Source organism: Bacillota bacterium, assembly GCA_040757085.1.
GTDB lineage: Bacteria > Bacillota > Sulfobacillia > JACIYH01 > JACIYH01 > JACIYH01.
Genome location: JBFLXJ010000023.1, coordinates 320,575 through 378,245, shown reverse-complemented (window position 1 = coordinate 378,245; position 57,671 = coordinate 320,575). Strand labels below are relative to the sequence as shown.

55 protein-coding genes and 1 tRNA gene (1 of these 56 running past the window's edge) are annotated in these 57,671 nt (G+C 66.7%); 7 read left to right on the top strand and 49 right to left on the bottom strand.

Going from position 1 to position 57,671, the window contains the following annotated elements; all coding sequences use genetic code 11:
- Positions 1 to 301, top strand: partial view of a 3-methyl-2-oxobutanoate hydroxymethyltransferase gene (gene panB, locus AB1446_09380; protein ID MEW6547116.1) — the end only. 590 nt of this gene lie to the left of the window's left edge; the window shows 301 of its 891 coding nt (coding positions 591-891); its start codon lies beyond the left edge, outside the window; its stop codon occupies positions 299 to 301.
- Between the two features lie 44 nt (positions 302 to 345).
- Positions 346 to 1,608 carry a hypothetical protein gene (locus AB1446_09375; GenBank protein ID MEW6547115.1) on the top strand — a complete coding sequence of 421 codons (1,263 nt, stop codon included), beginning with the start codon at positions 346 to 348 and terminating at the stop codon, positions 1,606 to 1,608.
- Between the two features lie 53 nt (positions 1,609 to 1,661).
- Here the strand turns inward: AB1446_09375 and AB1446_09370 are convergent, their stop codons facing one another.
- The 5 genes from AB1446_09370 to AB1446_09350 all read right to left on the bottom strand — a co-directional run bounded on the left by AB1446_09370 (position 1,662) and on the right by AB1446_09350 (position 6,304).
- On the bottom strand, positions 1,662 to 2,384 hold the full coding sequence (locus AB1446_09370) for an ABC transporter ATP-binding protein (protein ID MEW6547114.1): 723 nt from the start codon (positions 2,382 to 2,384) through the stop codon (positions 1,662 to 1,664).
- Positions 2,384 to 3,154: an ABC transporter ATP-binding protein gene (locus tag AB1446_09365; GenBank protein MEW6547113.1), complete on the bottom strand. Its 771-nt coding sequence runs from the start codon at positions 3,152 to 3,154 to the stop codon at positions 2,384 to 2,386. The genes AB1446_09370 and AB1446_09365 overlap by 1 nt, the downstream gene beginning before the upstream one ends.
- Complete coding sequence (locus tag AB1446_09360) at positions 3,135 to 4,181, bottom strand: branched-chain amino acid ABC transporter permease (protein ID MEW6547112.1); 1,047 nt, start codon at positions 4,179 to 4,181, stop codon at positions 3,135 to 3,137. Before AB1446_09360 ends, AB1446_09365 begins: the two co-directional genes overlap by 20 nt.
- A gap of 3 nt (positions 4,182 to 4,184) precedes the next feature.
- Complete coding sequence (locus AB1446_09355; GenBank protein ID MEW6547111.1) at positions 4,185 to 5,069, bottom strand: branched-chain amino acid ABC transporter permease; 885 nt, start codon at positions 5,067 to 5,069, stop codon at positions 4,185 to 4,187.
- A gap of 71 nt (positions 5,070 to 5,140) precedes the next feature.
- Positions 5,141 to 6,304: an ABC transporter substrate-binding protein gene (locus AB1446_09350; protein MEW6547110.1), complete on the bottom strand. Its 1,164-nt coding sequence runs from the start codon at positions 6,302 to 6,304 to the stop codon at positions 5,141 to 5,143.
- A gap of 364 nt (positions 6,305 to 6,668) precedes the next feature.
- Here AB1446_09350 and AB1446_09345 point away from each other — a divergent pair, with 364 nt between their 5' ends.
- A complete protein-coding gene (locus tag AB1446_09345) occupies positions 6,669 to 7,349 on the top strand; it encodes a hypothetical protein (protein MEW6547109.1) in 681 nt (226 codons plus the stop codon).
- A gap of 24 nt (positions 7,350 to 7,373) precedes the next feature.
- Here AB1446_09345 and AB1446_09340 read toward each other — a convergent pair whose 3' ends face one another.
- A complete protein-coding gene (locus AB1446_09340) occupies positions 7,374 to 8,537 on the bottom strand; it encodes a pyridoxal phosphate-dependent aminotransferase (protein ID MEW6547108.1) in 1,164 nt (387 codons plus the stop codon).
- A gap of 236 nt (positions 8,538 to 8,773) precedes the next feature.
- On the opposite strand from AB1446_09340, the gene AB1446_09335 reads away from it, so the two are divergent.
- The gene (locus AB1446_09335; GenBank protein ID MEW6547107.1) at positions 8,774 to 10,000 is read left to right on the top strand and encodes an alcohol dehydrogenase catalytic domain-containing protein; all 1,227 of its coding nucleotides are present in this window, start codon (positions 8,774 to 8,776) and stop codon (positions 9,998 to 10,000) included.
- A gap of 91 nt (positions 10,001 to 10,091) precedes the next feature.
- A complete protein-coding gene (locus tag AB1446_09330) occupies positions 10,092 to 11,390 on the top strand; it encodes an aminotransferase class I/II-fold pyridoxal phosphate-dependent enzyme (protein ID MEW6547106.1) in 1,299 nt (432 codons plus the stop codon).
- Here AB1446_09330 and AB1446_09325 read toward each other — a convergent pair.
- Positions 11,383 to 13,182, bottom strand: coding sequence for an alkaline phosphatase family protein (locus AB1446_09325; protein MEW6547105.1), 1,800 nt, complete (start codon positions 13,180 to 13,182; stop codon positions 11,383 to 11,385). The two genes, AB1446_09330 and AB1446_09325, sit on opposite strands and share 8 nt — an antisense overlap.
- Before the next feature lie 331 nt (positions 13,183 to 13,513).
- Here AB1446_09325 and AB1446_09320 point away from each other — a divergent pair, with 331 nt between their 5' ends.
- Positions 13,514 to 18,034, top strand: coding sequence for an FAD-dependent oxidoreductase (locus AB1446_09320; protein ID MEW6547104.1), 4,521 nt, complete (start codon positions 13,514 to 13,516; stop codon positions 18,032 to 18,034).
- 17 nt (positions 18,035 to 18,051) lie between these two features.
- On the opposite strand, the gene AB1446_09315 is transcribed toward AB1446_09320, so the two are convergent.
- The 35 genes from AB1446_09315 to AB1446_09145 form a co-directional block, all read right to left on the bottom strand.
- Positions 18,052 to 18,765: a LysE family transporter gene (locus AB1446_09315; GenBank protein MEW6547103.1), complete on the bottom strand. Its 714-nt coding sequence runs from the start codon at positions 18,763 to 18,765 to the stop codon at positions 18,052 to 18,054.
- Between the two features lie 60 nt (positions 18,766 to 18,825).
- On the bottom strand, positions 18,826 to 20,043 hold the full coding sequence (locus AB1446_09310; protein ID MEW6547102.1) for an aspartate kinase: 1,218 nt from the start codon (positions 20,041 to 20,043) through the stop codon (positions 18,826 to 18,828).
- A 25-nt stretch (positions 20,044 to 20,068) separates the two neighbouring features.
- A complete protein-coding gene (gene thrB / locus AB1446_09305) occupies positions 20,069 to 20,977 on the bottom strand; it encodes a homoserine kinase (GenBank protein MEW6547101.1) in 909 nt (302 codons plus the stop codon).
- A gap of 5 nt (positions 20,978 to 20,982) precedes the next feature.
- Positions 20,983 to 22,071: a threonine synthase gene (thrC, locus tag AB1446_09300; protein MEW6547100.1), complete on the bottom strand. Its 1,089-nt coding sequence runs from the start codon at positions 22,069 to 22,071 to the stop codon at positions 20,983 to 20,985.
- Positions 22,072 to 22,125: 54 nt separating this feature from the next.
- Positions 22,126 to 23,394: a homoserine dehydrogenase gene (locus tag AB1446_09295; protein ID MEW6547099.1), complete on the bottom strand. Its 1,269-nt coding sequence runs from the start codon at positions 23,392 to 23,394 to the stop codon at positions 22,126 to 22,128.
- Positions 23,395 to 23,695: 301 nt separating this feature from the next.
- Positions 23,696 to 23,884, bottom strand: a complete 189-nt coding sequence (locus tag AB1446_09290) for a zinc ribbon domain-containing protein (GenBank protein MEW6547098.1) — start codon at positions 23,882 to 23,884, stop codon at positions 23,696 to 23,698.
- A 16-nt stretch (positions 23,885 to 23,900) separates the two neighbouring features.
- Complete coding sequence (gene trxB / locus AB1446_09285; GenBank protein MEW6547097.1) at positions 23,901 to 24,851, bottom strand: thioredoxin-disulfide reductase; 951 nt, start codon at positions 24,849 to 24,851, stop codon at positions 23,901 to 23,903.
- A gap of 87 nt (positions 24,852 to 24,938) precedes the next feature.
- Positions 24,939 to 25,217 carry a metal-sensitive transcriptional regulator gene (locus AB1446_09280; protein MEW6547096.1) on the bottom strand — a complete coding sequence of 93 codons (279 nt, stop codon included), beginning with the start codon at positions 25,215 to 25,217 and terminating at the stop codon, positions 24,939 to 24,941.
- Positions 25,218 to 25,318: 101 nt separating this feature from the next.
- Positions 25,319 to 25,885 carry a glycerol-3-phosphate acyltransferase gene (locus AB1446_09275; protein MEW6547095.1) on the bottom strand — a complete coding sequence of 189 codons (567 nt, stop codon included), beginning with the start codon at positions 25,883 to 25,885 and terminating at the stop codon, positions 25,319 to 25,321.
- 74 nt (positions 25,886 to 25,959) lie between these two features.
- Positions 25,960 to 27,423: an ATP-binding protein gene (locus tag AB1446_09270; GenBank protein ID MEW6547094.1), complete on the bottom strand. Its 1,464-nt coding sequence runs from the start codon at positions 27,421 to 27,423 to the stop codon at positions 25,960 to 25,962.
- Complete coding sequence (locus tag AB1446_09265; protein ID MEW6547093.1) at positions 27,416 to 28,114, bottom strand: response regulator transcription factor; 699 nt, start codon at positions 28,112 to 28,114, stop codon at positions 27,416 to 27,418. Before AB1446_09265 ends, AB1446_09270 begins: the two co-directional genes overlap by 8 nt.
- 105 nt (positions 28,115 to 28,219) lie before the next feature.
- Positions 28,220 to 30,490 carry a heavy metal translocating P-type ATPase gene (locus tag AB1446_09260; GenBank protein ID MEW6547092.1) on the bottom strand — a complete coding sequence of 757 codons (2,271 nt, stop codon included), beginning with the start codon at positions 30,488 to 30,490 and terminating at the stop codon, positions 28,220 to 28,222.
- Between the two features lie 24 nt (positions 30,491 to 30,514).
- The gene (locus AB1446_09255) at positions 30,515 to 30,685 is read right to left on the bottom strand and encodes a YHS domain-containing protein (GenBank protein MEW6547091.1); all 171 of its coding nucleotides are present in this window, start codon (positions 30,683 to 30,685) and stop codon (positions 30,515 to 30,517) included.
- An 18-nt stretch (positions 30,686 to 30,703) separates the two neighbouring features.
- Complete coding sequence (locus tag AB1446_09250) at positions 30,704 to 31,708, bottom strand: quinate 5-dehydrogenase (GenBank protein MEW6547090.1); 1,005 nt, start codon at positions 31,706 to 31,708, stop codon at positions 30,704 to 30,706.
- Positions 31,681 to 32,367: a DUF1405 domain-containing protein gene (locus AB1446_09245; protein MEW6547089.1), complete on the bottom strand. Its 687-nt coding sequence runs from the start codon at positions 32,365 to 32,367 to the stop codon at positions 31,681 to 31,683. The genes AB1446_09250 and AB1446_09245 overlap by 28 nt, the downstream gene beginning before the upstream one ends.
- Positions 32,368 to 32,388: 21 nt before the next feature.
- On the bottom strand, positions 32,389 to 34,389 hold the full coding sequence (feoB, locus tag AB1446_09240; GenBank protein ID MEW6547088.1) for a ferrous iron transport protein B: 2,001 nt from the start codon (positions 34,387 to 34,389) through the stop codon (positions 32,389 to 32,391).
- Between the two features lie 93 nt (positions 34,390 to 34,482).
- Positions 34,483 to 34,794, bottom strand: a complete 312-nt coding sequence (locus AB1446_09235; protein ID MEW6547087.1) for a ferrous iron transport protein A — start codon at positions 34,792 to 34,794, stop codon at positions 34,483 to 34,485.
- Between the two features lie 128 nt (positions 34,795 to 34,922).
- Positions 34,923 to 37,466 (bottom strand): PKD domain-containing protein, encoded by a 2,544-nt coding sequence (locus AB1446_09230; GenBank protein ID MEW6547086.1) that lies wholly within the window; start codon positions 37,464 to 37,466, stop codon positions 34,923 to 34,925.
- On the bottom strand, positions 37,466 to 38,185 hold the full coding sequence (locus AB1446_09225; protein MEW6547085.1) for a hypothetical protein: 720 nt from the start codon (positions 38,183 to 38,185) through the stop codon (positions 37,466 to 37,468). The genes AB1446_09230 and AB1446_09225 overlap by 1 nt, the downstream gene beginning before the upstream one ends.
- A 146-nt stretch (positions 38,186 to 38,331) precedes the next feature.
- Positions 38,332 to 38,505 carry a hypothetical protein gene (locus tag AB1446_09220; GenBank protein ID MEW6547084.1) on the bottom strand — a complete coding sequence of 58 codons (174 nt, stop codon included), beginning with the start codon at positions 38,503 to 38,505 and terminating at the stop codon, positions 38,332 to 38,334.
- Positions 38,506 to 38,575: 70 nt separating this feature from the next.
- The gene (locus AB1446_09215; GenBank protein MEW6547083.1) at positions 38,576 to 39,001 is read right to left on the bottom strand and encodes an NUDIX domain-containing protein; all 426 of its coding nucleotides are present in this window, start codon (positions 38,999 to 39,001) and stop codon (positions 38,576 to 38,578) included.
- A complete protein-coding gene (locus AB1446_09210; GenBank protein MEW6547082.1) occupies positions 39,001 to 40,170 on the bottom strand; it encodes a glycerate kinase in 1,170 nt (389 codons plus the stop codon). Before AB1446_09210 ends, AB1446_09215 begins: the two co-directional genes overlap by 1 nt.
- A gap of 108 nt (positions 40,171 to 40,278) precedes the next feature.
- On the bottom strand, positions 40,279 to 41,028 hold the full coding sequence (gene tatC / locus AB1446_09205) for a twin-arginine translocase subunit TatC (GenBank protein MEW6547081.1): 750 nt from the start codon (positions 41,026 to 41,028) through the stop codon (positions 40,279 to 40,281).
- A 61-nt stretch (positions 41,029 to 41,089) separates the two neighbouring features.
- Entirely contained in the window at positions 41,090 to 41,296 is a 207-nt protein-coding gene (locus AB1446_09200) for a twin-arginine translocase TatA/TatE family subunit (GenBank protein MEW6547080.1), read from the bottom strand.
- Between the two features lie 32 nt (positions 41,297 to 41,328).
- A complete protein-coding gene (locus AB1446_09195) occupies positions 41,329 to 41,577 on the bottom strand; it encodes a twin-arginine translocase TatA/TatE family subunit (protein MEW6547079.1) in 249 nt (82 codons plus the stop codon).
- Positions 41,578 to 41,666: 89 nt separating this feature from the next.
- Positions 41,667 to 41,763, bottom strand: a tRNA-Sec gene (locus tag AB1446_09190).
- Positions 41,764 to 41,810: 47 nt separating this feature from the next.
- The gene (locus tag AB1446_09185; GenBank protein MEW6547078.1) at positions 41,811 to 41,993 is read right to left on the bottom strand and encodes a CcmD family protein; all 183 of its coding nucleotides are present in this window, start codon (positions 41,991 to 41,993) and stop codon (positions 41,811 to 41,813) included.
- Complete coding sequence (ccsA, locus tag AB1446_09180) at positions 41,990 to 42,676, bottom strand: cytochrome c biogenesis protein CcsA (GenBank protein ID MEW6547077.1); 687 nt, start codon at positions 42,674 to 42,676, stop codon at positions 41,990 to 41,992. The genes AB1446_09185 and ccsA overlap by 4 nt, the downstream gene beginning before the upstream one ends.
- Before the next feature lie 24 nt (positions 42,677 to 42,700).
- Positions 42,701 to 43,420: a heme exporter protein CcmB gene (locus tag AB1446_09175; GenBank protein MEW6547076.1), complete on the bottom strand. Its 720-nt coding sequence runs from the start codon at positions 43,418 to 43,420 to the stop codon at positions 42,701 to 42,703.
- Positions 43,417 to 44,154, bottom strand: coding sequence for a heme ABC exporter ATP-binding protein CcmA (ccmA, locus tag AB1446_09170; protein ID MEW6547075.1), 738 nt, complete (start codon positions 44,152 to 44,154; stop codon positions 43,417 to 43,419). The genes AB1446_09175 and ccmA overlap by 4 nt, the downstream gene beginning before the upstream one ends.
- On the bottom strand, positions 44,147 to 46,183 hold the full coding sequence (locus tag AB1446_09165) for a heme lyase CcmF/NrfE family subunit (protein MEW6547074.1): 2,037 nt from the start codon (positions 46,181 to 46,183) through the stop codon (positions 44,147 to 44,149). The genes ccmA and AB1446_09165 overlap by 8 nt, the downstream gene beginning before the upstream one ends.
- The gene (locus AB1446_09160) at positions 46,183 to 46,695 is read right to left on the bottom strand and encodes a cytochrome c maturation protein CcmE (protein MEW6547073.1); all 513 of its coding nucleotides are present in this window, start codon (positions 46,693 to 46,695) and stop codon (positions 46,183 to 46,185) included. Before AB1446_09160 ends, AB1446_09165 begins: the two co-directional genes overlap by 1 nt.
- 48 nt (positions 46,696 to 46,743) lie before the next feature.
- On the bottom strand, positions 46,744 to 47,625 hold the full coding sequence (locus tag AB1446_09155) for a cytochrome b/b6 domain-containing protein (GenBank protein ID MEW6547072.1): 882 nt from the start codon (positions 47,623 to 47,625) through the stop codon (positions 46,744 to 46,746).
- A complete protein-coding gene (locus tag AB1446_09150) occupies positions 47,618 to 48,529 on the bottom strand; it encodes a hypothetical protein (GenBank protein ID MEW6547071.1) in 912 nt (303 codons plus the stop codon). The genes AB1446_09155 and AB1446_09150 overlap by 8 nt, the downstream gene beginning before the upstream one ends.
- Before the next feature lie 87 nt (positions 48,530 to 48,616).
- Positions 48,617 to 50,836, bottom strand: coding sequence for an ammonia-forming cytochrome c nitrite reductase subunit c552 (locus AB1446_09145; protein ID MEW6547070.1), 2,220 nt, complete (start codon positions 50,834 to 50,836; stop codon positions 48,617 to 48,619).
- A gap of 212 nt (positions 50,837 to 51,048) precedes the next feature.
- Between AB1446_09145 and AB1446_09140 the strand changes: the two genes are divergently transcribed.
- Positions 51,049 to 51,948, top strand: a complete 900-nt coding sequence (locus AB1446_09140; GenBank protein ID MEW6547069.1) for a LysR family transcriptional regulator — start codon at positions 51,049 to 51,051, stop codon at positions 51,946 to 51,948.
- A gap of 84 nt (positions 51,949 to 52,032) precedes the next feature.
- Here AB1446_09140 and AB1446_09135 read toward each other — a convergent pair whose 3' ends face one another.
- The 7 genes from AB1446_09135 to AB1446_09105 form a co-directional block, all read right to left on the bottom strand.
- Positions 52,033 to 52,500: an AsnC family transcriptional regulator gene (locus tag AB1446_09135; protein MEW6547068.1), complete on the bottom strand. Its 468-nt coding sequence runs from the start codon at positions 52,498 to 52,500 to the stop codon at positions 52,033 to 52,035.
- Positions 52,493 to 52,972, bottom strand: a complete 480-nt coding sequence (locus tag AB1446_09130; GenBank protein MEW6547067.1) for an AsnC family transcriptional regulator — start codon at positions 52,970 to 52,972, stop codon at positions 52,493 to 52,495. The genes AB1446_09135 and AB1446_09130 overlap by 8 nt, the downstream gene beginning before the upstream one ends.
- A complete protein-coding gene (locus AB1446_09125) occupies positions 52,960 to 54,159 on the bottom strand; it encodes a radical SAM protein (protein ID MEW6547066.1) in 1,200 nt (399 codons plus the stop codon). Before AB1446_09125 ends, AB1446_09130 begins: the two co-directional genes overlap by 13 nt.
- Positions 54,131 to 55,423: a glutamyl-tRNA reductase gene (gene hemA / locus AB1446_09120; protein MEW6547065.1), complete on the bottom strand. Its 1,293-nt coding sequence runs from the start codon at positions 55,421 to 55,423 to the stop codon at positions 54,131 to 54,133. The genes AB1446_09125 and hemA overlap by 29 nt, the downstream gene beginning before the upstream one ends.
- Complete coding sequence (locus AB1446_09115; GenBank protein ID MEW6547064.1) at positions 55,405 to 56,532, bottom strand: radical SAM protein; 1,128 nt, start codon at positions 56,530 to 56,532, stop codon at positions 55,405 to 55,407. The genes hemA and AB1446_09115 overlap by 19 nt, the downstream gene beginning before the upstream one ends.
- A 191-nt stretch (positions 56,533 to 56,723) precedes the next feature.
- On the bottom strand, positions 56,724 to 57,185 hold the full coding sequence (locus tag AB1446_09110; protein ID MEW6547063.1) for a YeeE/YedE thiosulfate transporter family protein: 462 nt from the start codon (positions 57,183 to 57,185) through the stop codon (positions 56,724 to 56,726).
- An 83-nt stretch (positions 57,186 to 57,268) separates the two neighbouring features.
- Positions 57,269 to 57,514, bottom strand: coding sequence for a sulfurtransferase TusA family protein (locus tag AB1446_09105; GenBank protein ID MEW6547062.1), 246 nt, complete (start codon positions 57,512 to 57,514; stop codon positions 57,269 to 57,271).
- Between the last annotated feature and the right edge of the window lie 157 nt (positions 57,515 to 57,671).

The following is a 57,671-nucleotide window of genomic DNA, read 5'->3' as shown; positions in this document are numbered from 1 at the left end:
ACGGGCATCCATCCCCATTATCGGCATCGGCGCCGGACCCCATTGCGACGGGCAACTGCTCATCGTCCATGACATGCTGGGGTTCTTTGAGGCATTCACCCCCAGGTTCGTGAAGAAGTACACCAGCCTCAACGAGATCATCCTCAAGGCGTTCCGCGAGTACATGGACGACGTGGCCGGCGGGCGCTTCCCCGCCCCCGAGCACTGCTACGGCATGAAGCCGGGCGAGGCAGCCCGCCTGGAAGCCCTGGTGAAAGAACGCCTCAGGGAGACTGCGGGCTCGGCGCCGGGTGGTTGCTAACGAGCCAGACACATGGAGACCGTGGCCAGAAAGGGTGAAACGTCATGCTACGGGATCGCTTGAGACTGGATGCCTCCGCGATCGAGGAACTCAACCGGTTTCTCCTTGACCCCGATAACCCCCTCGTCAACGAGGTGCTCCGCGTGGTGGCCAAGTACGGCACTCCCGAAGAAATCAACGCCCGCGCCCGCGAGGCCCGGCGCCTCCCCCACATCATGGGGCGCCTACGGAACATGGACTCTCCCTACCTCAAGGACCTGGAATGGCTCATCTCCGAAAGGGACAGGGGGGCTTTTATCAGCATCTCCCAGTACCGGCGCAAGATCCTGGGCGAGAGGGCTGACACCATGTACTTCGACGAGGGGAAGGCCGTTACCCTGGAGATCAGCGCCCTCCAGTACTTCCCCTGGCTGATCACCGAGGCAAAGCAGGCCATCGACCGCCAGGAGATCATGCCGGGAAGGTACATCCGGGTGCGCAAAATGCGGGAACAGGAGGCCGACCAGGGGGACATCCTGGCGGTGGCAGCAGCCATGCAGATCATAGGGGCCACCTACGTGGAAACCCTGGACACCAAGGGGACGGACGGCTCTAACGTCCACCTGGGCGGGCCGGAGACGATCACCGGGTACTTCGGCGGAGTGGGCCAGCCCAACGAGCATCCCCTGCAGTGGATCGACGAGTACCTCTATTACTACACCCAGTACGGCATCAATCAGGTGCTCAACGTGAACTTCGGGACCATCCTCCTGGGTTACATCCTGCACAGGCTAGGGATCGACATCAGCTTCAAGATCTCGGTCTTCACAGGCCACGACAATCCCTTCTTTGTCCTCTGGACCCTTATGGCGGCCCGCCTCTTCGCCCGCGAGGACGGCTCCACGCCGCTGGCCGGCCTCAACCTGAGCAACTCAGCGAACAACCATACCCTGGAAATGTGCTCCCTTATCAGGAGGAAACTGGGACTGGAGGATCAGGTCCGCATCGAGCACCACATCACCGAGACGTACAAGAGTATCGTCCGCCAGCCTTACAACCGCCGGGAGGAACTGGTCGAAATCGCCTCCCGAGTGCCCAACATCTCCGCCAAGCACGAGGGTGGGGATCCCGAGGTGGAGGCAACCCGAGAACACCCCTCTGACATCCTGGACTATTTCCGAACCAAAGAAGAGATCCTGGCCTCGGGCGACATGGCCCGCCTGGAACGGAACTACCTCGACAAGCACGAGGCCGTGAACCGCACGGCCCGCGCCCTGACCGAGAAGGGCCTGGCCTTCGTGGCTGCCCGCAAACTCCACCGCCGCTGAAGGCCCACGAGCTGGCTGGTTAGCCTGCTCCTCCAAGCGCGGCGCTGGCCGCTTCAGGAAGCCGCCACCACGTCCCCCAGGTAGGCCGCACGCACACGGGGGTCCGCTCGTAAATCGGCAGCCCGCCCCTCCATAACTATGCGGCCGGTCTCCAACACATAGCCTCGCGTCGCAACCGAAAGAGCCATGGCGGCGTTCTGCTCTACCAGCAGGACGGTGGTGCCGTCCCGGTTGATGTCTGTGATGATGGAGAATATCTCCTGGACCAGGATGGGAGAAAGCCCCATGGAAGGTTCATCGAGCAGGAGCAGGCGGGGCCTTGCCATCAGGGCCCGCCCCATGGCGAGCATCTGCTGCTCACCTCCGGAAAGGGTTCCCGCCACCTGCTTGATGCGCTCCTTCAACCTGGGGAAGTGATGGAAAACACGCTCCAGGCTTTGCTGAATCTCCTTGCGGTCGGAGCGTGTGTACGCTCCCATCTCCAGGTTTTCCAGCACGGTGAGGTTGGCGAATATCTTCCGCCCCTCCGGACACTGGCTGATACCGGCTCGCACGATCTGGTGCGCCCGCATCCGGGTGATGTCGACTCCCCCGTAGATCACCTGACCGGAGCGAGGTCGTACCAGCCCGGAGATGACCCGCAGGGTGGTGGACTTTCCGGCTCCGTTAGCGCCTATCAGGGTGACTATCTCGCCTTCCTCAACCCGAAAAGAGATGCCGTGAAGCGCCTGGATGGCTCCGTAGAACACGTTCAGGTCTTTGACCTCCAGACTCATCAGGCCACGGCCCCCTTCCCCAGGTAGGCTTCCAGCACCCTCGGATTCTGCTGGATTTCCGCCGGCGTCCCTTCTGCGATGATCTCTCCGAAATCCATTACCACAATTCTCGGGCACAGGTTCATCACCACGCCCATCTGGTGCTCGATGAGCAGGACGGTGAGGTCAAACCGCTCCTTGAGATCTCCGATTAGCCGCACCATGTCGCGCACCTCGGCCGGGTTCATGCCGGCGGCAGGCTCATCCAGCAGGAGCAGACGGGGGCGCCCAGCCAGGGCCCGCGCTATCTCCAGCCGCCTCTGGTCGCCGTAAGGAAGGTTCTTGGCTACCTCATCGGCCCTGCGGCTCAACCCGAGCACCTCCAGGATCTCCATCGCCTGCGACCTGGCCTTCAGTTCCCGGGACATCATCCCGCGCATGCGAAGCGCCGCCCCGAAAAACGAATACCCGAGACCGGAATCAAGGGCCACCAGGACATTATCCAGCACCGACGCCTCCTTGAAAAGCCGGATGTTTTGGAATGTCCTGGCGATCCCCTTCTGGAATATGCGGTACGGTGCCAGCCCTACGATGCTTTCACCCCGGAAACGGACCTCCCCAGCGGTGGGGGAGATCATGCCGGTCACGAGGTTGAAAACGGTGGTCTTACCCGCCCCGTTCGGCCCGATCAGACCGACCAGTTCCCCCTGCTCCAGGGTGAGGTGAAAGTCCGATACGGCCTTAAGCCCCCCGAACAGCTTGGTCAACCCCTTAACCTCCAACTCGGGCACGGTGCTCCTCCTTCCCGGCAAACGGCTCCCCCAAGAGCGACAGCCTGGGTACCAGGGCGCCCCATTCCCTGCCCCCCAGCAGCCCGCGCGGCCGCAGGATGATGACGACTACAAGGATGAGAGCGTACACTACGCCGCGCCAGTCCACGAATGCCTGCCCGAGCACGCCTCGCAGACCTTCCAGGAGGAACACCCACGCGATGGCGGTGGCTATGGTGCCACTGAAACTCCCCAGTCCGCCCAGCACAACGACAATAAGAAAGTCGATCGACTTCAGGAAATCAAAGCTGGACGGATGCACGAAAGGGTAACGGTGAGCGTACAGTCCCCCGGCCAGGCCCGCCAGGGCGCAGCCTACGGCAAATGCTATGGTCTTGTACCGCGTCGTGTTAATGCCCATGGCGTCCGCCGCCACCTCGTCTTCCCGGATGGCGACCCAGGCTCGCCCGTAACGGGAAGAGACGAGGTTTCGCACCAGAAGGATGACAAGGACAGCCACAGCGAAAATCCACGTGAAATTGGCGATTCTGGGCGTACCCGTCATCCCGGTGGCCCCGCCGGTGGCCGGGATCAACTTGTTGGAGTTGTCCATGAGCACTTTTACAATGATGCCAAACCCCAGGGTGGCAATCCCGAGGTAATCGGACCTCAGGCGCAGGATGGGTAAGCCAACCAGGAGCGCCACCAGACCCGCAGCCACCGCCCCCAGGAGCAGGGCCAGCACGAACCAGGCCAGGTTGCCATGACCGTAAAGCTTGCCTATCAACCCGGCCGTGTACGCACCGATGCCGTAAAATGCCGCGTGCCCGAGAGAGAACTGACCGCAGAAACCGTAAATCAGACTGAGCCCCAGGGATCCGATGGTAATGATGAGGGACTGATCCAGCACCAACTGCCAGTAGTCATTTATGAACCCACCCGAGGCCAGGAACCGCACCACCAGGTAAAACACCAACGCCACCACAGGGAACAACCAGGGGTGCTCCAGCCAGCGCTTTCCCCGCCCCAAACGAATCGTACCCCCCACCTGCTACACCTTCTCTGGCTGCCGCGAGCCCAGAACACCCGTGGGCCTCACCAGCAACACGAGGATCAGGACCGAAAAAGCAATGGCGTCGCGAAACTGGGAAGAAATAAACGCTGCAGACAGAACATCCACCTGCCCCATTATGATGGCACCCAGGACCGCCCCCGGTACGATGCCGATTCCGCCCAGGACAGCCGCGGTAAACGCTTTCAAACCCGGCATGATACCCAGGAAGGGCCAGATCCGCGGGTAGGCCACTGCGTACAACACACCCCCGGCAGCCGCCAGCGCGGACCCAATGGCGAAGGTGACCGAGATGATGCTGTCCACGTTTATCCCCATCAGGCGGGCAGCGTCGTGGTCATAGGAAACCGCGCGCATGGCCTTGCCGACCTTGGTGTGAAAAAGCATGTACTGTAACAAAGCCAGGAGCACCACGACCACGACCGCCACCACGATCTGTATGTTGGAAAGGTTTGCTCCCCCCACCGTGAAGTTAACCACCTCGAAAGGGCGGGATACCACGCGGTAGTTGGGACCGAAAACAAACTTGAGCGAGCAAAAGTATTCAAGAAACAGTGAGACGCCGATGGCACTGATGAGCGCTGCGATGCGAGGGGCGTAACGGAGGGGGCGGTAAGCCACCCTCTCGATGGAAACCCCCAGGACAGCGCACAGGACCATGGCCACCACAATAGCCAGAGGGAAGGGCAACCCCCACGCGGTGTAGCCGAGCACGCCCAGGTACGCCCCCACCATGAACACGTCACCGTGGGCGAAGTTTATCAGTCTGATGATGCCGTATACCATGGTGTACCCGAGGGCAATGAGGGCGTACACGAATCCCAGTTGCAGTCCGTTGAAAATCTGCTCCAGAACGAGTGTCACCAGGCTTCGCCTCCAACCCACCGGGATTCCAGGGAGGGGCGGTTGGCCGCCCCTCCCTGGCACAGCGTACTCTACGGCCGCACGGTGGCCACGTACTTCTGCTTGCCGCCGGAGATCTGCAGGATGACGGCGGGCTTCACCGGGTTGCCGTCTTTGTCAAATGAAATCCGACCGCTCACCGTGTCCATCTCCAGCGACTGGAGGGCATCCCGGATCTTGGTGGGATCGTCGCTGCCAGCCTTCTCGATCGCCTTCAACAGGAGGACGGTGGCGTCATATGCCAGCGTGGCCAGCGCATCGGGGGTGGAACCGTACTTCTTCTGGTACTTTTCCACCCACGCCTTCACTTCCGGCCGCGGGTCTTCGGGCGAGTAGTGGTTGGTGAAGTAGCCACCCTCCATGGTTTCAAAGTCGAGGTCGGAGGAGTCCCAACCATCCCCACCGAGGAACACGGCTTTGATGCCCTTCTGGCGGGCCTGCTTGCCGATCAGGCTGACCATGTTGTAATAGTCCGGCAGGTACAGGATGTCTGGCTTCAGCTTGGCGATCTTGGTGAGCACGGCAGAGAAGTCTACGTCGTCTTTGGTGTACGCCTCCCAGGCCACGATTTCGCCGCCGCCCGCCTTGAAGGCATCCCTGAAATAGCTGGCCAGCCCGATCACGTAGTCGTTGCCCTGGTCATACAGCACGGCCGCGGTCTTGGCCTTGAGGTTGTCCAGGGCAAACTTCGCCCCCACCGTCCCCTGGAACGGATCGATGAAGCAGGCCCGGAAAACGTAAGTCTTGCGCCGTCCCAGGTCTACGGTCACGCGCGGGTTGGTGGAAGTGGGGCTGATCTGCACTACCTTGTTGGCTTCGCAAACCTCCGAAACCGGAATCGAGCACTTGGACGCCACGGATCCCACGATGGCCTTCACTTTGTCCTGCGTGCACAGCTTGGTGGCCACGTTCACCGCTTCCGTCGGGTCGTTGCGATCGTCGCCCATCACCGGCTCGATCTTGAACCCGGCCACCTGGTTCCCCGCCTCTTCCAGCGCCAGCAGGAACCCGTTCTTGGTGGACTCCCCGAAGGTCTTCACGTCGCCCGTCAGGGGAGCAATCATGCCGATCCTGATAACCTTCTCCTGGGGCTGCTGCGCACTGGGCTTTTCCTCAGGCTTCTGTGCGCAACCCACGGTAAGTAGCAGCGAAGCAACCAGCAACAGTGCGCACGCCGTCGCAATCTTACGCCTCACCATTTATTCCCCCTTCTTCCCTGGTCAAATGAGTGCCGACCCCATCTTGCCCTACCGGGAAACGCCGCTCTCCCTCCCTTCCACCAGGCCATTGTCCGGTATATTCGCTGCCTTGGGCCCTTTTCCTTCTGCCATTTGTACTTACGAGTACGCAGGCAGCCCCCCGCATAGCAGCATCCGCGTGGTACACCCACCCGAACGGCGCCTGGCGCAGGACCGCACGCTGGCCGTGCACCCGGCAGGGACGTGGCCTGCATATAGTGGTAGCGTCCCTACTGGCCACAGCCCAGTAACGGTTGCACAACATCCTGCTGGCGGCAGGCCCGGATGTTCACTCGTACCTGATGGCAAGGGGAGAGCAACCTTGGGACTGATCCTGCTGGCCATCGCCGTGAGCCTGGACGGCATGTGGGCAGGGCTGGCCCAGGGGTTACGGCAGCGGCGGACTACCGCGGCACAGCTCCTGGCAGTGGGAGCGGAATCCACCCTGGGAAGCACCCTGGCTATGACTGCAGGGGCGGTGTTCGCCGGTTCCCTGGGTCAGCGCGCTGCCGCCTGGCTGGCGGCAGCCGTCTTCCTGGGAATCGCCTGGTGGAACCTGAGGGAGGCCCTGCGTTACCGCCTTTGGGCACAAGAGCAGGTGGCCCAGCCCCTCGGGGAGGAACACCCCGTGGAGTGGAGCCACCTGCTTCTCATGGGCGCCAGCGTAGCTGCGGATGCTTCCCTGGTGGCCTGTGCGCTCGCAATGGGCGGGCACCGGTCTTCCCTGATCCCTGTGCTCTTCGGCTCGGCCCACATAGTGCTGGTAGGCCTGGGAAATGCACTGGGCCGTTCTCTTGGCCGGCGCGCAGTGGTACACCTGCTGCCCGTGCCGGCACCGGAGGGGAACACCTCACTGCCCTCCGGCGGCGACGAGCCGGCACCGGTACAGCGCCGGACGGGCGCCCGGCCCCCAGCACTGCAAATCTATCGGTTAGGGGTCAGGCTGGCGCCGGGCCTGATCTTCCTTATCCTCGGTCTGGCCCGGGTAGCCCGGGGCCTCTGACGCTCGCAGGCAACTCGCATCATTTCAGTGACGCGCGGCGAGGAACTTCTCCATGCGGTGCAGGGCTTCCCGCAGGGCTTCCAGCGAGGTGGCGTAACTGAGCCGCAGGTATCCTTCTCCGCCCTCGCCGAATCCGGAACCGGGCACCGTAACCACGCCGCCCCGCACCAGCAGGTCCTGGGCCAGGTGCGCCGAGGGGCGACCCAGCGCCTTCACACTGGGGAAGGCATAGAAGGCGCCTTCGGGCATAAGACACGAGATTCCCGGCAGGCGGTTCAAACCTTCCACCAGGAAACGCCGGCGGCGTTCATATTGTTCCCACATCCTCGCCACCGGCTCCTGGTCGCCGCCGATCGCAGCCAGGGCAGCATGCTGCGACACGGAAGAGGGGCAGGATGCCAGACACTCCTGGATGCGGGCCATGGCGGAAATGAGTTCGGCGGTGGCGTAAGCATACCCGAGGCGCCATCCCGTCATGGCATAGGTCTTGGAAACCCCGGACACGGTTATGACCTGGGGCCGGATCTCCGGGATGGATGCCAGGGGGAAGTGCCTCCTGCCATCGTACAGCAGCTTCTCGTACACCTCGTCGGAGATGACGACCAGGCCGTGCCGGTATGCCACCTCCGCAATCCCGCGCAGCTCTGCCTCGCTCAACACTGCCCCGGTGGGATTGTGGGGCGAGTTGATGATCAGCACGCGGGTGCGCGGGGTGATGCGGGCCTCCACATCCTCCGGCTGCATATGAAAGGCGTTTTCCTCGCGAAGGGGAACGGAAACAACTACCCCGCCCGCCAGGGCGATCTGGGAGCGGTATACAGGCCAGCCGGGATCGGGCACGAGCACCTCGTCGCCGGGCTGGATCACCGCCAGGCATGCCACACCCAGGGCCCCCACGGTCCCCACGCTGACCATTATCTCGCGCTCGGGGTCCACGTCGAGCCCGTAATCAGCCTGTAGCCTGGCGGCGATGGCCCGACGCAGTTCCGGGATGCCCACCGTCGGCGTGTAGTGGGTGGCGCCCCCCCTGGCGGCAGCAAATGCCGCCTCCATATACGGCTCGGGAGTGGTGAAATCGGGCTCCCCCATCTCCAGGCGGATGGCGTCGGGAAAACGCGCCGCCTGCGCCATCATGGCCCGGATGGGGGAAGCAGGCAGGGAAACAGCGCGGCCGGACAGGACGTTCAAGGAAAACACCCCCTGTGCTGGATGGCGGGCCCTTCCGTCCTGCCCAGGCCCTACTACCCGCTCACACGCAGGATACGCCACGCCGTCGTCGCTTTCCTGCCACCTCGTCCGCACGCAGTTCTGCCCGCTGCGCACCGCCACGCTGCCATGATGGCAAAGGGCACCGCCTCTCCCCGGTCAGCAGGAAAACCGGGTCTGTCCCCGAACCTCTGGGCATAGACCGGTGGAATGGGGTGATGCCCGTGGAGGCACTGCAGTTTGTGGACAGCATACCCAGGTGGGTGGTGAGCAAGGCCCTGGGCGGCATCTGGAAGGGCGTGTTCTGGAGCCCTCTTGCCTGCCTCCGCTACCGCCAGGTGCCGGAGCCCGTCCTGCCCGGGCCGGACTGGGTGAAGGTTAAGACCAGGTACTCCGGAATCTGCGGGAGCGACATGAACCTCATCCTTTTGCACGACAGTCCTTCCACTTCCCCCTTCGCCTCTTTCCCATTTACCGTCGGGCACGAGAACGTGGGAACCATCGCCGAGGTCGGGCCTGCGGTTGAGGGTTTCCGGGTGGGTGACCGGGTGGTGGTCGACCCCATGCTCCCCTGTGAGGTGCGCGGCATCTCCCCGCCCTGTCGCCTGTGTCAGCGGGGTGACCACTCCCTGTGTGAGAACTTCACCCGTGGGAATCTCTCCCCCGGCATGCTCATCGGCAGTTGCCGCGACACCGGGGGGGGATGGAGCCCCTACTTCCTCGCCCACCGCAGCCAGCTCCTGCATGTGCCGGATCATGTGAGCGACGAGCAGGCCGTGCTGGTAGACCCCTTCGCTTCCTCACTGCACGCCCTCATGCGCCATTTCCCCACCCCCGACCAGACCTGCCTCGTGGTGGGAGCGGGCATCATCGGCCTGGGGGTGGTGGCCGGGCTGCGGGCGCTAGGACACCGGGGCCGCATCGTGGTCCTGGCCCGCCACGAATTCCAGGCGGACCTCGCCCGGCGCTACGGGGCGGACGAGGTGGTCCGCACGGGTCCAGGATACGTACACAGGATGGCCGACACCCTGGGGACGCGCTCTCTGAAGACCATGATTGGCAAGCCCGTGCTGGAAAACGGCGCGGACATCGTGTACGAATGCGTGGGTTCTTCCGGAAGCATCGACGATGCTCTGCGTTTCGCGGGCCGCGGCGGAAAGGTGGTGCTGGTGGGCCTGGCTTCGGTACCCCGCGGTGTGGACTGGAGCTTCATCTGGCTCAAGGAACTCCAGGTGGTGGGTTCCTTCTGTTACAGCACCGAGGAGTACCAGGGCCGGCGGGTACGCACTTACGAGGTAGCCCTGGATCTCATGGCCCGCGGGGCGGTCGACCTGTCTCCTCTGCTCACCCACCGTTTCCGCCTGCACGAGTACCGGAAGGCCTTCCGGACCCTCACCGACAAAAAAGGCAGCCGCCTGGTCAAGGCCGCCTTCGTCTTCGACTGACCTCCCCCCGACTGATCCGGGCCACTTGCGCGGAGGGCAGGGGTGTGCTATGATGGGCCTGAGCACAACTTTGTGCACAGGGGGATTGCCCATGCAGGTCCAAGGGGAGCAGGTACAAGGGCAGGTGCAAGGGGAGAAGGAGCTGATCGGCGCCAATTTGGCCGACTACCACCAGTGGCAGGGCAATGATGTTTTCGCGAAAGCGCATGCCTTCTCAGCGTATCTGGCCGGCGTGCGCGCCCGCCAGCACGACCTGTACCGGCGCACCCTGGTGTCCAGCTCCGGCCACCGGGTACATATCCGGGACCCCTTCACCGGGCAGGTCCGCGAAATGGTGATGATGGCCTCCAACAACTACCTGGGGCTCACCTCTCACCCCCGGGTGGTGGAGGCCGCGGTGCGTGCCATCCGGGAATACGGGGCAGGGGCGGGCAGCGTCCCCCTGCTGGCCGGGACCATGAGCATCCACCGCCAGTTAGAGGAACGCCTGGCGGCGTTCAAGGGTTGCGAGGATGCCATGGTCTTCGCGGCCGGATACGCCGGCAACCTGGGAGCACTGGCCGGTCTTCTGCGCCCCGGCGATCTGGTGGTGAACAACATCCTGAACCACGCCAGCATCGTGGACGGCTGCCGCATGTCGGGCGCCACCAGTAAAGTCTTTCCTCACCAGGATCTGCGCTCCCTGGAACGTATCCTGGAAAAAGCAGAGGGCCAGTACCGAGCAAAGATGGTGGCGGTGGATGGCGTGTTCAGTATGGACGGCGACATCGCTCCTCTTCCCCAACTAATCGCCATTTGCCGCCGCTACGGTGCTCGCCTCATGATCGACGAAGCCCACGCCACCGGGGTGATCGGAGCCCACGGGCGGGGCACCCCGGAACACTGGGGAGTTGAAGGACAGGTAGACGTCGTCTTCGGTACACTCAGCAAGGCCCTGGGCGGGGTGGGGGGCTTCGTGGCCTCCACCCGGGAGGTTATCGACTACCTGCGCATCTTTGCCCGGCCTTACATGTTCTCCACTGCCCTACCCCCGGCGGTGGCCGCCTCGGTGCTGGCTGCCCTGGACGTGATCGAGACCGAACCGGAACTCAGGGAGCAGCTTTGGGACAACATCCGCTACCTGACGAGCAACCTCCGGGCCCTCGGCTTCAACCTGGGCAACGCCCAGACGGCCATCGTGCCCTTGATCATAGGGGATGACTACAAGGTCAACGAAATGGCCCGCCGCCTGCACGAACTGGGGATCTTCGTAAATCCCGTCTTTTACCCGGCGGTATCGCGGAAGCTGTCCCGGGTCCGCCTGAGTGTCATGGCCACCCACACCCGGGAAGACCTCGACCTCACCCTGGAGGCATGTTCCAGGGTGGGCCACGAACTGGGCATCATCTGACTGCGGCCTGATCTGCCATGTCGGTGGCCCGGTAGCGCTGCCGTGTCGCCAGCCAGGCGGCCAAGGGAGCTACCACCGCTATCGGGCCCAGCCAGAGGAGCTGCAGCAGGGCGCAGAAGTACAGGAAGTTCAGGCGGAACGAGGGCAGATAGAAACCCAGGCTCGAGCCGATACCGAACAGGCCCACGGCTGCCACTATTCCCAGGACCACGTAGGGAGCGAGAATGGCCTTCTCGACCAGCCACACCACGTGCTGGCGCCCGGTGATCCCCTCGGCCGCCCGGGCCGTGGCCGTGCCACGCCACAGCACGGCCGTCAGGATGATGGCGAGCGCCAGATAAGCGGGGAAGCCGAAGAGGCGGAACATGGTGGGCAACGACCCGTCCGGGAACACGCTCAGGGAATACACGTCGCCGAACACCCAGGCGTAGAACACGTGATAGAGGACCAGGTAGCCGGCACCCCAGGCCAGGACTTCCAGGAGCGACCGCCGCGCCTTCCAGGCCAGCAACCCCAGTACCACCAGGGGGACGAGCAAGAAGGGGAGCCGTGGCCACCGGTGAGCCCACACCATTCGTGACCGGGCTGCGCCCATTGCCCTCTCGGCTTTCTCCATGCTATCCCCTGCCAGGGTAAATGCCTGCTCATACGCGGATTCGGCAAGGCGGCTACGCGCCTCCTCGAGGGATGCGGTGGCCCCGGCCAGCGGATCACTGGCCAGGGCAGCAGCCTGCTGCGACCCAGATGCCTCACCTGACGGGGCAGATACCGCAGTGACGTAGGCACGGGCGAAGTCAACGAACTGGGCTGCCCGCTTGACCTGCTTGTCGGCACGCACGTCCTCGGGGACATCCAGCCCCGCCCACAGTACATTCCCCAGGGAATGGGCGGGCACCGGCAACCCCAGCAGGGTGGCCACCGTGGGAACCACATCCACCTGCCGGCCAGCGGGAATCTCCCCCGGCTTCACGCCCGCGCCCACCATCACCAGGGGCACCGTGGTCACCTCGCGCTCCCAGCCCCCGTGGCCGCTGCCGCCCCGGTTGTTACGGTCCAGCTGCCCGTGGTCTGCCGTCACGACCAGCACGTCTTTCGCCAGGTCCAGGCAGGACGCAAGACCGGCGATCATGCCATCTACCTCCCGGGCAGCTTCCAGGTACTCCTCGGACAGGGCACCGCCGGACTCGTGCCCGGCCTCGTCCACTGCGCTCAGATGCACATATGTCAGATCAGCCTCCCGCGCCTCCAGGGAAGCCCGGGCGCGGGCGTACAGCTCATGGTCCGGGTAATCCCCCACCAAGGAATGGTCCACCGAGGGGTTGATCTCACCCCAGTAGGTGTACCCGTACAGGGCCGTCCTCAGGCCCGCATTCCGGGCGACCGAGAAGATGGTGTCCACCTTGACCGCACCAGGGTGGCTGTTCATGGCCACCCCGTGGTATTCCTGCCACGTACCCGTGGAGAGAACAGCATAGCTGGGCTTGGAGAAGGAAGGCTGCCCGGTGGTGAGGGAAGTCCACGCCCCCCGCCCCCGCAGCGACTCCAGGAACGGCATCTGCCGGGAGACGTCAACGCGCAGGCCATCCACGACCACCACCACTACTCTCTGGGCCAGGCGTGCACTCTTCTCCCCGGCCGCCAGGGGACCGGTATCCACGGGGGTGTATGTGTCCAGATCTCCCTGCAGACTCAGCGCCACCAGCGCCGCCCCCGCCGACACCAGCAGCAAGAGTAACGGCACGACCAGAAGCACCAACCAGCGCCAACTACGCCCGGCTCGCCTCTCGCTCATCTCCATCCCCCCCTCCCGACAGGTTCGCCACGCCTGCCCCGGTTCCTCCGCCTGGTGATCACGTGGCGCGCCGCCTGCCCGGTCCGGTGCGCGCTGTCGCATAATTATGCGGCAGGACTGCGATTGCTCCCGTGTCCACGCGCACCCGGCGCCGCCCCTCGTACCCGGGCGCAAAGGGATGCGGCCCGGCTTGTGATTTGCTGCACCCGGTACTTGGGCAGCAAAAACTGTGTAATCGTCCTCCCATGGACTAATTTGCGTAATATTTGGGATTGCCGATATAATGGCAGTGGTGTATGAGTAACAGCACACATTCCAGGGGGAGATGTTCATGACGGAACCGGTGGGCTCCGTGCTGGTGGCCGGCGGCGGGATCGCCGGCATGCAGGCCGCCCTGGATCTGGCCGAGGGCGGCTATTTTGTTCACCTGGTCACGTCGGGAGCCAGCCTGGGCGGTCGCATGGCCCAGCTGGACAAGACCTTCCCCACCAATGACTGCGCCATGTGCCTGCTGGGCCCCCGCATGACAGAGTGTCAGAGCCATCCCAACATCCAGATCCACACCCTCACCACCCTGGAAGCCCTGGAGGGAAAACCCGGTCACTTCCGGGCGCTCCTGCGCCGACACCCCCGCTATGTGGATGAGAAGGAGTGCACCGGCTGCGGCGACTGCGCGGCGGTCTGCCCGGTGGAGGTTCCCGACGAGTTCAACCTGGGGCTGAGCCGCCGGAAAGCCATCCACCGGCCCTTCCCCCAGGCGGTGCCTAACAAATTCTTGATCGACAAGCGCGGCAAATCTCCCTGCCAGCAGGCCTGCCCCTCGGGGGTCAACCCCCACGGCTACGTGGCCCTGGTGCGCCAGGGCAAGTACCTGGAGGCGTGGCGGCTGATCCGTCGGGCCGTGCCCTTCCCCATCATCTGCGGGACGGTGTGCCACCACCCCTGCGAGACGGTGTGCCAGCGCGGCAGCGTGGATGAACCCGTAGCTAAGTCCCGCCTCAAGCGCTTCGTGGGCGAGTACGTCTTGCGTCAGGTGGAAGACCTCGAGCGCATCATCCGGGAGGACATGGAGCCCCCGCGCCCGGAGAAGGTGGCGGTGGTGGGATCGGGCCCGGCGGGGATGGCGTGTGCGTACCACCTGGCCCGCCGGGGCTACCAGGTCACGGTGTACGAGGCGCTGCCCGTCCTGGGCGGCATGCTCCGGGTGGGGATTCCTCCTTACCGGCTCCCCAAGGACCTGCTGGATGCCGAAATCGACCTCATCCGCCGCATGGGGGTGGAATTCCACTCCGGGGTAGCGGTAGGGCCCGACCTGCCCCTCCTGAAACTCTTCGACATGGGATTCCGGGCCGTGTTCCTGGGCATCGGGGCCCACGAGCCCCAGTTCATCGGCCTGCCGGGGGAAAACCTGGCCGGGGTGTACCACGGCGTCACCTTCCTGCGCCTGGCCAACCTGGGCCAGCCCCTGCGGGTGGGGAAGCAGGTAGCGGTCATCGGCGGCGGCAACACGGCCATCGACGCCGCCCGTACCGCCCTGCGCCTGGGGGCCGAGGAGGTCACCGTCTACTACCGTCGTTCCCCGGAGGAGATGACCGCCCTTCCCGAAGAGGTGGAGGAAGCCCGCGAGGAAGGGGTACGCTTCGTGTTCCTGGCCAGTCCGGTGGCCGTCCTGGGCGACGGCCGGACCCGCGCCCCCGAAGATGGCCACCGCGGCGGGGAGGAGGGAGCAACCGGCCTGCGGCTCATCCGCAACCGCCTGGAAAGCACGGATGCCCGCGGGAGGCGCCGGCCGGTAGCCATCCCCGGGTCGGAATTCGAGGTTCCCTGCCAGACGGTGATCATCGCCGTCAGCCAGGCACCGGACCAGGTGTTCCTGGCCGACTCCGGCCTCACCCGCACCCCCCTGGGGACCCTGGTGGTGGACCCCCTCACCCTCGCCACCAACCTCCCCGGCGTGTTCGCAGGGGGTGACGCCGTTACCGGTCCCGCCACCGTGATTGGGGCCATGGCCGCCGGCAGGGAGGCAGCCGAGTCCATCCACCGCTTCCTGCAGGGGATGGACCTGCGGGCCGGGCGGAGTGCCCCTCCCCTTCCAGAACAGATCCCGCCCCTGGAACTTGACACCTCCACCGTGGCGAGGCAACGCCGCGTGCGCCCGCGCAAGCTGGAACCTGCCGCCCGGGTGAGGGGATTCGCGGAAGTGGTCCTCCCGTACAGCGAAGAAGAGGCGCGCAGGGAGGCATCCCGCTGCCTGGACTGCGGGATCTGCTCGGAATGCCTGCAGTGCGAATCGGCGTGCCAGAAGAATGCCATCCGTCACGACGACGCCCCCGCCACCCTGGAACTGGAAGTTGGGGCGGTGGTGCTGGCACCCGGATTCGACCTCATCGATGCCGCCACCGTGCCCGCGTACGGCCACGGCGTCTACCGCAACGTGGTGACCGGCCAGGAGCTGGAGCGCTTGCTCTCCGCCACCGGTCCCACGGGCGGCCACCTGGAGCGGCCCTCCGACGGGAAGGTGCCGCGGCGGGTGGCCTTCATCCAGTGCGCCGGCTCGCGGGACGATGGTCACGCCCCCTACTGCTCGTCGGTGTGCTGCATGTACGCCACCAAGCAGGCCCTCATGATCAGGGACCACCATCCCCAAACGGAAATTACGGTGTTTTACGGGGACCTGCGGGCAGTGGGGAAGGGTTTCGAGAAGTACGTGCTGGCGGCGGAGCAGAGGGGCGTGCGCTACCTGCCCACCATGATATCCACCGTGAAAGAGGATCCTGCCACCGGCAACCTGGTGATCAGGTACTGGCTGGAGGGCAGAATCCACCAGGAGGAATTCGACCTGGTGGTGCTGGCCACCGCCGCCGCGCCCCCCACCGGGGCGGAGGCACTGGCCCGGGCCGCCGGCATCGCCCTCGATGAGTACGGCTTTGCCGCCACCGATCCCCTGGCTCCCGTGAAGACCAGCAGGGAGGGAGTGTTTGCCGTGGGTGGTTTCACCGCTCCCCGCGACATCCCCGAGTCGGTGATGATGGCCAGCGCCGCAGGCGCTGCAGCCGGCGCGCTGCTCCGGGATGCCCGCGGCAAGATGGTCAAAAAGAAAGAGTACCCGCCTCCCCTCCCGGTGGAGGGGCAACCGCCCCGGGTGGGGGTCTTCGTGTGTCACTGCGGCACCAACATCGCTTCGGTGGTCGATGTGGAGGAGGTGGCCCGCACCGCCGCATTCCTGCCGGGCGTGGTGCACGCCGAGGCTGTCCTGTACGCGTGCTCCCAATCGCACCTGGCCCGCATCCGGGAACTCATCGCCGAGAAGGGGTTGACCCGGGTGGTGGTGGCGTCCTGCACCATCCGCACGCACCGCTCCCTCTTCCAGGAAACGCTGCGGGAGGCAGGGCTAAATCCCTTCCTGTTCGAGATGGCCAACATCCGCGAGCAATGTTCCTGGGTTCACCGGGATAACCCCGCAGCGGCCACGGCCAAGGCCCAGGACCTGGTGCGCATGGCGGTGGCCAAGGTGGCCCGGGCTGAGCCCCTCACTCTATTCACCGTGCCGGTGGTCCCGCGGGCCCTGGTGATCGGAGGAGGCCTGGCGGGAATGCAGGCCGCCCTATCCCTGGCCGAGCAGGGATTCTCCACCTACCTGGTGGAGCGGCAGGACGAACTGGGTGGCATGCTCAGGCGGCTGCACTCGACCCTGGAAACGGGACCGGTGGCGCCCCTGCTCGGCGACCTGCGCCGCCGCGTAATGGAAAATCCTCTGATAGAGGTGTTCACGGGTAGCCAGGTGGTGGAGTTCTCCGGCCACGCCGGTCACTACCGCACCGCGATCCGCCTGCGGGACGGCCGGATCAGGCAACTGGAGCACGGGGCCCTCATCCTGGCCACCGGGGCGCAGGAATACGGGCCCACCGAGTACCTGTACGGCGAGGATCCCCGGATCCTCACCCGTCTGGAGTTCGAGGAAACGCTGACCTTCCGGCCCGAGCAAGTGACCGGCGTAAGCATGGTGGCTTTTATCAGTTGCGTGGGCTCCCGCACCACCGGGCGGCAATACTGCAGCCGCACCTGCTGCTCTCAGGCGGTGAAGAACGCCCTGCGCGTCAAAGAACTCAACCCCGACGTCCAGGTGCTGGTGCTGTACCGCGACATGCGCACGTACGGCATCCGCGAAGCGTACTACCGGGAGGCCCGCCGCCGGGGAGTGGCATTCCTGCGTTACCGGGCGGAAGAGCCACCCCGGCTGGGAGTAACGTCCTCCGGCCAACTGATGCTGACAGCCACCGACGTGCAGAGTGGCCGCAGGATCCTGGTCAATCCCGACCTGGTCATCCTCTCCACCGCCGCCGTACCCGCCGACGGCGTCGCCCAACTGGCTTCCCTGCTCAAGGTCCCCCTGGACGAACACGGCTTCTTCCTGGAACTGCACCCCAAGATGAGCCCCATGGACCTCCCCTCCCACGGCATCTACTGCTGTGGCTCGGGTCACGCCCCCAAGTCCGTTTCCGAAACCATATTCCAGGCCCAGGGGGCGGCAGCGCGGGCCGCCTGCCTGCTGGCGAAGGAGGAACTGCAGGCCGGCGGTATCGTGGCGACCGTCAGCGAGGAAAAGTGCGCCGCCTGCCTGACCTGCGTGCGCGTATGCCCCTACCGGGTGCCGTTCATCAACGAGCGCAACGTGGCCCAGATCAATCCCGTCCAGTGCCGCGGATGCGGAACCTGTGCCGCCGAGTGCCCCGCTGCGGCCATCACCCTGCCCGGCTACCGCAAGGACCAGCTGGCGGCCATGCTCACCGACCTCTTTACCGATACGCCGGCCCAGACCCATCCCGCTCCTGCCGCCCTGCGTCTCACTTGACCGGTGAGCCGCGCAGTTCACCGCATCAACAGCTTGAGGGCTGAGCACAGGCAGAAAGCGGCCAGGGCGATCAGGAAGGCTCCCAGTCCCACCAGGATCCCCCGGTATACCTTGCCGGACAGGTAGCGGACGCCCCGCGCCACCCCTACCGACAGTAAGCCCAACCACAGGATATCCGAGGATACGTGGCCCAGGTAAAAGGCAGCCAGGTTGGTAAGTCTGGTCCCGCCCCAGAGTCCCAGGTACGTGGTGCCGATAGTGGCCCACCACAGGGACCAGTAGGGGTTAGCCAGGCTCACCACTATCCCTCCCAGCAGGGCCCGCAGCGGAAGAAGCACCTTCCCCGGCCCCCCGCCCGAAGGCGCGGGCGCAGCGGGCCGGACCGGCGACAACGCAGCGCCTGTTGTGGGGTCCCGGGCGGGCGCGGACGCGACGGCGGGGGCGCTCCTGATGGTGGTCCACCCCATCCAGGCCAGCACCAGACCGCCTACCAACCCCACCGCGCCGGCCACGGAAGGCTGCCCCAGCACGCTGCCCAGTCCCAGGGCCAGGGCTATCACCGTCACCAATTCCAGCAGGCTATGCCCCACGGCCACCGCCATCCCCGCCCCCGCGCCCAGGCGGCTGGCCCGCTCGATGGTAAGGGTGGTGAGCGGCCCGGGCATGAGAGCCCCCGACAACCCCACCAGGAACGAACTCACCATGATGGCGAAGAAGCCCAAACTGTCCACCCCCCGACCCCGGGACGAACGCCGCAGGCGGGCGCCGCAGTCGCCGGTCCCGGGAAACGGCTACGGGAGGCCGAGTTCGAATTCGTCGTGGAGGGCCGTGACCGCCCGTTCCAGGTCGGCGGCGTCGATCAGGCAGGAGATCCTGATCTCGGAAGTAGATATCACCTGGATGTTGATCCCGTTGCGGGCCAGTGCCCCGAACATGCGGGCCGCCACTCCGGGGTGGGTGGCCATGCCCGCACCCACTATCGACACCTTTCCCACGCCGGCGTCGTAGACGCACCCCGTGGCTCCCAGTTCCCGTGCTACCCCCTGCACGATCTCCATGGCCTGGGGCAGGTCCGCCCGGCTCACGGTGAACAGCACATCGGTGTATTCCTCGTGCCGGGTGCTCTGTACGATCATGTCCACGTTGATGCCCGCCTCGGCCAGGGCGCTGAAGATACGGTGAGCCACGCCCGGGCGGTCCGGGACAGACAGCACCGTCACGCGGGCCACGTCGGGGTCGTGTACCACCCCCACCACCGGCTTGGCGTTTTCCATTGCGGGGACCTCCTTGACCAGGGTACCGTCCTCATCCGAGAAGCTCGACCGCAGGTGAATCACCACCCGGTGCTGGCTTGCTATCTCTACCGCCCGGGCCTGCAGCACCCGGGCCCCCACGTAGGCCAGCTCCATCATCTCCTCGTAGGAGATGACCGCCAGCTTGCGGGCGTTGCGGACCACCCGGGGGTCGGCGGTGTAGATCCCGTCCACGTCGGTGCAGATGTCGCAAACCGGAGCGCCCAGGGCGGCCGCCAGCGCCACCGCGGTGGCATCGGAACCTCCCCGGCCCAGGGTGGTGATGTCGTTGCCAGGGCCGATGCCCTGGAACCCGGCCACCACCACGATCTTGCCCCGGGCCAGTTCTTCCCGGATGCGGCTGGGATCCACCCGCAGGATGCGGGCCCGGGTGAAGCCGCCGTCGGTGATGATGCCTCCCTGGGCACCCGTCAGTGCCACTGCCGGGTATCCCAGGGAGTTCACCGCCAGGGCCACGAGCGCGCTGGACACCTGCTCCCCCGTGGCAAGCAACATGTCTAGTTCCCGCCGGGTAGGACGCTCGGTCAGTTGTCGCGCCATCTCGAGGAGTTCGTCAGTGGCGTCACCCATGGCGGAAACCACTGCCACCACATCGTGGCCCTGTTCCCTGGCCCGGATCAGGCGCGACGCCACGTGACGGATGCGAGAAATGTCTGCTACCGATGTACCTCCGTACTTGTGCACCACCAGCGCCAATCCCAAATCCCCCCTGTCCCCGGCGTCATCGGCGGTGGACGGTGGCCAGGGCACCCCAGTCGGTGGGGCGGGCCACGATCCATCTGCTGGGCACCCCGTGCCGGCCCAGCGCCATCTGTACGGCCTCCGCCACGGGACGACAATCGCCCACGGCAAACGCCACCAGGGTGGGGCCTGCTCCGCTCAGGGCCGCACCCAGGGCTCCCGCCCGCTCGGCCGCCTGCAGCCCCTCCTCCATCCCGGGGATCAAACGCGAGCGGTACGGCTGGTGCAATCGGTCCCGCATGGCCTCGCGCAGCAGGTCGTACCGCCGGCTGGAAAGGGCAGCCACGAGCAGGGCCGCCCGGCCCACGTTGAACACGGCGTCGGCAAACGGGACGGACTCAGGCAGCACCTGACGCGCCTGTCGGGTGGGCAGATCCAGCTCCGGGATCACCAGCACGGCCTGCAGTTCCGAGGGCGCCTCCAGGCGCACCCAGCGGGTGGCCTCTCCCGTCCGGCAACTCACTACCAGACCTCCCCACATGGCGGGGGCAACGTTGTCCGGGTGGCCCTCCAGGTCCGCGGCCATGTCCAGCAACTGTTCGGGCGACCAGGGGTCATCCAGCACGGCGCTGGCTGCCACCAGACCGGCCACTATGGCCGCTGCCGAGGAACCCATCCCGCACCCCACCGGGATGCGGTTGATCAGGCGCAGCCGCATGGCAGGAAGGGTCGAGCCCGCGGCGGAAAAGGCGTACTCCATGGCCCGCAAGACCAGGTTGTCGGCCGGGGCCAGGTTCCTTCCCTCCCCGATGACCTCGACCCGCACGCCGTCGCCCCCCGGCTCAACCTCCAGGACGTTGAATACGTCGAGGGCCAGGCCCAGGGCGTCGAACCCGGGGCCCAGGTTGGCCACGCTGGCCGGCACGGAAACCCGCACTGTGACAGCCACTCCCGTCAATCCCCCCGTCCCGCGCGTGCTTCCGCCAGGGCGGCCCGGATAGCATCTTCCAGAGCTCCGGCCCTCCCGCCCGCGGATGCCGGGGTCTGGGAATCCTGGGCCATGGCGGCGTCGGGATCCTTGAGCCCGTGGCCGGTGAGGACGCACACCACCCGGTCGCCCGGGGAGAAGAATCCCCGGGCAGCCAGTTTAGCCACCCCCGCCACTGCCGCGCAGGAGGCCGGCTCCGCAAAGATGCCCTCCCGAGAGGCCAGCATCCGGTAGGCCGCCATGATCTCCTCGTCCTCGACCTTCTCCACCCGCCCGCCGGACTCGGTGAGCGCGGTGACCGCCCCCTGCCAGCTGGCGGGATTCCCGATGCGGATGGCGGTGGCCACCGTGCGCGGATGGGGGATGGGACGGCCTTCCACAAGAGGGGCGGCACCTGCTGCCTGGAACCCCAGCATCCGGGGCAGGGTGGTGCATCGCCCTGCCTCCCGGTACTGGCGGAATCCCCTCCAGTAGGCGGTGATGTTGCCGGCGTTCCCCACCGGGATGGCCAGGTAGGCGGGGCTGTCCCCCAGGGCATCGCAGATCTCAAACGCCCCGGTCTTCTGGCCCTCGATCCGGTGGGGATTCACCGAGTTCACCAGGGTGATGGGAAGGGTGGTGGCCAGCTCCCGCACCGCGGCCAGGGCAGCGTCGAAATCGCCCTCGATCTCGAGGACGCGAGCCCCGTGGGCGCGGGCCTGGGCCAGCTTCCCCCGGGCCACCGCTCCCCGGGGAAGCACCACCAGGCAGACCAGGCCGGCGCGGGCGGCGTAGGCGGCTGCCGAAGCCGCCGTGTTCCCGGTGGAGGCGCAGATTACCGCCCGCGCGCCCTTCTCGGCCGCCAGGCTCACGGCCACCGTCATACCCCGGTCCTTGAACGACCCGGTGGGGTTGGCCCCCTCGTACTTGAAGTACAGCTCGATGCCCCAGCAGGGGCCCAGATCCCGCGACGGGATGAGAGGAGTATCCCCTTCCCCCAGAGTGATGATGGGGGTGGAAGGCCCCACGGGTAGGAACTCACGATAGCGTCTGATCAATCCCCACGACCTGGTCACAATGCCCACCACTTCTCGATCAGCCAGCGCTGCACCGTAATCCGGACGACCTCGTCATTTGCCCAGCACCGCCATGACGCTGGCCACGCGCGACACGACGGGCAGGCGCCCGATCTCCCTCACCGCTTCCTCAAGAGCCCCCAGCGGAGAGGGATGCGTGATGAAGACGACGGGCACCGGGCCCTCTCCCCGCGCCTTCTGCAGGACCTCGGCGATGCTCACGTCGTGGGAGGCGAGGCAGCCGGCCACCTGGGCCAGCACGCCCGGCCGGTCCACCACCTCGAGGTGCACGTACGCCGACGTCACACACCGGTGGGCGGGGACGACCGCAGCTTGCTCCCGGCAGGTACAGTAGAAACCGTCCCTCACCCCGGCCGCAGCCCGGCGAGCGATCTCCAGCATGTCGCTCACCACGGCCGTGGCGGTAGCGTCACCTCCCGCCCCCGGACCCTGGAATACCAGCTCGCCGCACCTTTCCCCCCGCACCAGGAGGGCATTGGTGACCCCCGCGATCCCGGCCAGGGGATGGGATGCGGGCAGGAAAGTGGGTCGTACGTGGGCCTCTATCCCCGCCGGCGTGTGCCGGGCCAAAGCCAGCAATTTGAGACGGTAGCCCATTTCCCGTCCCCAGCGCAGGTCGTCCCGGCTGACCATCTGGATACCCCGCGTGCCCACCTGCTCGGGAAGCACCCGGGCCGAAAAGGCGATGGAAGCCAGGATAGCGAGCTTGCAGGCCGCGTCCGACCCGTCCAGGTCGCGGGTGGGATCGGCCTCGGCGTAGCCACGCTCCCTTGCCATCCTCACAGCTGCTTCCAGTTCCAGACCTTCCTCCATGAGCCCCAGCACGTAGTTGGAAGTACCGTTCACGATGCCGGCCACCTCAACCACGCGATCCCCGGCCAGGGATTCTTTGAGGGCGCGGATGACGGGAACGGCACCGGCCACGCTGGCCTCAAACCTCAGCGGCAGCCGGCTTGCCGCCGCTGCCTCCAGCAGCTCTCTCCCCCGGTGGGCTATGGCCTCCTTGTTGGCAGTGACCACCGGCTTCCCCGCCCTCAGGGCCCGCAACATGTAAGAGGTGGCTGGTTCCACCCCTCCCATGAGTTCCACCACCAGGTCGATCCCGGGATCCTCCAGGACCCGGGCGGGGTCGGTGGTCAACTCCAGTCCCGGGGGCACGGGGCGGGGACGAGAAGGATCCCGCACCAGCGCCCGCACCGGCTCCAGGGGGGTGCCGGACGTGCGCAGGCGGTCCCTTTCCTCGTGGAGGAGCCGGACCACCGCCTGGCCCACCGTGCCCAACCCAAGCATACCCACCCGCACAGGTCTCCCCTCCCCACGAAGCACCCGTCCCAGCGTCTACTGTCAGGCAGCGCTTACATAATAATGCACTGCTTATTCGCCGCAGGCGACAAGAATCCCTGCTATCGCTCAGATCCGCCCCGGTGCACGGGCTCCACGTCAAGCCCGGGCTGGCAGCCACCCGCCGGAAGAACCTCTACCGGCACAAAAAAGGGCCTCCCGGAAGGGAGGCCATCGGGCGGCGGACGGCCGCGCAGCTGGTAACGACCGTCCACCATACAGGGGAGGATCAGGGGGACAAACTGCCCCCCACGGACTAGCGTCAGCCAAAGCGGACGCTGCACGCGCCCGCGTCGGATGTCCCCCCGCGGGTCCATCCCCAGGGAGAGAACTTCTCCCTGAGTTCGGAACTCCCGCACTTGGGGCACGTCACCTCGCACTTGCGCTGCCAGGGAACGTTGACCGCAAACTCATGCCCGCACTTCTTACACCCGAATTCGTACTGGGGCACCTGCCACCTTCACCCCCTACTTCGTCTTCGCGGGCTGTCGACCGAACTTGCCCACGATGTACTCCTCAGCCGCCATGGCTGCCACCGCGCCGTCACCCACCGCGGTGGCCACCTGCCGCAGCCGCTTTTGGCGGACGTCGCCCGCAGCGAACAACCCCGGGGCCGGCAGGGCCATGGCGTCGTCGGTAATCAGGTATCCCCCTTCATCCAGGGGAACAACCCCGCTCAAAAAGGCGGTGTTGGGGAGGAGTCCGATGTAAATGAAGGCACCCTCGGCCTCCAGCTCCGACTCCGCCCCCGTGTTGACGTCACGCAGGCGCACCCGCTGCAACCCGTCCTGACCCAGGAAGGCCGCGACTACGCTGTTCCACCGCACCCTAATCTTCGGGTTGTCCAGGACCCTTTCCTGCAGGGAGCGGGCCGCCCGCAACTCGCCCCGGCGATGCACGATAGTGACCTGGCTGGCGAAGCGGGTCAGGAATTCCGCCTCGGAAACGGCGGAATCACCACCTCCCACTACCACCACGGGCTTGTCTCGGAAGAAGGCGCCATCGCAGGTGGCACAATAGGAAATGCCGCGGCCCCGCAGTTCCTTCTCCCCAGGCACCCCCAGTTCCCGGGGACGGGTTCCCGTGGCCACGATTACCGCCCGGCCCAGGTAGGGACCCTCCGATGTCTCCACCCGCCACAGGTCGCCATCCCGGCTCAGACTCTCCACTTCTGCCATCTCCGTGCGAACGCCGAAGCGTTCCGCCTGCTCGCTCATCAACCTGGCCAGCTCAACGCCCGACACGCCCTCGGGGAACCCGGGGTAATTCTCCACCATGTCGGTGGTGGCAACCTGCCCCCCGGGGACTCCGCGGTCGATCACCACCGTATCCAGCCTAGCCCGGCCCGCGTAAATCGCTGCCGTGAGCCCCGCCGGCCCCGCCCCCAGGATGACCACGTCGTGGATATCCCGCTCCATCCGCAACCCTCCACGCCTTCACCACCGCAGGAATCCGCCGGGCCGGGCGCCGGCCCCTGCCAGCCGGCCGTCCCCAACAGATCGCCCTCAAGCCAGGCGCATGAACATCTGGGCCACCCGGCCCAGGGCCTCCTCGGCCTCCTCCTCCCTGGCCTCTGCCAGACACTGGTGAAGATAGGCGGCCACAAAAGCCATCGCGGCCCGGTTGACCGCGGCCTTCAGGGCCGCCATCTGAACCGCGATGTCCGAGCAACTGCGGCCCTCTTCGATCATGCGCACCAGCCCGCGGGCCTGTCCTTCCACCCGCCGCAGGCGGTTGCAGAGCTCGCGTACGGTGTCCTCCTCCTGCAATACCGTGTCCGGCAACGCTCACCATCCCCTGTTCCCAATTACCCAGGGGGGTATATCGCCCAGATTATATTTCTCCTGCGCTGCCCCTGTCAATGGGTCCCTGGACGGCCGCGGCCCTACCTGCGGGGTGTACCGTACTTGAGCCAGGCCCGTACCTGCTTGAACCCCAGGGCGGTGCCCCCGGCGAGACCGAACAAGAAGTAATCCCACGAAGACTTGCTCACACCGAGCCACACCGGGATGACTGCGCACATGAACACGGAACTGAAATACTTGTGCCTGGTCACGAGGTACACCAGACCGTACAGGCACCCCGCCAGCACGATCTGCCAGATGGGCACCGTGAGAGCAAGTCCCCCGCCGAAAGTGGCAAGCCCCCCTCCCCCGTGGAAGCGGAGCCAGATAGGCCAGTTGTGGCCGATGACCGCACAGATTATGGCGAGCAGGGGACCCACAGCCCCGGCGCCGGATGCACGGGCCAGCAACACGACCGCCATGCCCTTGCCCACGTCAAGCAGGCCAGTCAGGATCCCCGCAACCCATCCCACGTTGCGGACCACGTTGGTGGCACCCACGTTGCCGGTACCCACGTGGCGGATGTCCACTCCCCGAAAGGCCCGGCCCACCAGGTATGCCGACGGAATGGACCCTATGAGGTAACTCAGCAAGGCCAGTACGCCCACGTTCAAGCCATGCACCTCCCCCCGCCGCCAATTCGCCGCCAGCCTATCTCGTACCTTCCGGCGACGGGGCGGCCTTAACTCCTGTGCTCTGCCGGCGGCCGGACGGGTAGCTCCAGGGTGAACGTGGACCCCTTGCCGAGCTCGCTCTGCACCTCGATGCGGCCCCCGTGGGCCCGGGCCAGGGCCTGAGAAATGGCCAGGCCCAGCCCTGTCCCCCGGTCAGGCTCCCCCGCGCCGGTGGGGCCGGGAGCAGCCCGCCGCCGCACATGGAAAAACCGCTCGAATACGAAAGGCAGATCCTCGGGCGGTATGCCGGGGCCGGTGTCCGTGACCCCCAGGCAGACACTGCCGGTCGCCGTCCCGGTGGCGGGAGCACGCATGGTTTCGCCGCGCCGGTAGACGCGGACGGTGACTTGTCCGCCCGGAGGAGTGAACTTGAGGGCGTTGGAGAGGAGGTTCCATACCACCTGGGAGAGCCTGTCCTCGTCCCCCGACACCGCGGGCACTCCCGGCTCCACTTCCAGACGCACGCTAACCCCCTTCTGATCGAAAGAGGGGCCGAAAGCTGCCAGCACCCGGCGGGCCAGTTCGGCCAGATCAACCGCAGTCCAGACCAGTTCCAGACTGCCGCTCTCGGCCTCGTTGAGTTTCTCCAGTTCGCCCACCAGCCGTACCAGACGCATGATCTCGGCGTGCAGGGCGGCCAGGTTCTCGGGGGAGGCCTCCCACACACCGTCCTGCATGGCCTCGATGTGGGCCCGCACCACAGCCAGCGGCGTGCGCAACTCGTGGGCCACGTCCGCCGTGAGGTTGCGGCGCAACTCCTGCTGGCGGGCCAGGCTGCGGACCAGGTGATTGAAGGCCCGCGCCAGTGCCACCATCTCGTCGCTGCCCGTTTCGGGGACCTGGAGCGTCATGTCGCCTTCGCGCAACCGGTCCGCCGCATTGCGCAACCTCAGCAGCGGACGACTGATACTGCGGGCCATCCCCAGACCCGCCAGCACCGCCAGCAGGGCAGCCGAGCCCGCCGCCAGCCACAGGGATCGGCGCACGCCGGCCAGGAACGCCGTTTCCTCCACCATCCACGGTGATCCTTCCGGTGCCGCCACGTACAGGGTGCCCACCTGCTGGCCCCCCACGCGCAGGGGGATGGCCTGCTGGCGGGGAACACGGGCACCCCAGCGCCAGCGGGGACCGGGCGGCATGTGCAGCCCCGGTGGGGTGATACGGCCGGCAGGCTGATCCATATGCGGGATGTGTTCCCACACCACGTTACCCGCTGTGTCCACCAGCCGGGCGTGCATCCCGGTCATCCCCGCCAGGTGCTCCACCTCCCTGACCACCCGGTCCATTCCCCCCTGCCGGTAGGCATCCTCGAGGACACGGGCAGCCTGCTCGGCACGCAAGCGCTGATAGCGGCCCACGTACACGTCGAACCGGCGGGAGACGGCGGTCCCGGTGGCGATGGCGGTCACCATGATCGCCACCAGGGCCACCGCCACGAAGGCAACCGTCAGGCGCACGCGCAGACTACCCAACTCCTGTTCCCCCCACAAAGCGGTATCCCACGCCGTAGACGGAGGCGATGTAGCGCGGCTGGCGGGCCGAATCGCCCAGCTTCTGACGGAGGTTCTTCACGTGGGCGTCCACGGTACGGTCATACCCCTCGAAATCCTCGCCCGCCACCCTGGCCACCAGTTCCTCGCGGGTGAATACCCGCCCCGGCTCCCGTGCCAGGGTATACAGCAACCGGAATTCGGAAGGGGTGACCGGGATCACCTCGTTCCCTCGCCTGACTTGGTGGCGCTCGGGATCTATGATCAGGTCACCCCGTTGCAGCGGCTCTCCTGCCGGCCGCCCGGCCCGCCGCAGGACGGTCTTGACCCGCGCCACCAGTTCGCGGGGGCTGAAAGGCTTGACCACATAATCATCGGCGCCCATGCCGAGCCCCGCTATGCGGTCGTCCTCATGCGCCCGCGCCGTGAGCATGATCACCGGTATGTCCGAGTCCCGCCGCAGGCACCGGCATACTTCCTCCCCCGGCATGCCGGGCAACATGAGATCCAGGATCACGAGGGAAGGGCGCCGGGAAGCCACCAGATCCAGGGCCTCCTCGCCGCTCCCTGCCTCCAGCACCTCGTATCCGGCCCGCTCCAGGTAAGCCCGCACCACCCTGCGGATGCCGGGCTCGTCTTCCACGACCAGGATGCGCTCCTGTGCCACCGTCATCCCCCACTACCGACCACTCGAGCCACGCTGCAGCCCACCGGCGCGGCCGGACCAGGCCCGGCCACCACGGCTGCCACCCCTGCAACCACACCCCGCCCGGGCGGGCTAGGCGGCCTGGAGGAAGGGGCGGAAACGGCGCAGCCGCAGGGAGTTGGTCACCACGGATACCGAACTGAGGGCCATGGCCAGGGCGGCCAGCATGGGATTGAGCAGCACCCCCGTGAACGGGTACAGCACCCCCGCCGCCACCGGGATACCCAGGCTGTTGTACACAAAAGCCCAGAACAGGTTGGCCCTGATGGTGCGGATGGTGGCCCGCCCCAGTTGCAGCGCGGTCACCACCCCGCGCAGATCCCCCGACATCACCGTGATGTCGGCGGCTTCCATGGCCACATCGGTGCCGGTGCCGATAGCTATCCCCACGTCCGCCTGGGCCAGAGCCGGGGCATCATTGATGCCGTCACCGACCATGGCCACCCGCAGGCCTTCCCGCTGCAACCCCTGCACGGCCTGGGCCTTCTGGGCGGGGAGTACCTCTGCCAGCACCCGCTCGATGCCCACCTGCTGCGCCACCGCCATGGCGGCACGCCGGTTGTCGCCCGTGAGCATCACCACCTGCAACCCCATCTGTCGCAGGACACGCACTGCCTCCGGGGCGCCCGGCTTCACCGTGTCGGCCACCGCCAGCAAGCCCATCACCCGGCCATCCACCACCACGTACATGACCGTCTTGCCCGCACCGGCCAGACGCTCCGCCTCTGCCTTCAGGCCCTCGGGCTCAACCAGGCCCTCTTCGTCAAGCAAGCGGGCCGACCCCACGCTGACCCGGCGCCCCTCCGCCGTGCCGGTGACGCCCTTACCGGGAACGGCGACGAAATCCTGGCAGGCCGGCGCCTCGATGCCCCGCGCGGAGGCCCCCGCCACCACGGCCCGTGCCAGGGGGTGCTCGGACTGGTTCTCCACCGCCGCCGCCCAGCGCAACACCTCCGCGGGACCGACCACGTCGGTAAGAGATGGTTCACCCCGGGTGATGGTGCCCGTCTTGTCCAGTACCACCGCCCGCACCCGGTGGAGTTCCTCCAGGCTGCCCCCGTCCCGCACCAGCACACCCAGTTCCGCACCCCGGCCCGTGCCCACCATGATGGCGGTGGGGGTGGCCAACCCCAGGGCACAGGGGCAGGCCACGATCAGGACGGCCACGAAGTTGAGCAGGGCGTACAGGAATGACGGGGCCGGCCCCGCCAGGTACCACACCAGGAACGTTACCACGGCGACGCCGACCACCGCGGGGACAAAGTAGCCGGCCACCCGATCCGCAAGCCGCTGGATGGGCGGCTTGGCAGACTGGGCCTGCTCCACCAGGCGGACGATCTGGGAAAGCACGGTGTCCCGTCCCACCCGCGTGGCCCGGAAGCGCAGGGAGCCGGTCTGGTTAACCGTGCCGCCCACCACCTCGTCTCCCGGTTGTTTGTCTACGGGGAGACTTTCGCCGGTGAGCATGGACTCGTCTACCGTGCTGTGGCCTTCCACCACCTGGCCATCCACGGGGATCCTCTCGCCCGGCCGCACCACCACCAGGTCGCCCGGGACCACCTGTTCCACCGGGATCTCCACTTCCCCGCCTTCGCGCAGGACGCGGGCGGTGGGGGGCGTCAGGCTCATCAGGCGCCGAATGGCTTCCGAGGTGCGTCCCTTGGCCACCGCTTCCACCCAGCGCCCGAACAGGACCAGGGTGATGATCACGCAGGAAGTGTCGTAGTAAACATCCGTGCTGAATCCCCGGCTGCGGAAATACCCCGGGGCCACGGTCATGGCCAGGCTATACAGGTAGGCGGCCGACGTCCCCACGGCGATGAGGACGTTCATGTCCGCCAGCCTGTGACGGAGCGCAGACCAGGCCCCCCGGTAAAAGCGCCATCCCGCGTAAAACTGAACCGGGGTGGCGAAGAACCACAGCAGCCAGGCATTCCGCCACCCGGCGTGGATGCCGGGCCACATCCCGGTCATGCTCAGCAGGAACACGGGAATGGTGAAGGCGAGACTGAACAGGAAAGCCCGGCGGAGACCGGAGATTTCCGCCTCTCGGGCTGCCCTCTCTCGATCGAGGGAGCGGGCCGGGTGCAAATCCTCGGCCGGGAGTTCGGCTTCATAACCGGCGTCCTCGACCGCCTTGAGGAGCTTCTCCAGGTCCACATCCCCCTCCAGGCGGACGGTGGCCAGTTCGCTGGCCAGGTTCACCTCGGCGGAGGAAACCCCCGCCACCCCGCGCAGGGCTTTCTCCACGTGGGCGACACAGGAGGCACACATCATCCCCCGCACGGCCAGGGTAACCGTCCGGTCTCCGTCTCGCCCCTGGCCACCCCCGGGAAGTGCCATTTGATCCGCCCCCCAAATGGCTGCCTAGTGGCGCGGTTTCTCCCGACCCTCGCTGCCCTCTAAATAACGACGGGGATCACGGTCGAACTGCACCTTGCACCCCCGGCAGCAGAAGTGGTAAGTTCGTCCCTCGTACTCAGAGCGATGAGGGACATCCTCCCGCACCTCCATCCCGCACACCGGATCCCTTGCCATTCTCATCTACCTCCCCGTTCAATTTGTAGTATTGTCCGGTAAGGGAAGCAAGTAGACAGTGGGACGGAAACCCAGGCGCTCGCACCAGGTGCGTATCCCTTCGGGACCCAACGAGGATGGCGATTCCCCGCTCGCAGCCGCCACCACCGCTTCCGCCAGGTTTGCAGACAGCGCCCTCGGCGCTGCACGGCAGGCCGCCGCACGGGTGGCAGGCGCTGCACGGGCATCGAGTGCCGCGTCCACACGCGCTGCCGCCCGGGCGACCGGGCCCAACTCCATAACGAGCAAGACCCCGCGATCTCTCAGCAGGGCGAGTTCGGCCTCACCCAGCCCGGAGGTGATCACCCACTTGCCGTCCAGCCGCTCGGGAAGGCGCGAGCGCAGGAAATGGAAATCCCCCGCCAGCACCTGTGCCCGCCCGAAGGCAGCCCGCAGTCCCGGGCGGGATTTCTCGCGCCCGGGCCCCAGGGGATAGAGGAAGGAAAGGGGGAGGTACCGGAGAACCGGTACCATGGTCACCGCAAAGGGGTAGAACCACTCCAGGCCGGGGAACAGGATGGGCATCCGCAGGGCAAAGGCGGCATCGCCCACCAGGACGCGGGCACCCCTCTCCTGGAGTGCTTGCGCAAGAGGCCACCTGTCCAGCACCGAGGAAAACAGGACGGTGCGGCCGGTCAGGTCGAGGCGGGATTCCTCGCAGGCAATATTCAGGGCCCGCGGCTCCCACCAGGTCTTAATGTACGTCCCGTCGCACACCGGGGTGCGGCGGGGGATGGAGGCCAGCCGCTCACCCAAAGGTAGCCGGTAGCGACGGTCCCTCACCCGCAGGTACAGGTTGACGCCGCCCAGGCCGAAGGCATCCACCTCGCCATCGTGCTGCTCAAGGAGGCGCGCCGCGCGGGCCACATCGCCTCCCGTGCCCACGCGGCAGACCTCCACGGTCCCGCCCGGCCAGTCCCACCGCATGCGGAAGTCGCGCGGGGATGAACCCAGGCTTACCCCCAGGACGCGCCAACGCCCCACGAATCCCCCCTCCCCCGTCCCTTCACCGCGAGGGCGGCGAAAAACGCCACCGCCAGCACGCCCAGTCCCACGGATGCTCCCAGGGCCAGCCACAGAGGGGTCTGGTCGGGCAGGGTGGGATGCAGGCCCAGACCGTAATCCAGGGCGGTGTTCACCGCGGCCCACACTGCGCCCAGAGCAACCCAGTGCAACCGGGGCGGCCGCACCGTCCCGAAAAGGAGGGATTCGCCCACCATCCCCGCGTGAGTCCAGAGCAGATTGATGCTGTCCGCGTCCACGGGCGCCCCGGCCAGCCACGACTGCCCGATGATGAGCACGGTCCACATGCCGTACTTCAGGCTGGCCACGTAGGCCACCCCCTCGAGAGGCCCACAGGATCGCCCCAGGGCCAGAGTGGCGGTGACGCACCCGAAGAGGAGGGCGGACACCGGGCAGTCGGCCGTCACCGGCCAGGTCCAGACGGCAAGAGAAGCTAGCTGGCCGCGGTACCAATCCATCCCGTAAGCAAACCCGGCCAGGTTCACCAGAGTGAGGAAGAAGAGCCAGCGCCTGTCCCGGGGGATGCCCTTCACTACGGCGACGAAACCAGACCAGCTTGCGGCCGGTCCCCGGCGCAACAACGCCCGTCCCCGCTGCAATGATGCCTCACCCCGGTGCAATGATGCCTGTCCCCCCGGGAGTCATCTTACCACCAGGGGGGCGAGACGTGCCACCACACCCCCGACGCCGAAGGCCAGCACAATGTTGCCCGCCCAGATGAGGGCGACCTCCTTCCAGCCCCGTTCTTTGCCGATCATCATCACCGAGGCGACACAGGGCACAAACAGGGTGATGGTGACCACCGCCACCAGGGTCTGCACCGCACCCAGGCCCAGGTGGTACAGCCCAGCGGCACCGAAGTCACGACGTACAAACCCCATCACAAAGGCGGTTGCGGCCTCCCGCGGCAATCCCAGCCAGCCCGTGACCACGGGAGCGAGGAGGTCCTGCAGGTGGTCGAGGGCACCGGTCACCTGCAGCACACCCAATCCCGCCGCCCCGTAGAAAAACAGCGGGCCGGCTTCCCGGATGAAGGTGATGGCCCGGTAGGCGGTCTTATAGAGAAGGTTGTCCAGCCGCGGTATGCGCAGGGGGGGCAGGTCCATGAGCAGGGGGCTCGATGTGCCGGGGAGCAGGCGGTCGAGGAGCATGCCAGCCAGGGCAAACACGGTGAACACGGTCGCGCCGTAAAACGCCAGTACCCGCCATCCCAGGGGGGTGATCATGCCCGTGACCACACCCAGTTGGGCGGAGCAGGGGATGGCCAGGCTGAGGAGGATGATGGCGATGCGCCGCTCCCGGCTGGTATTGAGGACCCTGGTGGAAACGATGGCCATGGTCACGCAGCCGAAGCCCAGCATAAAGGGGATCACGGCCCGGCCGTTCAGCCCCAGGGGATTCAGGGCCCGGTCAAACAGCACCGCAACCCGCGGCATGTAACCGGAATCCTCCAGGAACCCCATGAGCAGGTAAAACCCCACCACCAGGGGAAGCAAGAGGCCCACGATGTAGGTGACGGTCATGGTGAGGAGCCCGAATTCTCCCGCCAGCAACTGGCCCACCGCACTTCTCGGAGGGACAACGTGGCCCACCAGCCCTCGTACTGCGGGCTCCCAGTATCCCTGCATGACGGTGCCCTCGAGGAAGTCCACCACCGTGCCCGCCACCACTACCCCCAGGAACCAGTACGCCAGAGCCAGGATCAGGACCAGCACCAGCAGGCCGGAAGCAGGCCAGGTGAGGAGGTGGTCCACCATGCCCCGCCAGCGCTCCGTGCCCCGGACGCTACCGCCCGTCACCGCCCTGGCGGCCAGTTCGTCGGCCCGCCGGCGGCGGCGTGCCCAGACCGCCTCGCGATTCCCCCCGGGAGGCAGCCCCAGGCGGCGGGCCGCCAGGTCATCCCCTTCCAGGTACAGGTAGGTCAGGGCCCGCCCGCGCCCGTCGTCCTCGACCTGCCCCACGACGTCCGGAGGGATTTCCCGAGCCAGGCGGGCGGCCAGGTCGGGGTCGGGTCTTCCGGGGACGGCCCGGGCCAGGGCGGCGCGCAGTTCCGGCAGACCCTGCCGGCGCGTGGCCACCGTAGGGATGACGGGCACCCCCAGGGCCTCCTCCAGCACCCGGGGATCCGGCCATTTACCCTCGGTGCGGGCCTCGTCCACCATGTTCAGGCATACCACCATGGGAACTCCCAGGTCACAAAGTTGCAGGGTGAGGAACAGGTCGCGGGAAAGGTGAGCGGCATCCACCACATTGATCACCAGGTCAGCTTGCAGCACGGCATCCCTGGTCACCCGTTCCTCATCGTTGAGCCCGGAAATGCCGTACACGCCCGGCGTGTCCACGACCAGGTCTTCCCCGCTCCACCCGCTGGTGACCTCAACGGTGGTGCCAGGATAATTCGAAACCTCCACGTACCTGCGAGTAAGATAATGGAATATCACCGACTTGCCCGTGTTGGGATTCCCCACCAGCGCGATGAGCCGCCGCGGGGCCCGGTCCTGCCCGAATCTCTCGCGACCCCGGCCTTCGCGACCCGGGCAGCAGTGACCCGACCCGTCACCACCCAAGCGGTGACGCTCCATCCCGTCGCGGTCCGAGTGGTGGCGGCCCTGACGGTGCCGGCGGCGATGACAGTGTTGCACACGACCACCTTCTACCGAATATGGGTACCAGATGATGCGGGCGGGGCACCCGCGGTAGCGGATCAACCCCGGATCCGGAACAGCCCGGCAGGGTCAGGACCCGCGCCCGATGATCTCTACCCAGGTTTCCTGTGCCAGCTTGCGGCCCAACGCCACCTTCTGGCTTCCCCGGCTGAGGAGCACGGGTCCGCCAGGGAGGCGCGCCCATACGGTCACCTCTGAACCGGGCCCCAGCCCCAACCGGATGGCCTGGGCGCGCAACACCCCCGCCCCCAGGTAGCGGATACGTACCCGGGCTCCCACGGGAGCCGAACTCAGGGTGACCAGGGGGGGCTGCCCGACCCCTACCCCATCCGCCTCCTCCTGTACATCTAATGCCGATGGATGCAGGGATTGCCTGACCAAATCCTCGACCTCCACCCACTACCCGCATGAGAATGACTCTCAAGTGCATTATAGCAGGCAGGAGGCGAGGGAACAAGTGGCTATCCGCAGCGGGTTCCCCCGAGGCGGCCAGTCTGCTCCCGAGATGGTCAGTCAGTTCCCGAGGTGGTCAGCACCTTGACCTGGGTTTCAAACAGGTAGGTGTTACGCAAAGCATACTCAATCTCAGGGAAACGATAGCGAAGGGTCACGGTCACAGCAACCCGCACGGGGAACAAGCCCGCCCGCTCCCATATCATCACGAATTCCTGGCCGGGATCGATTTCCACTCTCTGTTCCGCGAGGAAAGGGACCTCCTCCACCTGCACGGACACCCGGATGCGCGCCGGACGACCGGACATCCACTCCTTTGGGCTGTGGATGGTGGCTGTCACCCTGGGCTCCCGAACTGTCTCCAGGGTAGCCTTCCAGGGCTGGCCGACCTCCACCTTCTCGCCGGCAGGGTCTTCCCCCGGGGAACCGTCGGCCCCCGGCGGGGTTACGGTTACGTGCCAGGCCTTCTCCCGCAGAATGCGCCCGTCGTTGGCGTACGACCGCGCGCGCACCGTGTATTGGCCGGGGCCGGCAAAGGCGTGGCTGACCGCGGCCGAGGTGTGCATGGGATCATCGTCCACGAAAGAGTAACCGTCACCGAAATCCCATTCCCAGCGGCTGTGGTAGGTACGCTGGTCCTTCTCATGAGTGGTCTGCTTCGTCCGCAAAACTGCCCTGATCACCGGCAGGTCCTGGGGCAGGGAGACCTCAACCCCGGCGCCTTCCGCCGGTGGTGGTTGCTCCCATCCGCCCCCGGCCTCCACGGGAGAAGGGATGAAGGTCGCCCGGCACATGATTTCGCCCGTAGGCGAATCCCGGTAACAGGCGATGAGCCCGCGGGCGGGGGCCAGGGGAAGGCGGCTGCCCAGGAAAGCGGCATACACCTCCTGTCCGAAACGGGGAACAGTGAGGACGGCCCGGTCACCATTCCATTCGAATTCTCGCCTTTCCCACCTGCCGCCCGCCCTCTCGATCCACACCCAGGCGGGGGGCATGCCAGCGCGGGTAGAGGTACGCGGCTCAAGTTCGATGTGCAGATCCCCGCCCCGGTTGAGGTAGCGGCTATCGATCCTGAGGTAGCGGGGATACCAGGGGGAAAGGGACATCTCGCGCCGGCCGGTCCAGGAAACAGCCTTCCCAGGAGGACCGGCCCGCGGGTACAGAACCCGCCGTGGTGCAAACGACAACTCACTCAGCACGAGGTCGTGGACCCGGCGGTTACGGGGCAGGCCTCCGTGACTGGCAGAGATACCCCTGTCCTCCACCAGGAAGAAGCGGTCGTCGGGTCCCAGGGGCAGGAAGCAAGATTCCACCTCAATCCAGAAATCGTTCTCGCCCACCTGCTTCCATCCCAGCCGCCACAGGTTGGGGACCTTGCCAGCCACTACCACATAGCGGGGCGAGTCGGGTCGTGCCGCCTTCTCGTTCCATTGCTTGAGGAACCAGTTGCTCAGCAGGCGCTCGTACCGCGGCCGGCCGTCCGGTCCCGGACCCATCGGCAGGAGGAAGTATTCCTCCACCACCCGCTCCATGCCGGGCGAGAAGGGATCCACGCCCAGTAACGCCGGGGCCTGGTCCAGCAACAGCTTCTGCCCCTGCCGGGTCAACCAGTCCGCCACCTGCCGGCCTGCCCAGCGGGCCGCTTTCAAGCCATAGTGTCGCGCCATCTCCTTCCAGTCGGAGGTGAGGATGGGATCCTCAAGCAACGACGAAACCAGGCCCGCGCCGCGCAGGGCAGCCCGCAGTTCTTCCACCCTACCCACGTTGAGGGCCAGGGCATGACCGTAGGCAGCGGTGACCGAAGTGCCGTCCAGGGGTTCCTGGGCGTCCCGGAATTCCCGCGCGAAGAGCTCCGGCTCCTCGCGGGCAACCCATCCTTCAAAGGGAAGCCGCCCCAGCATGCGGCGCACCCCGCCCAGGGTGTCCCGGGCCGGCACCCCCAGGCGGTACTCCCCCACGTAGCGCCGGTACAGGGGCTGGTACACCGAACCGGCCTTCTCCCACACGTAACTCCACAGGGCCCCGCCAGCACCTGCCGCCTCCCCGTGGCCCCCAGCAGCGCCTGCTTCGGTGACGACCCCGGCCTCCCGCGCCGAGAGGGCAGCCACCACATGCAGCATGTTCATGGCGAAGGACCCGTGATTGGGCGGGGCCAGCATGACCAGGGTACCCAGCCTGCCCGACCCGCCCCGTTCCGCCCAATAGCGGGCGGCCAGCGCCCCCAACCCGTGCGCCACCATGTGCAGCCTTTCCGCCCCGCACGCTGCCAGAACCCGCTCGGCGGCCGGCCCCACCACCAGCCGCGCCAGCCGCTCCGGATCGGGGTCATCATCCCGGGAAAGATCGGCCACCCACACCCGGTACCCCGCCTCCTGAAGCTTGGCCCGTAGTCCCGCCGGTCCGCCCCACACCCCCTCGGGGTCGCTGCCGGGGCCCCCCACCAGCAGCACGGGCTGTCCGGCTGCGGGGGAACCCCAGGCAGGCGGACACGCTTCCGGGACCCCATCGCCCCGGGACGGCGCGGGAACCGCACCCGCCGGAAGGGCAAAGGAAAGGGCAAGGAGCACCCCCACCAGGGTTCGGGCCACACTGCGGCGCATCAGGCACACCTCCCCGCCTCACCGAGTGAGGAAACCTGCCTCGCCGTTGTGGGCGACGAACCCTGCTTGACAGGGCCGAGCGAGGAACCCTGCTTGACCGGCGTGATGCGGGCACGGGCCCAAATGCCGTGATAGGTGATGACCAGCCTGGTCACGGGGCAACCCGTGGCGAGAGCTTCCCCAACGGCGCCTTCCCAGCCGCCAGGGTCAGCGGGAGAGAATACCTGCTCCCCCCGTTCTCCGATGACGCGCAGTTGTGCCCAGCTCTGACCCGGAGCCAGCACGATGTCATGCCCCGCGTAGCGCAACCGCAACCCCTGTCGCGTTCCCAAGCCCAGCACCTGCAGGGGTCCGGCCAGCACCCGCGAGCACTCGTCCACCCCGGGCACCGGGTCGTCCAGAGGGATGCGAGCGGGGAACCCCCTCCTGGCCAGGATGCGGGATGCGACCCTCACCCCCGCGGCATCCACCTCGTGCAGGCACACCAGCCGGTGCCAGGGCCGGAGCGCGCCATGAGGGACGTACAGGCCTCCATCGCCGTCGTACCAGGCCACGGGGGCAACCTCCGTCCCCGACCACCCCACCGGCGGCAACCCGTTCGACTCATCCACCACCACAAAGGCGTAATCCGGCCGGGGCCAGAACCACCACAGCACGGCCCCTCCCACCAGCCCCACAGCCGCCAGCGTGGCCGCCGCCAACCACCGAAACCTCGACATAGCCAAAAGCCCCCCTGATTGGGGAGCTGCCGGCGTCTCGCGTTTCCCATATCGTACCAGGTCTCCCGTGACCTGTCAACACCCTCGCTCACGCCCCCGCAGGGCTGGTGTGACGTTGACAGGCATCATCCGGCTGTGAGGGGGCATCAGACGGGCTGGCGAAAGGTGCCCTGCGGGCTCGTACCCTGTTCCAGGGCAGTGGCCGCCCGCTCCAGCGCCGCAGCAGACCGCTCCAGGGCCCGCGTCGCCCGCTCCGCCAGCAGTACCCAGTAGATGGTCAGCGCAATGGCCGCCACCCCGATTACGACGAACACTCCCAATTCTCTCACCTCCGGTATCCCGGGTGAAATACCCTCCCTGGCGGGCCACGCGCGGCAGGCGCGCTGGCTGCTACGGTTGCAACCGGTTGACGCGGGCGAGGGCCTTTTCCAGGACGGGTCGGGTGTCCTCGTAATCACACCTCTCCACCACCTGCGAGGCCGGCACCCAGCGCACATCCGTGATCTCCTCGAGCTGGGGGCGCACGGTGCCACCCGCCGCTTCCATCAGGAAGTAGTAGACGGTCTTGTACACCAGGTCTCCCCCGGGGTCGCGGTAGAAGTAGTGGATGCGGTCCAGATCACCGGCCGGCCGCACCTGGACACCGGTTTCCTCGGTTACCTCCCGCAGGGCCGCCTCCAGGGGCTTCTCACCCTTCTCGATAAGCCCTTTGGGCAGGGTCCACCGGCCCCAGGCGTCCCGAATGAGGAGGAACTCCGGGTCACGCGCATCCGCCAACCGATATACCACGCCCCCCGCCGAGAATTCCCTCCGCATCAGAAACCCCCTCCTGTGCCCGGTGCACGCAGGCAGTGGGCCAGGGTACTGCCTAGTTGCAGGAGCCGCGCCAGCCGTTCCCCCGCCCTCTCCAGGAGCTCGGCCGCCCGGGCCATGCTCTCTTCCAGGGTCGTGGGCCCCTCCGTGATGCCCAGCGCTACGGCAATGCCCGTTTCCTCAAGCTGTTCCGGGGAGGCGGCGATGGACCCGCACACCGCCACCACGGGGACGCCCGCGCGGCGGGCGGCAGCGGCCACGGCAGCCGGGGCCTTGCCCCGCTGCGTCTGGAAGTCCATGCGTCCTTCTCCCGTGATCACCAGGTCTGCTTTCTCGAGGCGGCGCTGCAGCCCGCTGTACTCCAGCACCAGGTGGGCCCCGGATATCAGGGGGGCACGCAGCGCCGCCGCCAGGGCCGCCCCGGCTCCCCCGGCCGCACCTGCTCCCGGCAGTTCGGCCACGTCGACCCCCCATTCCCGCTTCCACACGGCGGCCAGATGGGCCAGGCCCCGGTCCAGTTCCTCCACCACCTCGGGAGTAGCACCTTTTTGGGGACCGTACACGCGGGCCGCTCCCTGGGGACCCACCAGGGGGTTGTCCACGTCGCAGGCACCCACGAACTCCACGGGCGGCAGATGGACGGGCCGCAGGGCACTCTCCACCAGGGCCAGCCCCCTCCCTCCCCGGGGGACGGCTCGGCCGGAGGCATCCAGGAATCGGAATCCGAGGGCCTCCAGCATCCCCAGACCACCATCCACCGTGGCGCTCCCCCCGAGGGCCACCACCACCCGCTGGCATCCTTCCTCGATGGCAGCCATGATCAACTGCCCGGTCCCGTAGCTGGTGGTTACCAGGGGGTCGCGCCGAGCGGGGGGCACCAGAGGCAATCCTGAGGCGGCAGCAATCTCGACCACCGCCGTCTCGCCGTCGCCCAGCACGGCAAATCGGGCCTCGACGGGTTCACCGAGAGGCCCCATCACCGTCCTCTGCACCATGCGTCCGCCCGTGTTCAGGACCAGGACCTCTGCCGTACCCTCACCCCCATCCGCCACCGGGCAGGGGACGACTGTGGCTCCCGGCAGAGCCCTCTTCAGGCCCTTCCCCAGGGCTTCGGCCACCTGAACCCCGCTCAGGCTTCCCTTAAAGGAATCGGGCGCCACCAGAATGCGCAACCCCGCACCCCTTCCCACGGGCCGCCCGCCGCAGCCACCCGTTCCGACGGGCGGACCCGGCCACCCTTCTCAGCCTGCACCTGTTGCCCCTCCCGAGCCGGCACCGGGCTACCCCTCCTGAGCAGGGCGGACCACCGCGGCCCGATTGGCCGCCACCTTCGCCACCAGTATACTGACTTCGTACAGCAGAAGCAGAGGGCCGGCCATGAGAAGCTGGGAAACCACGTCGGGCGTCGGTGTGAGGGCCGCCGCCACTATGAAGATTACCACGATGACGGGCCTGCGGTTCCTGGCCAGCCAGGAACCTGTCACCAGACCCCAGCGGGCCAGGAAGTAAATGATCACGGGCAATTCGAAGGCGAGCCCGAAGGGGATGAGAAAGGTGACGAGGAACGAAACGTAGTGGCCGATGGAAAGCATGGGCCGAACCTCCGGGCCGGCCACGGTTATCAAGAACCTGGCCGCAAAACGGAAAACGGTGAAATAGGCGAATGCTGCTCCGGCGAAAAACATGAGCAGCGACAGCAGGGCGGTAACGCCCACCATACGCTTTTCCTCCGGCCTCAGGGCCGGCACGATAAAGCCCCATACCTGCCACAGGATGACCGGCAGAGCGATGACGAACCCGGCCGCCACCGCCAGCTTGAGCTGGGTCATGAAGGCTTCTCCCAGGCCGATGAAGATCAAGGGTGCGTCGTATTGACGGAGGGGGAACGTTACCAGGTCATACAGTTCCTGCCGGAAGAAGCCGTAAACAACGGCCGTGGATATCCCCACGGCCACCGTGCACACCACCAGAACGCGGCGCAGTTCTTCCAGGTGCTCCATCAGGGTCATTTCGCTTTTCCTCTGCGCCAACAACCCCACCTCGCACCCTGCTGGAGAAGGATCCCTCCCCGGTCCGACCCGGGCTGGAAACTCACGGTTGCTTGCTCTCGGCCTGATCCCTGGGTTTGCCTTCCTCCCATCTGTCCAGACCCAGCTCGTCCACGATGTCGCGGGAGGCGCGGCGGAACTCGCGCACCATGGTTCCCAGGGCGCGGCCGATCTTGGGCAGTTCCTTGGGTCCCAGAACGACCAGGGCGACCAGCAGGATGATCAATAGCTCGCCACCGTTGATATTCAAGCGGTCACCTCCCGGTCGCCGGATCTCCTGCCCTAACCTTCCTTGCCCCCGTCAGCCCGCCCTGCAGTCCCTGCTTGGCCAGGCCCGGGCCCTTGCTCGTGCCCTGCCGGGCGCTCGGATCCGGCCTGGTCAGGCTCGGGTTTGGCCTGGGAAGCCTGCCGGAATTCACGTATGCTCTGCCCGAGGGCTCGTCCTACTCCGGGAAGCTTCCCCGCACCAAAAACTATGAGGCAGATAAACAGTATGACCAGCAACTCCGGCAACCCGATGTTGAACGGCATCTTTTATCCTCCTCAAAGCGCTACTGTGACTGGCAGCGGTACGCCGGCAGTCTAGCTGAACCGCTGGCGGTGCTCCCTTGAAACCTTACTGGCGGGAGCAGGTGGGAATCGAACCCACCACGGGCACGTCCAGCACCCGACGACGGCTTTGAAGGCCGCGGGAGACACCAGTCCCCATCTGCCCCCGCACTATTTCGTATTTTAGCACCGGCCGCGACCGGCCACAACCTGACTCAATCCTGCCGTGGCGCGGGGCCATCCTGCGGTGCCGGCGAGGCACTCTCCCGCCGCGCCAGGTGGTCGCGGATCCACATCACGTCACGCTCCAGAGCACGCTGGCGGCCGGAGATGTACAGGAAGTAGATGAAGAGCAGCGTCCACACCGCCGTGTACCCCAGGAACAGATACGTGATCACCGCGCATCCCCCCCTTCTTCCCGCCAGGCGCGTTTGCACTCGGCCAGCTCCTGCTCCAGTCGAGCCAGGCGGACGCGCTCACCGACCAGCATTACGTAGAGCAGGGTGAAAGCGAGCACCGCCACCACCATGGCCAGCACCATGGGCGGCTCCAGATCGAGCCCGGCAGCCGACACCACCACGGGATGAACGGAACGCCACCAACGCACCGACATGAACACAACGGGCACGTCGGCAAAGGCGATTATACCGAACACCGCCGCGTAACGGGCCCTGCGCTCCGGTTCCTCCACCAGGTTCCGGACCAGGAGGATGGCCGCGTACATGAGCCACAGGATAAACGCGCTGGTGAGGCGGGGTTCCCACTCCCACCAAGTACCCCACGCGAAGCGGGCCCAGATGGACCCCGTTATCACGGCCATGGTGATGAACAGCAGCCCCACTTCGGTGGACGCCAGGGCCAGCCGGTCCCATCTCGCCTGCCCGGTGCGCAGGTAGGCGATACTGGCCACGCACACCACGGTGAAGGCCAGGAGGCCCGTCCACGCCGAAGCCACGTGGAAGTAAAAGAGTCGTTGGGTGTCACCCAGTTTGGCGTCCGGCGGGGCATAGAGGAAAGCCAGGAACAGGGCCGCCAGGATGCCCACGAACGTCACCCAGGCCAGCAAACCCCGCGTACTCAAAAGCTCACCTCCCACCAGGGGGCATCAGGGTTCCATCAGGTACTCGAACAGCACCAGGGGCAGGGCCACGAACAGGGCATCGTAGGCCAGGAGTAGCCCCAGCCATCTCTTCCACCCCAGGGGGTCACCGACCCCCAGCAGGGAAGCGGTGGTCTCCACAGCCCCGATTACCGCCGGGATGAGTACCGGGAACACCAGCACGGGCAGCAGCATCTCCGCCGCCCGGGTGTGGGCGGCCAAAGCAGAAAGCAGGGTGCCTATGCTGGCGAAGCCCACCGTCCCCAGGAGCATGGTAGCACAAAAGGGCAGCACGGGGGCGGTAAAGGGGACCCCGAGCAGGCCGAAAAACAGGGGCAGCGAGATCAGTTCTACCACGCCCAGGAACACCAGGTTGGCCAGGGCCTTCCCCACGAAGATAAAGGAGCGGTCGGCCGGCACCAGCAGCAGGCCCGCCAGGGTTTCCTGGGCTCGCTCGCTGGAGAAGGAACGTCCCAGGCCCAGCAGTCCTACGAAGTAAAAAGAAATCCAGAGCAAGCCGGGGAATACGGGAGTCAGATCGGTTCCGGTGGCACGCAGGCCGAATCCGAAGACGGTCACCACCACCAGGGCGAAAACCACCATGGGGGTGAGGGTCTCCCGCGTGCGAACCTCCGCCCGCAGTTCCTTCCACACCAGGGCAGCAACCTGCTGCCACCACCCCGCCGGCCTGCTCGATTCCGGTGACACCGAGCGCGGCCGGTTCAAGCCCGGTGACCCCCCGGGCGGCAGGCTTCCTCCAGGCGGCTTGCCCCCACGCTGCGGGAAGGCGCTAGCAGCACCACCCGCCCCCGCTGCAGCACCAGCACCCGGTCGCTGCCCGAAAGGGCCCGCCCCAGATCGTGGGTGGTCATGACCACCGACCTGCTCTGCTCTCTCCAGCGGCCGATCACCTCGTCGAGGAGGCCGGCCGCCTCCGGATCCAGCCCGGTGTACGGCTCGTCCAGCAAGAGCAGCAGTGGATCGTGAAGCAGCGCACGCGCCAGCGCCAGCCGCTGTTGCATCCCCCGCGAATAATGACGCACGGGTTCGTGGGCGAAAAGGTCCAGACCCACGGCCCCCAGCATCTCCTTTACCCTCGTTTCCGGATCGGAAACACCGAAGGCCCGCGCACAGAACCAGAGGTTTTCCCATCCCGTGAGCTGGGGATAGAGGAAGGTGTGATGGCCAAGGAAGCCGATGGAGCGACGCAGGTCAGGACCGCTCCGGCGCACGTCCCGCCCCCGAACCAGCACCTCACCCCGGGTGGGGCGAAGGAGGGTGCCCAGGACCCGGAGCAGGGTGCTTTTCCCCGCCCCGTTGGGCCCCAGGACGGCCAGCACCTCCCCCGCACGCAGCTCGAAGCTCACCCCCCGCAGGACCTCGTGGCCGCCCAGTCGCTGTACCAGGTCCCGCACCACCACCGCCGCGCCACGGCTCACCGCGGCACCGCGGTCAGGCATGGCGGCCCCCACCCCGCCCGCCAGGGCCCACCCTCCCCGACGGCGCCCGGCTGCGCACCTCTGCAGGCCGCGGGGTTGGACCAGGCAACCGGCGAGGCCAGGCCAGCACCAGCGTCCCCCCCACCAGGAGGTACCCGCCCACCCAGATCCAGGCGACCAGGGGTTCCCTTATCACCCGGAAAGAAGCGGTGCCGTCGTGCTGCCAAACCTCCAGGACGGTGTACAGATCTTCGCTTAGCCCGCCCCGCACCGCCACCTCCGAAAACGCCGACTCGTAGCTGGGGTAATACTGCTTCTCCGGGCGAAGCACGGTGACGCGGCCGTCCCGGGTCACCTCAAGGTGGGCATAGACGCTCACCCGGTGGGGCAGGTGGGCAGCGTCCAGCCCCCGGTAGGTAATCGTGTACCCCACCGCCTCAGTGGATTGCCCGGGCTGCAAGGTGAAGGTGGCTTCCTGGCGGAATGCCGACCCGGAAAACCCCACCACCATGCAGGCAACCGCCAGGTGCACGAGCAGGGCTCCGTAGCGACGGGGGTTACGCTCCACCAGCCCGGCCAGGGCACCCAGCCAGCCTTCTTGCGTGGAGGAGCGTCGGGCCCGCACATCCCGCAGTAGCTGGGCGAAGCCTGTGAACGCCACCAGGAAAGCGGCGAAGAACCCGGCCAGCGCCCCGACCGACAGGCGCTGGGGTCCCTGCCAGCGGGTAAGCGCCCCGGCTGCCAGGGCAGCCAGGACGGCCGGCACCGCCAGGCCCCGCGCCACGCCGGACAGCCGGCTGCGGCTCCATCCCAGGACCTGGCAGATACCCAGCAGCACGACCGTCAGGGCCCCAAACGGCACCGCCGCCCGCACGTAAAACGCGGGCCCCACCGATATCTGCTTCCCCCCCGCAGCAACGGAAAGCAGGGGGAACACCGTACCCCAGAATACCACCAGGGCAAAAGCAGCAAACAAGAATTCGGCCACGATAACGGCAGTTTCCCGGGAAAGCAGCGATTCCAGGGGACGCGTTTCCTCAACCAGGGACCACCCGCGGACCAGGAGATATGCTGAACCGAGTAATACCAGAACCATGAAGACCAGGAAGTAGGCACCCAGGCCGCTGGGTGCGAAAGCATGCACGGAAGAGAGCACCCCGCTGCGGGTGAGGAAGGTCCCCAGGATGGTCAGGAAAAAGGTCATCACGACCAGGATGACGTTCCATCCCGCCATGGTGCCCCGCTTCTCCTGCACCAGAGCCGAGTGCAAGAAGGCGGTCGCGGTGAGCCAGGGCAGGAGCGAGGCGTTTTCCACCGGGTCCCAGGCCCAGTAGCCGCCCCACCCCAGTTCCACGTAGGCCCATTGCATACCCAGGATGATCCCCACGGAAAGGAACAGCCAGGACCACAGCGTGAAAGACCGGGTGAGGTGCAGCCATCCCGGCTGCGACCCGGCCGAATCCCCGGCGTGCAGCGCAGCCAGGGCAAAGGCAAAGGGCACGGTGAAGCCCACGTATCCCAGGTACAGGGTGACCGGGTGCAGCAGCATACCCACGTTTTGCAGCATGGGGTTCAGGCCCATCCCATCCGCGGGCACAGGGGAAACTACCCGGAACGGGCTGGTCACAAAGCCCACCAGGAACAGGAAGAACGCCTCCACGCCCAGCATCAGGGCCAGGGCGCGGGCAGAAAGGGCGGGGGAACGGCCCCAGGTGACGCGGGCCACATACGCAGCGTACCAGGAAAGCACCAGCGCCCACAGGAGCAACGAACCCTCTTGACCGGCCCAGAAGGCAGAAACCCGGTACAGCAGGGGAAGATTGCGGCTGGTATGGTTAACCACGTAAGCGATGCGGAAATCCGACACGATCAGGAAGTACACGAGCATGCCCGAAGCCAGGGTGCACAGCACCGCACCCGCCACTGCGGCCGCCCGACCCTGTTCGAGCCAGGATTTCCTTTCCTGGCGGACACCCAGGACCAGCATGCCCCCGCCGTAGAGACAGGCGAGGAAACCGGCCAACACCACGACGTCCGCTAGCTGTACCATCAGACGGCGGTACCTGCCCTTCTCCCCCGGCCCGCCCGCCCGGTCAGACGGCGACTGGCCACCACCGCCAGGCCGACCGCCAGCGCTACGGCGGCACCCCCCACATAGAGGACATTCTGCCCTGCAGGCCGGGTGGATGCGGGGGCCTGCTCGTACTTGCTGGGGCACTTCATGATCAGGCGGTTCGCCACCACCCTCCCCTGGCCGTCCCCGGTGCCTTCCACCACCACCTGCTGACCAGGGCCGAAATTATCCGGCGGCACCCCCCGGTAAACGACGGCTACGGCAGCGGTGCCATCAGTTACCTGAAACTGCAGGAGCTTGGCCGTGGCATCCCAGGCCACATCCGGACCCACCTTTCCTGCCAGGCGGAAAGCCCGTCCCGACAGCACCCGCTCCTGCGCTTCAGAAGGGGTCAGGTAATAGAGGGCAGCCCCCTGCCATCCCGAATAGGCCAGATACACCGCCGCCAGCAGTACCAGCAAGCCCGCCCACAACAGCCGCCCCCGCATGTCACAACTACCTCCGCCCGACTGCTCTGCCTGCCTGCCGCCTCACCGCTAGCGGGGCAGGAGGGGAACCAGACTCACGAACACCCATGCCACCAGTCCCGTGTACACCACCAGCTCCAGGCCGATCAACACCCGGTTGTGAGCCCAGCGGCTGTGCGGCACCCTGTCCAGATCGTCCACCGCACACCCCGCCATGCTCTCGTACAGGAGGGCATGGTCCTCAAGCAGTTGAGACAATTTCAGTTTACCATTGTACCATACCGTGCTGGAAGGGAAGACGCTGGGAGAGAAATGCACGGCAAAGGAGTGGCCGATGAGGACGGCCAGGAAAGCCAGCAGGGCCTCGTTGCTGTGGGCCACCCGGAGTGCACCGATCACCCAGCGAGGCACGTACGCCGCGGCCCATTCGGGGAAGGCCAGGGTGAGGCCGGATACGCCCATCACCGTGGTTCCCCATACAACCGCCCAGTACTCGAACTTCTCCCACCAGGTGAACTTACCGAAGCGGGGGGGGTCGGGACGGAACCCGGCCAGGTAACTCAGGTGATGGGCAAAGTCCACAAAGTCGCGCAGATGGGGGATCACCGCGAAGTCGAGCCGCCTGCGGGCAAGACCCCACAGGCACATCACCAGGTGGTACACCACCACGAAGGCCAGCAACCCCGCCGCCAGCAGGTGCACCCTCAGCATGGTTTCGAAACTCCCGAACAGGCGCACCACGGCAGGAGCCCAGGCGGTGTGAGCGTATTTGATGGGAAACCCGGTGAGCATCAGGACGCCCAGGCTCAAGGCCAGCATCGCGTGTTGCAGCCGGGCGTGGATGTCGAACCTCATGGTGGGGTCAGACCGCCCCGACTTTCCTGCCGGCACCGGCGTCACAGGCCGTCTTGGCGGCGCGGAGGGCGCAGAGCGCTCCACCGTATCAGGCATGGCCGTCACCTCCCTCGGGGCCGCTGCGGCTGCGGACCCGCAGGCGGCGGGTGAGGTCGAGGATGGCCAGGGAACCATCCTTGGCCGTGTTGAGGAGGATCACAGCCAGGAAGAACTTCCACACCACCCACAGGGGGAACCCGTTCTCCCGGTCCTGCGGCGTCACGTGCTCTTTGCCCCGCAGGAGGTTGGCCATGGCGGCGGGGCTGCCCCGGTGGCAGCTACCGCACATCAGGGTGGCCTCCTCCACATTCCCGTTAACCGGGGAGAGGTGCCCGTGGCAATCGGTGCACAGCGGTGCTTGCCGGGACCCCAGCCGATATGCCGATCCGTGGAAACTGTAGTAATAGCTGGTCTCCTCTTTCTCATGGCAGGAGGCGCAGAATCCCACCGCATTGGCGCGGCTGATGGGCGAAGCGGGATCGCCCCGGGGCATCACTTCGTGGATGGGACCGTGGCATTTCTCGCAGGTGAGGGGATCGGGATGGCAGGACACTTTCCCCTCACCGAAGTCGTACCCCTCGTGACAGCTCACACACGCCTGCAGGGTGAGCAAACGCAGTTCCTCTCCCAGGGCCACCCGCCCGTGGTCGAATCCCTGGAACTGGGGATGACAGGAAGTGCAGGACTCCTTCCCGTGGGGCGATGAAGCATACTTTTGCGGGTCGACGTAGAGATCTACTTCCTTGTCCCCGTCAAAGGTGGTCAGCCCCTGCTGCCCGTGACACCCGAGACACAGCTCGTTGCCGGCCTGTGCCAGGGCGGCCCCCGTGCAAACCGTGAGCACCGCGCCCGCCGCGGCAAGGGTCGCCACCGCCAATCCCACGAGTCCGGCGACCAGGACCGCCTGCGGCACCGAGGCCCGCGCAGCGCGGGGACGGGAGGGAAGCTTGCGCAATGTCATCATGGCCACCTCCGAGGAACCGGGGGGCACCCGGGCCGGCAGCCGGCCCGGAGTCTCCTCCCCCGGCTCGACCCTGGATCACCACTGCTATCTGGTCAATGCCTCCTCCAGCCACTGCCTGGCCACGCGCAGCATCTCCGTGATGTAGGCGGGATTATGGATGCCGCCCGAGGCGTCGGCTTGGGCGAAGGAGATGTTGGTGAACGCCTTGTCACGGAGTTCCTGGGCCGCCCGCACGTCAAGCCCCACGGCCTGGCGCTCCTTGATGCGGGCATCCACCCTGGCCAGCAAGCCCTTCAGCTCTTCGATCTGCCTGGAGAACTCCTGGTGGAGCGCCGCGATCTTCTCCGCGTTCATGGTCTTGTGGCAGGCGTCACAGGAGTCAAGTTCCACCGGCTTGCCCTTCTGGGTTACGGTCAGCTTGGGTGTACCCGCCCGGAACAGGTGGTTGCCCGCCACCATGTGGCAGTCCACGCAGGTGGCCGTCTTGGCCGCCGGCATGGAAGGCACCCCGATAGCACCTGTACCGAGCCACATCTCCTTCTGCGGGTGGTGTACGTCCTTGCCCGCCGGGAAGGCGTCTCCCTTCAACTCGCCCGTATGACACTCTGTGCAGGTTTCCTGGGCGTCCTTGCGCAACTGGGCCTCGTGGTCCCGCTTGTGGGGATCGTGGCACACCACGCAGGTGATGCCCACCCGGTCCTCCTTGAGGCTCCCGTCGCGGAACTCCGCCAAAGCCGGTACCGGCTGCCCCTTCTCCCCGGCGATGCGCACGGTCGCCGAATGGCACTCCATGCAGCTGTCCTTGTAGAAGGGTTTATCTACCATCTGGGCGAACACCGAGTAGTGCCCGGTCTGCTTGAGCTGGCCCACCTGCCGGTCGCCGCCGTGGCAGGACTCACAGGCGTCCACGTCAAGTGAGACCTTGATGTAAGCGGTATTGCCGCCGGTGGCCACGTGCTTGGACCCGGGCCCGTGGCACGACTCGCAACTTATGCCCAGCGACACGAAGGTGTTGAGCTGCTTGTCGTAGCCGGTGGTGTGGCACCCCGTGCACGCCCCCAGCCAGGGTGAAACCGCGCGCGGGTGCCATTCCTTCTTTTCGATGTTCCACTCAGCGGGCAGGTACTTGTAATCCGCTCCCACGAAGTAATTTTTCGTCATGCCACCGACCACGAACCTGACGTCGGAGAGTTTGATCCCCGCCCGGGGATCATCGAAGTTCGCGTTGGTAACGCCTGGCCCCGGTTCCTGCACCATGCGGCTGTGCATGGTGGTACGCCAGTCGGAAACCGCCTGGCTGTGGCAGGTGGCGCACTGCTCCGGACCTACCACGTAGCTGGCAATCCCCGCCAGGGGATCCTGCATCTGCTTTTTGGCTTCCCGCACCTTCGCCAGCAGCGTGGCGGCGTCGGCCCGGGTGAGGGTTCGTGACGGCTCGAACCTGCCCTCGCCGGGGAAGAGTCCCCGCCTGATGGCCACTGCCACGTAGTTCGCGGCATCCGGCGGGACGCTGGCGCCGTCGGCCAGCTTGCCCAGGATGGCAGCCCGCTCCACTTCGGGCAGCGCCTGGGCTTCAGCTTCCAGGCCGAGCGCCTTCACCGCCACCCGGGCGGCTTCCACCCGGGTCACCCCGTCACTGGCGCCAAAGGTGCCCTGGCCAGAAGGAGACATCAGGCCGGCCCGCACCACCGTCTCCACGGTCCGCCAGAACCAGGCTTCCTTGGGAGCATCCTCGAAGGCGGGCAGGTAGGGCGCCACCTCCGGGAGGGCGAAGATGCGCTCCAGCATGGTGGCGAACTCGGCCCGCGTCACCTTAGCGTCGGGTGCAAACAGCCTGCCCGGCCGCCCCTTGATGATGCCCGCCTCGGCCAGGGTTTCAATGGCCTCCCGTGCCGGGTGGCGAGCAATATCGCGGAAGAGAGCCGGCTTGGCGCTACCGCCCGCCGGTGTCCCCGACGATCCCCCGCCCGAAGTACCCGAACCGGTGGACGCCGCGGGCTTGCTGGCGGGGTCACCCGGGAAAGTCAGGGCCTTGATCTCGACCAGGTTGCTGAACCCGTCCCGGTCGGAGTCCTTCCCTTCCACCTTGCGGTAGTCCATGCCCGCCGCCGCCAGGTCAGCCCCGTACCGGTTGAGCTTCAGGTCGGTCGTGTGGCAGGTGACGCAGCCGGCCAGCTCGGATCCCTTGAGGTTGGGGTACGTCGCCACCATGGAGCTGACGTACGACGCCTTGGAGAAGGCCGTAGCCGCACCGAGCAGGGCCAGCAGGGCCAGCACGGTCAGAAGAGCGATGGCTTTCCGCATTTCCTCCGTTTCCCCCCTTTCTCAGTTCAAGTTTGTGACAGCCTTAACAAAAAGTTCACGGCAAACATTCCCCCTCCTGCGCTCCCGGTCATCACACTTTCCCACGGGGCATAAGACGAGGCTATGGGAGCAGGAGACATAGGGACAGTAATAGAACTTATAACCTTACGAAAAAGTGTAAAAGCCAACCCGACCGGCGGGGAGGCATCGCCGTGAACATATGGCAGCTCGAGGTGTTCTGCACGGTGGCCAGGCTCAAGAGTTTTTCCCGGGCCGCTCGCCTCCTGCACCTCACCCAGCCGGGCGTAAGCGCCCAGATCCTCTCCCTGGAAAAACACTTCGGGACCCGTCTCTTCCGCCGCCACGCCCAGGGGGTGGACCTGACCCCCGCAGGCGACGTGGCATTCGAGTACGCCCGCCGCATCCTGGAACTGGTGCAGGGGATGGAAAAGGCGGTGAGCGCCACCGACGACACCGGTCGGTTGACCATCGCCGCCACCGAGAGCATCGGCAATTACGCACTGCCCTGCACAGTGTGGGCCTTCAAGGAAAAGAACCCCACGTGCGACATCAGGCTGGAAATCGCCTCTGCCGCCGACGTGGTGGCCGGGGTGCAAAACGGCAAGTTCGACGTGGGCATCCTGGAACGGTACGACGAAGGCATCCTGCAGGAGCCCGACCTGGTGGCGCGATCCATCACCGCCGACGAACTCGTGGCGGTGGTGGCTCCCAACGGCCGGTGGTCCTCCGCGGAGGAACTGGGACCTCAGGACCTGCTGCAGATGCCCCTTCTCCTGCGGGAGCCGGGGTCAGGGGTAAGGGAAGCAGTAGAACAATGCCTGGCCCGGGCGGGCATCGATCCCGCCCAGCTCCGCGTGGTGGCGACCATGGGATCAAATGAAGCCATCAAATCGGCAATCTCTGCCGGGCGAGGAGTGTCCATCCTCTCCCGCCTGGCCGTGCAGAGGGAGCTGCGCACGGGAAGCCTGAAAGCCCTGCGCGTCCGGGGACTGGGTCCCATGAAATTCCTGATCGTCCACCGCCGCGACCCCCTTCTGTCGGGATTGGCCCGGCGCTTCATTCGGTTCCTGACCCCGGCCGACCTCTGCTAGGACGCGCCCCGTTGCCGTCACCGGCCGGACACATGGCGGCGGGGCCACCGGTGAGGCAGGCCCGCACGCTCCTGGATCCAGCAGCTACTGGATGTAGCAGGCACTCGTCTTCTTATACTCCTTTGTGCTGGTGAGGATCAGGTACTCCGCTATGCCGGTAGCGGCAGAGATAGCCTGCGCCACCTCCACGCAGGCCTCGTCGTCGCCGCCATGCACCATGGTGTAAACGTTGTACGGGAAATCGGGTAGTTGCGCCCGCTCATAGCAATGCGTTACCTGCGGAAACGTGGCAGCCAGCCGCCCGAAGCGCTCTACCTGCTCGGGGGGGACCTTCCACACCACCATGGCGTTCCCCCGGAACCCGGCTGCCTGGTGGTAGAGCACCGCCGCCACCCGGCGGAGCCACCCCCTTTCCCAGTAGGAACGCACTCGCCTGAGTACTTCTTCCTCCGAAGCCCCCACCCGGGAGGCGATAACCGCAAAGGGATGTGGATCCAGGGGGATGTTTCCCTGTAACTCCCTGACGATGGCCCGGTCCAGGTCGTCAAGCATAACCGGCGGCCTCCTCGTTCAGCACACCCATGGGAAAGTGGGCTCTGATCTTGAACACCCGCCCGGCCGGCACCAGGTGGACCTCCCGGACCCCGGTGCGGGATCGGATCTCATCCAGCAGGGCACGAGCATCTTCTTCCCGAGGGGTGACCAGGGTAAACCATAGGTTATAGCGCCCGTCCCGGGCGTAGTTGTGGGTCACCTCCGGGTACTCGCTCACCACCACCGCCACGCGATCCAGGTCCTCGGGAGGTACCACCATCGCCACCAGGGCGCTGTAGAACCCCAGCGCGCGGGTACTGAACACGCCCCCCAGGCGCCGGATAATGCCCTCCTGCTTGAGCCTGGCGATGCGCTGGAGACACTCGTCCTCGGAAACGCCCACCTCGTCCGCCACCGCCACGTACGGGCGCGCGCACAGCGGCAGGCCCCTCTGCAGTACGTCCAGCAGTCTGCGGTCTATGCCGTCCACTGCTCCTCCCTCCCTGACCAGGCGACCTCTTCTTCGTTCAGGTAACAGGCCGGGTCGTCGCCCCACATGTCCCCGGCGGCTTCGGCCCGGGCCCGGAAGTTCCCGTTACAGACGTCCAGCCAGCTACACCTCCGGCACCTGCCCCGGAGCAGGGTCTTCCGTTGCCGCAATCCTCTCAGCACAGGATGCTCGCCGCGCGACCATATCTCGGAAAACGGCTGCCGGCGCACGTTTCCCACCGGGTAATGGCGGCTGAACTGGTCGGGGTAGACGTTACCTTCGTGATCGATGGCGGCGATGGCGATGCCCGAGCGGTTGCCCCCGTTGAGGCGCAGGAGTTCTAGCACCCGCGGGGCCAGCTGGGGACGGTTGCGCAGGGCCCAGAGGTAGAGATAGGGTCCGTCGGCGTGGTTGTCCACGGTGAGGATCTCCACCGCGCGCCCCTGCTGGTTCAGTTCCAGGGTGCGCTCCACGATGAACTCCACCGCCCGGCGCCTCTCGACCGGGGAGAGATCCTGCTCCACCAGCTCCGCTCCCCTTCCCGAGTAAACCAGGTGGTAGAAGCAGGCCCGCGGGATACCCTCCCGCCCGATCAGGTCGAAAATGGCACCGAGCTGGTCCACGTTACTCCGGGTCATGGTGAAGCGCAGCCCCACCCGCTGCCCCACCGCCAGGCAGTTACGTATCCCGTCCAGCGCCATGCGAAATGCCCCCGGCACCCCGCGCATGCGGTCATTGGCCTCCCCGATGCCGTCCAGGCTCACACCAACGTAGCCGACCCCCATCTCCCGCAATTCGGCGGCCCGCTCCCGGGTGATAAGGGTTCCGTTGGTGGAAAGTACCGCCCTGATGCCCAGCTCCACCGCTCGCCGGATGAGGCGGGGCAGGTCGGGCCGCAGCAAAGGCTCTCCCCCGGAAAAGAGGATCACCGGGACCCGGAATTGGGCCAGGTCGGAAATGAGGGCCAGGGCCTCGTCGGTATCCAGCACAGTCGTGCCCGAGGCGCCGGGGCCCGCGTCGTAATAGCAGTGGGAGCAGCGCAGGTTGCAGGCTGGCGTCACGTTCCATACCACCACCGGCCCCGCACCTTCCCGGGTGCCCGCCACCTGAGAACCGGCCGAGGGCACGTAACGCAATCCGTCCCCGTACGCCGGCGTATCACAGAGCAGCCTGCTTACGCTTATCATCCCGACCCCGCCCCTCCCATACCTGCGCCACGACTTGGACGGCGCGGTCACCTTCGGGCTGGAGAGCCAACCCCTTGATACCGGCAATGGGGCCATCCAGGACCCGGTTCACCAGCCGGTGGGTCATCAGCTCCAGCACCCGGCGTTCCCTCTCTCCCAGCCCGGGCAGTTCCCGCATGGCCCGGTCCAGTTCCTCGGCGCGGACGCGCTCCGCCCTTTCCCGCACCCGCCTGATTACCGGCACCACCCTTTGCTGCCTGAGCCAGGCGGCGAACCGCCCGGCCTCTTCGGCGCAGATGGCTTCCCCGCGATCCACATGCTCACGACCGACCCCGCCCCCGTGCTGATCGAGGGCATCGATGTCGTAGAGCCGGACACCTTCCAGGTCACCCACCGCGGGATCCACGTCCCGGGGTACCGCCAGGTCAAATATCAGCAGGGGACGCGAGCGGCCCGCCACCGCGGGCGCCACCAGGTCCCGTTCGATCACCGTCCCCGGCGCTGCCGTGCAACTGATAACCAGGTCAACCCGGGCGAGGGCCTCCGTGAGGCTGGCCGGCTTCAGGGGAAGCAGGGTACAGCCGGCGAGGGCCTCCCCGGTTCGAGCCGGATCGCGCGTGCACACCAGCACTTCCCCGGCACCCTCCAGTTTGAGCTGGGAGAGGGCAAGCCGTCCCATCTTCCCCGCCCCCACCACCAGCACCCGCCGCCCTGCCAGCGTTCCCAGGTGCCGTGCCGCCACCTGCACCGCCAGCGCGCTCACCGAAGCGGTCCGCCTGCTCACGGCCGTCTCACCATGCACCCGGCGGGCAGTGCGGACGGCGTGTTCGAACAGGACGTTGAGCACCTTCCCCGCCGTGCACGCCTCGCGGGCCGTCTGCAGCGCCTGTTTCACCTGGCCCAACACCTGGGTCTCCCCGGTGACCATGGCGTCCAGGCCTCCCGCCACCCGGAACAGGTGCCGGGCTGCCTCGACACCCTCATGACGGTAAATCACTCCCAGGACTCCCGACCCTGCCCTGCGCGCCCACTCACCTTCCAGCTCCTGGGACTCCGAGGCATCCACCAGGTAGGCTTCCACCCGGTTGCAGGTGCACAGGAGAACGCACTCGGAAGCCCCCGTCAGCCTTCGCAGATTGGTGAGGTACTCGGGAATCTCCGGCCCCGGCACGGCCAGCCGTTCCCGCACCTCCACGGGCGCACTCCGGTAACTAACACCCAACATCAGCAGGCGGTACACCTGCCTCACCTCTCCGATCCCCATGCCGTGGCCTCAGCCCCCGGGCCTGCGTCCGCCGCTCCGGCAGGCGGGCGGCGAACCGGTGCGCGGGGCTGATAAGTGCAGTAAGGTTCCTCCGCCAGGTAGTCCCCGGTAGTGCCAAGGGCGCGCGCGCGGCAACCGCGGCACACACGGCGGAATTCGCAACGCCCGCACTTGCCGCGCAGGAGGTCGGGGTTCCTCAACTCCTGGAACAGGGGTGCATCCCGGTAAATTTCGGAGAAGGGCCGTTCCCGGACGTCCCCCACCTCCCGGGGGAAATAACCGCACGGGTACACCTTTCCCGTGCGGGAGATAAAAGCAAAGCCGTCCCCGGCCATGCATCCCTGGGGACGCCTCCCCTGCCCGTTACGCTGCAGCCAGAGCCGGGCGTACATGGGGCCGCACGTCACCTTAATGCGCATGTGACCGCTGTGCCCGGGCCCGGGCGGCATCCCGCCGGCCCGATGGCCGGACATCGACTGGTCGAGCAGCCATCCCAGCACTTCTTCGTACTGCTCGGGGGCGATCTCATCTTCGGCGCATGCCCGGCCAGTGGGTACCAGCAGGAACACGTCCCAGGTCAGCGCACCCACCTCGCGGGCCAACCCCAACAGGCGGGGCAGTTCGGCCACGTTGTGCCGGGTTACGGTGGTGTTGACCTGAAACGGCAACCCCACTTCCCGGGCCAGCCGCATCCCCGCCATAGCCGCATCAAATGCCCCCGGCACGCCCCGGAATGCGTCGTGGGAGACAGCGTCAGGACCGTCGATGCTCACCGAGATGGCCACGATGCCGGCCTCCCGGATGGTCTTTATCGTTTCCGGCGTGAGAGTGGTACCGTTGGTGGACATCACCACCCGCAGGCCCAGGGCAGTACCGTAGCGCGCCAGATCGAGGACGTCGGCCCGCAGGAGCGGCTCTCCCCCCGTTATGATGAATGTGGGCCGGCAGAAAGAGGCCACGTCCTCCAGGAGCCGGCGCGCTTCCTCGGTGGTGAGTTCAGCCGGATCGCAGCCGGGAACTGCCTCGGCCCGGCAATGCCGGCACACCAAATTGCAAGCCCGGGTGGCCTCCCAGGCTATCACGCTGGGACCCATCTCATCCCCCCGCATGTCCAAATACATATTACCACCCAGTGAACCCAGCAGTCATTGACCGCAGTCAACGGGCAACCTTGCGATGGCTCTTGTGATGGCTCTAACAAGACATTTTTCAGAAACCCCGACGCTATTCCTCCAGCCCGAGGGTATCACATTTTGACAACCCGCATAGCCCCGGCTTATACGGCCCGCATATCCCGCCCTCATGCACGCGGCGATTCCGCAGCCAGGGCCAGCTTGATCCCCAGCAGGGCACCGGCCACCATAAAAGCGCCTTCCACCCAGCCCTGCAGGGAAGAAGAGGCGATCCCCCCGATCACCCCTCCCACGTTACATCCGGGAGCCAGCCTGGCCCCCACTCCCATGAGGAGCCCTCCGGCGGCGGCCAGGACCGCTGGTTGCCAGCGCCTCGGCAGCCGCAGCCGCCACTCCCCTCCCCGTACCGCCCCCAGAGCGGCGCCGCACACTATCCCGGCCACCAGCAGGGCACCGGCCAGGACCAGTTCCGCGGTCCCTCCCCGGGGGGTCAGCCGCGGAAACGCAACGGGAATCCCGATCAGGTGAGAGGTGATCCCAACGGTGCGCCCCGACCACAAAGTAAAGAGCGCCTCCACCACCGCGAAGGCCACCGCTCCGCCCAGGTACGGCCAACCGGAGTCACGCACGGCCTGTCCCCTCGCACGCGGGGAACCGCTTCGACATGCCCGAGGCCTCACGAACGGAAGGCTCCATACCCACGGCGAACCTCCTACACCCCGCGGGGCTCCTTGCGCAGGGTGATTTCCCAGGCACCTCCCCGCACCTCGTGCACGGTGAACGGGATCCCCTCCCGCTCCGCCCACTCCATCACGTTGCGCACGGAGCGGGCGTAGCCGAGCCGCGCCACCACCGCGTCCCCCGCCCCTGCCGCCCGCAGGGCCTCCTGAATGCGCAACAGGGGCACCGGGCACACCTCGTCCACCAGATCCAAATACTGAATGCCCACCGCGATCACCGTTCCCTGCCAACTCGCAGCCGCTAATGGCCCGACGCGCCAGTCGACCCAGGGCCCACCCGCGCAGCCGGGGCCGATGTGCCCGCCGACAGACGGCGGCGAGGACCGGCGAGAACGCCCACCGCCACCCAGAGGCCGGCCAGCGCTCCCAGGCCCA

What these genes read in the sequence shown, in the direction of transcription:
- ccmA (MEW6547075.1), bottom strand. Translation starts at nt 44,154, where the DNA reads ATGCCTGACCGCGGTGCCGCGGTGAGCCGTGGCGCGGCGGTGGTGGTG.
- AB1446_09145 (MEW6547070.1), bottom strand. Translation starts at nt 50,836, where the DNA reads ATGCGGAAAGCCATCGCTCTTCTGACCGTGCTGGCCCTGCTGGCCCTG.
- AB1446_09260 (MEW6547092.1), bottom strand. Translation starts at nt 30,490, where the DNA reads ATGGCACTTCCCGGGGGTGGCCAGGGGCGAGACGGAGACCGGACGGTT.
- AB1446_09195 (MEW6547079.1), bottom strand. Translation starts at nt 41,577, where the DNA reads ATGCCGTTCAACATCGGGTTGCCGGAGTTGCTGGTCATACTGTTTATC.
- trxB (MEW6547097.1), bottom strand. Translation starts at nt 24,851, where the DNA reads ATGGAGCGGGATATCCACGACGTGGTCATCCTGGGGGCGGGGCCGGCG.
- hemA (MEW6547065.1), bottom strand. Translation starts at nt 55,423, where the DNA reads ATGGGGATCGGAGAGGTGAGGCAGGTGTACCGCCTGCTGATGTTGGGT.
- AB1446_09125 (MEW6547066.1), bottom strand. Translation starts at nt 54,159, where the DNA reads ATGATAAGCGTAAGCAGGCTGCTCTGTGATACGCCGGCGTACGGGGAC.
- AB1446_09375 (MEW6547115.1), top strand. Translation starts at nt 346, where the DNA reads ATGCTACGGGATCGCTTGAGACTGGATGCCTCCGCGATCGAGGAACTC.
- AB1446_09265 (MEW6547093.1), bottom strand. Translation starts at nt 28,114, where the DNA reads ATGACGGTGGCACAGGAGCGCATCCTGGTCGTGGAAGACGAGCCCGGC.
- AB1446_09325 (MEW6547105.1), bottom strand. Translation starts at nt 13,182, where the DNA reads ATGAGCGAGAGGCGAGCCGGGCGTAGTTGGCGCTGGTTGGTGCTTCTG.
- AB1446_09165 (MEW6547074.1), bottom strand. Translation starts at nt 46,183, where the DNA reads ATGGTACAGCTAGCGGACGTCGTGGTGTTGGCCGGTTTCCTCGCCTGT.
- AB1446_09115 (MEW6547064.1), bottom strand. Translation starts at nt 56,532, where the DNA reads ATGCGGGGGGATGAGATGGGTCCCAGCGTGATAGCCTGGGAGGCCACC.
- AB1446_09335 (MEW6547107.1), top strand. Translation starts at nt 8,774, where the DNA reads ATGCCCGTGGAGGCACTGCAGTTTGTGGACAGCATACCCAGGTGGGTG.
- AB1446_09155 (MEW6547072.1), bottom strand. Translation starts at nt 47,625, where the DNA reads ATGCCTGATACGGTGGAGCGCTCTGCGCCCTCCGCGCCGCCAAGACGG.
- AB1446_09160 (MEW6547073.1), bottom strand. Translation starts at nt 46,695, where the DNA reads ATGCGGGGGCGGCTGTTGTGGGCGGGCTTGCTGGTACTGCTGGCGGCG.
- AB1446_09150 (MEW6547071.1), bottom strand. Translation starts at nt 48,529, where the DNA reads ATGACATTGCGCAAGCTTCCCTCCCGTCCCCGCGCTGCGCGGGCCTCG.
- AB1446_09320 (MEW6547104.1), top strand. Translation starts at nt 13,514, where the DNA reads ATGACGGAACCGGTGGGCTCCGTGCTGGTGGCCGGCGGCGGGATCGCC.
- AB1446_09230 (MEW6547086.1), bottom strand. Translation starts at nt 37,466, where the DNA reads ATGCGCCGCAGTGTGGCCCGAACCCTGGTGGGGGTGCTCCTTGCCCTT.
- AB1446_09330 (MEW6547106.1), top strand. Translation starts at nt 10,092, where the DNA reads ATGCAGGTCCAAGGGGAGCAGGTACAAGGGCAGGTGCAAGGGGAGAAG.
- AB1446_09215 (MEW6547083.1), bottom strand. Translation starts at nt 39,001, where the DNA reads ATGCGGAGGGAATTCTCGGCGGGGGGCGTGGTATATCGGTTGGCGGAT.
- AB1446_09255 (MEW6547091.1), bottom strand. Translation starts at nt 30,685, where the DNA reads ATGGCAAGGGATCCGGTGTGCGGGATGGAGGTGCGGGAGGATGTCCCT.
- AB1446_09225 (MEW6547085.1), bottom strand. Translation starts at nt 38,185, where the DNA reads ATGTCGAGGTTTCGGTGGTTGGCGGCGGCCACGCTGGCGGCTGTGGGG.
- AB1446_09370 (MEW6547114.1), bottom strand. Translation starts at nt 2,384, where the DNA reads ATGAGTCTGGAGGTCAAAGACCTGAACGTGTTCTACGGAGCCATCCAG.
- AB1446_09135 (MEW6547068.1), bottom strand. Translation starts at nt 52,500, where the DNA reads ATGCTTGACGACCTGGACCGGGCCATCGTCAGGGAGTTACAGGGAAAC.